This window comes from uncultured Nocardioides sp. (assembly GCF_947488025.1).
Taxonomy (GTDB): Bacteria; Actinomycetota; Actinomycetes; order Propionibacteriales; family Nocardioidaceae; genus Nocardioides.
Genome location: NZ_CANKYS010000017.1, coordinates 1 through 46,934 on the forward strand (window position 1 = coordinate 1; position 46,934 = coordinate 46,934).

Here is a 46,934-nt window from a genome sequence, read left to right on the forward strand (position 1 = left end):
CCTCACGCCACCGAACACTCACCCCACGACGGCGACAATCAACCCATCCCAACCGTGCCCATCGGTGGATCGAGGCTTAGGAGGCCGTCGATGACGCAGGTCCGGTAGAAGCCGGCGACCACCGAGAGCCGACGCGAGACGGTGGAGGGCTTGTAGAGGCCGACCTCCTGCATCCAGCGGAGGAAGAGCTCGACGTGGGGGCGCTGGGCCGCCAACGGCTCCAGTCCTTGCCGGCCGCACCAGCCGAGGTAGGAGCGTAGGTCGGACTCGGTGTGGATCCGGGACTGGCCCTTGAACCGTGCGAGGTAGGCCGCGACGGCGATGCGAAGCGTTGCGCTGGCGTCTTCGCCAGGGACGATGAGTTGGGCGGTGTTCATCGCCCCACTGCGTCACTCGTAGAAGGCGCCGTCAACGCCACCGCTGTGCAGCCGTCGTCATCGGCGCCTGGGTGCGCCGCGTTCCCACCAGTCGACAGGCGGACCGTTACCAATCAGGCTGGTTGTGAACTCGACGTCCGAAGCGTTGCAGAACTTCCAGAGTTCCTTCGCCGCGCGGCCGTAATGAAAGACGACCTGATCGACCTCGAAGACATCGAGCTGACCGGCACGAAAGCGGTCAACGGCCTCCCCGACATGTTGGACAAGTGCAGCCAACTGAGCCTGGTGATACTCCGCAACCGCCTCGCGTGCGGCCCTCCGCTCCGACTTGCTGGACATACCAGCGAGGCTACTAATTTCGGCAGCGGCAGGACGCTTTCTCGACGACCATGCCCTCACAGCGGCAGTAGCGGACGCTATGCCGCCATCCGCTCTGCGGCAGGAGCGTGCGTCTGCGAGCGCACGCTCAGCGGCATGGTCGGGCGAGCGTAGCCGCCCTCAAAGCGGCAGATTTGGACGCGCCGGAACAGGGTCCGGGGGTCCTGTCAGCCTGCGCTGTCACGATGTCGGCATGGGCACTGAGCGATGCGTCTTCTGCGAGATCTTGGAAGGAGAAGCCCCGGCGCGCTGGGTTGCGAGGGATGCCAACGCCGTGGCCTTTCTGCCGCTTCCGGAGGGAGCGCTGGCCCCTGGCCACACGCTCGTGGTTTCTGCGCGACACGTAGTCGGCGTGCAAGACGCTGAACCAGCGGACCTGGCCGACGCCATGACTCTCGTCCATCGACTCAGCGTGGCGATGCAGTCCGTCCTGGGCGCTACCGGCGTCAATGTCTTGAACGCGAGCGGACCTGGGTCAGAGCAGTCCGTGCAACACCTTCACTTCCACGTCGTGCCACGGCGACCGGACGATGGGTTCAGCACTTGGCCCGCGGGGCGTTCCAGGCTTTCCACCGACGCCGCTTTGCCAGAGGCTCTGGCAGCCGCCATGCGCTGATCTCGGCAGATCCGGGCTCGTCCGAGCTGCGTCATCGTCGGTGTGTGACCCTCCTGCGCAGGTATTCCGTCCTGGGAGACGGGCGGCCACTACGGGGGTGATAAGATACCCTTATGACGCTCGTTGCCGAGTACCGCGAGGCGCGACATGACGAGGATGTCGCGCGGCTTCGGCGTGTGCTCGCCCTGAGGGCGATGGTGGCGACCGGGATGAGCCAGCGGGAGATCGCGACGGCGCTTGGGGTCAGTCAGCCTGCGGTGAGTCAGCAGTTGAGGGCGGCGTCGGATCTGTCGAGTGTTCATCCCGAGAAACTCATCGACGCGGCTGCGCCTGTGCTCCGGCGTCTTGCCGAGGATGCGGGGTACGGGAGGCTCGCGGTTTTCGGTTCGGTAGCCCGTCGTGAGGCAGGTCAGGACTCCGATATCGATCTGCTGGTCGAGGCGCCCGAGGGGACGTCGTCGTTCGGCTTCATCCGGTTCAAGCAGTTGCTCGAGCGGGTGCTCGGCCGGCAGATCGACCTGGTCGACTACGGCGGCCTGACTCCAACCCTCGATGACGACGTCCGTCGCGAAGCGGTACTCCTCTGATGGAGCTCAAGGCCGCCAAGGAGCTCCTCCACATCCAGGCTTGGCTGACCCGCGTCGACGAGATCGTGCGCCGCGGCAAGGAGGCTTACCTCGCCGACGACCTGCTCCAAGAGGCGGGGGACTCACTCATGATGAAGCTCGGTGAAGCAGCCAACCGGCTGTCCCGGCTCGACGTCCTGGCGCCGGACGGCGTCGAGTGGGCACTCGCAGTCGCCAACCGCAACTTCATCATTCATCAGTACGACGAGATCAACCGCGAGCTCACCTGGCTGACGCTCTCGAGAGATCTGCCGGCGTGGAAGGTCTCGCTACAGGGCCTCTTTGGTGAGGCATCGACAGCGCTCGCCGAAGCCGAGTGAGGTCGCGACCCGCGAGAACCTTTGATTCGAGTCGTGTCGCGTATAGGCCCCGAAAACCACAGCAAGAGTCGCCTCGTGGGGTCACATCCCAGCAAGAAGTGCGGGCCCTGCGTCACCCTCATTTGCAGCGTTCGCGCAGGTCAGCGCACGAATGCTCAAAGTCCGGCAAACTCTGGACGCCTCGTGCCCGCTCGCGCTGGATGTCCAGAGGTCGCAGGTTCAAATCCTGCCCCCGCTACAAAAACCGAAAGACCCCCACAGCCTGGCTGTGGGGGTCTTTCGCATGTGCGACAGGTGCACTTGGCCCACAGCTGGCAACGGGCGGACAATGGGTCATGACGACCGAGTCGACGACCGAGATCGAGCGCACCTTCGACGTGGACTCCGCGACGGTGCTACCTGTCCTCGTCGGCATCGATGGCGTGGCGCGAGTGGGCCAGGCGGTCGAGGTGGACCTCGAGGCGGTGTACTTCGACACGGCCGACTTCGACCTGGCTCGCCGGGGTGTCACCCTGCGGCGCCGGACAGGTGGCGCTGACGCGGGGTGGCACATGAAGCTGCCCGGCGTCGACGATGCCCGGACCGAGCTGCGGAGGCCGTTGGGCCGGGCCACGCGGTCGGTCCCCGACGCGTTGCTCGAGCCGGTCCGAGCAGTCGTGCGGGGCCGCCCCCTGGTGCCGGTGGCTCGCATCGCCACCCGTCGTCTGGAGAGCGAGCTCCTGGACGCCGCCGGCGGTGTGCTGGCCCGCATCTGCGACGACCACGTCCGCGGCGAGCAGCTGCACGTCGGCGCCGAGGTCCGCGAGTGGCGGGAGTGGGAGGTCGAGCTGGCGTCCGGCGACGACGTCCTCCTCGGTCTGGTGGAGGAGGTGTGGCGAGACGCCGGCGCGCAGCGGGGTCAGGCGACCTCCAAGCTGGCCAGGACCATGACCGGTCTCGTTGCACCCGCGTCGTCGCCGATGGGGGAGGAGGAGCTCCGACGGGCAACCGCAGGTGGGGCACTCACCGACGTGCTGGGGCGCCAGCTCGACCAGCTCCTCGAGCGGGATCGGCTCCTCAGGGCCGGTGAGGCCGGGTCCGTGCACAAGATGCGCATCGCCGCGCGGCGACTGCGCTCGGCGCTCAAGACGTACGGACCACTCCTCGATGACGCTGCAGCCGCGGAGTCGCTGGCGGCGGAGCTGCGGTGGCTCGGCCAGGCTCTCGGCCCGGCGCGGGATGCCCAGGTGCTCCGACAGCGGCTGCACTGCCTGGTGGCGGCTCAGCCGGAGGACCTGGTGCTCGGTCCTGTGGCCGGTCTGATCGACGACGACCTCAGGGCGGTCGAGAGGGACGCGCGGGAGCAGACGATGGCCGCTCTCGGGAGTGCGCGGTACTTCCGGCTCCTCGACCACCTCGATGACATCGTGCGATCGCCGTCGTTCACTGCCGAAGGTGAGGAACCGGCCCGGAGCGTCTTCGCACGCCTGCTGGTGCGAGATGCCCGACGGTTGCGACGTGCCGTGAAGGGGGTTCAGCGCGCGGAGGACGGTGAGCACCGCGACCTCGCTCTCCACGAGGCTCGCAAGAAGGCGAAGCGGCTGCGCTATGCCGCCGAGTCGATGTCTCCGGTCCTCGGGAAGCAGGCCGACGACCTGGCTGTCTCGGTCGAGCGGATCCAGCAGTCCCTCGGCGAGTTCCAGGACACCGTGATGTCACGGCGCGTCCTGCGTGACTACGGGGCGCGCGCACACGTCCAGGGTCAGAACGGCTTCACCTACGGCCGACTGCACCAGCTCGAGGAGGTGCATGCCGAAGCGGCCGTCCGGGACTTCGAGGACGCATGGACGCGGCTCTACCTCAAGGGGCTGCGACGCCGACTCGAGGCGTGACGACGTCTCCTCGCCGCGGAACCGGGAGCAGGGTGGTCACCAGGAAGGCGGTGACCACGGCCACCACGACCTGTGGGGTCACCGAGACGCCGTCCGCGCCGAGCAGCAGCATGGCCAGGAGCGTAGAGGTGAGGGGGGCGCAGCATGGCGGCGCACATCGCGCCGATCCCCATGCCGATCGCAGGCGCGAGGCCCGTGCCGGTCCGTCGCGGAACGCGCCTCAGCGCCAGTCGCGATCAGCCGTCGCCCGCGGGCGTCGTCGCGACGTCTTCGTGGCCGTGGTCGCGAGCGAAGGCTTCCAGGGTCTGCGCCGTGCCCCCGCCCGTGTGCAGGTAGCTGGAATCCAGCCGGGCGGCGAGCGACTCGATCGTCTCGGCAAGGACCGCGGCGGCGGTGCGCACCGCGTGGGCATCCGACTGCTGGCCAGCGGCCACCAGATCGAGGGTGTAGGGGAGCGTCGCGGCCAGGGAGAGCGATCGGTCCCGCTCGGAGAAGTAGTAGGACTCGGCGTACTGGAGGAAGTCGCTCTCGAGCTGTGCCACCCCGTCTGCCAAGGAGTCGAGCATCCGTGTGACGGTGGCTGCGTCCGCGATCCGGATGACCTCGTCGGAGTCGTGGGAGTGCATGGCGCTCAGCCGGCGTGCGAAGGCGCGGCGACGGCCCAGGGCGGGATAGACCTGCAGGACCCATGAGATCGCCGCCGTGAGCAGGACGAAGCCCACCAGGGCCTGCGCGGGTGCGAGCAGGCGTAGCGCCGGATCTGCGGGCAGGATGTCCCCGAAGCCCAAGGTGGCCACGGTCACCAGCGACAGGTACAACGCGGCCGTGGGCCCGGACGAGCGCTCGGGCGACAGGGACGTGCCGAAGTGGAAGCCGTCCGGCATGTGCGGCCAGTAGACGAGCACGAAGCCGGCCACCACGAGCCCGGTCCAGGCCAGGACCACAGCCATCAGCCCGAGCGGCCCCGCCAGGTCGCGACTGCCCGCGGGCAGGCACCGGGTCCTCGCCCTCCAGCTCAGCCGCAGGACGGTCCGAGCCAGGGTGCCGAAGCCACTGGGGTGCCACAGCGTGTGGAAGATGTCGCGCAGCGTCGCAGCGACCACCATGAGCCCCAGGCTGCTCACGACCCAGCTGCCGAGGTCACTCAAGGCAGGCCGAGGGGTCGTGCGGAGACCGCGCCGAGCGCATCCCACAGGAGGCGGATGCTCGTCGCCGAGGCGCTGGCAGAGCTGAAGTCGGGCACCGGCCGGGCATCGGCCTCCTCGCGGGTGGTCGCCGGTCCGTGCTCCTCGATGTCCTGCACCAGCCAGTCCATCTCCTTGATCTCCTTGCGCTGGGTGGCGGCGATGGCGTCGGCCAGCTCGCGGACGCGCAGGTCGTCGATGCCGGCGCGTTCGCTGGTGAGGATCGCGATGGAGTGATGTGGGATCATCGCGTTCATGTAGCTCTCGTCCTCGACCAGGGCCTGCGAGCGCGACAGGTAGAGCGCCGTGCCCCCCAGTACCAGGGCCACCACGACGACGATCGCGTTGAGCCTCCGGTCTCGATACATCATCCCGGCCATGAAGGCGAGCATCACCAGTGCCATCATCGAGCCCATCAGCACGGCCATGTAGACCCGCTCCTCGCTGAAGCGGACGTGATCGATGCTGAAGACGTTGGTGTACGTCAGGGCGAACATCAGCACGGTCGAGGTCAGGATCATCAGTCCGAACCGCAGGTACATGCGTCCGTTGCCGTTGCCGTTGCCCGATACGTCGTGCTGCTCCTGCTCCTCGGAACCGGAGGTCGTCGTGTCGCGGTGCCCCGCGGAGTCCTCTGCCATGGCGGCGTCTCCTCGATCAGGTCGTCGGTCCCCGTCTCGGCTCGTTCCGTGCCCGTTCAGGACGGGATCAATGCGCTCGCGCAACGGTCCGGTGACGGGGAGTGCAGGGGCTCAGCGCAGGTGGTCGTCCGTGGGCTGAGGGACGGGTGCCCGGGCGGCGAGGTGCGAGCTGGGGCCCAGCGACTGCAAGGCTCGAGCGACGGCATCCCGGTTCTCCGGCAGCGCCGCCTCCTGGACGTCGACCAACATCGCCCGTAGACGCCGCTGCACGCGCGGGGAGTCAGCACCCCAGTGCGCGATCTCGTCGACGGCCAGGCGGACGTGGTCCTCGAACGTCGCCTGGGGCACGTGCACCGCCAGTCGTCCGTCCTCGCCGAACGTCTGGCGTCCTGGCAGGGGACGGGCGGACAGGAACCGCAGCAGGTCGTGGAGCTGGTCGATCACCTGGACGGCGGTGATCGGATCGTTGATCCCGGGGGAGAGGGCTCGCTCGGCGATGTCCACCAGCTGGCGCAGACCGAACCCCGGGTCGTCGTCGAGGACCCGCTCCTTGCCGAGGTGAACGGCCGCGCGGAGCGATGCCTCGTCGGGAAGGTCCGCGCCGTGCACCTCGAGGAGGGCAGCGCCCTCGGGCACGAACTCGCCGACTGCTCGCAGCACCGTGATGGTCACCCCGTGCTCCTCGGCCAGCTCGAGCAGGGCTCGGTCGTCGACCTGCTGCACGACGCCGGACGCGTCCGACGCGACGCGGCGCCCTGCGGTGGCAGGCGGGGGGACGCGAGTGCGCGGCTCCGCGTCCGACGGGTGCGTGCGTTCGATCGCCACGCGGGTGTCCTCGCCGATCTGGGTCACGATCGTCGCAGCCCGGATCGACTGGGCGATGTGGTCGATGTAGAGGAGGAAGACCACCACGCTCGCCAGCACGAACCCGAACGCCACGGTCACCGAGAGCTGCGGCACGAAGGTGTCGGTCTCGGCCGTCCCCCGCACGGCGCGGAGCACGACGAGCGAGTAGACGAAGGTAGCGACGAAGACTCCGAGCGCGACCTGGTTGAACCAGTCACGCAGGAAGGTGCGCAGGACGCGCGGCGAGAACTGGCTGCTCGTGAGCTGCAGGACGACGATGGTGATCGAGAACACCAGACCGGTGAACGAGATCATCGACGTGATGATGGCCGACAGCAGGGATCGGGCCCCCTCGGGCCCGCCTGCGAACAGCAGCGGAAGCTCGAGGGAGGTGTCGAGCCAGGCATCGAGGGCGGTGAGCCCGAGGCCGAGGAACACGGCGGCGAGCGCGAAGACCAGGGGCAGCACCCAGAACTTGTCCCGCAGGCGCGTCCAGAACCTCCTCACTGGAGGTCGTCCGACGGACCCGGCTCGATGAGCAGGCTCGACGTCCCGTCCGTCGCAGTGGAGAGAGTGGTCACAGCGCGGCCAGGAGCTTGGTGCAGGCCTCCTCGCACCGGCGGCAGGCCTCGGCGCAGATCCGGCAGTGCTCGTGCATCTCGGCGTGCTGCGCGCACTCGTCCCCGCACGACTTGCAGGCTCGGGCGCAGGCCTCGAGGACGGCGCGGATGATGGCGACATCGGGGTCCGTCTGCCGTGACAGGACGCGGCCCGTGGTCTCGCAGATGTCGGCGCAGTCGAGGTCGGTGCGGATGCAGCGTCGCAGGTCGGCCACCGACTCCTCGCTCAGGCAGGCGTCGGCGCAGGCGGTGCACGTCTGGGCACACACCAGGCAGGCCTCGATGCACTCGGCCAGCAGCTGCTGGTCGACGGCGACCTCGGCGGGGGAGCTGTCCATCATCGCGCTGATCGTGTGGGTCATCTGGTCGTCCTCTCGGCTCGGGGGGTGTCCGTCCTGTGCCCACCGCGACACGGTCCATGCGGCGGCGCACGGAGGCTGACGCCGACGGTTAGCCCGTCCGGGCCATGCCCGGGGTAGGGATCGCGCCCCTAGTGTCGAGAACCCCCTCTCTAGGCGAAGGAGACCCCCATGCCCAGACGGTTCCACGTGGCTGTGACGGCGGCCGCGACAGCGGCGCTGCTCGGCGCCATGACCAGCCCACCGGCGTACGCCGACCCGAACAACAACACCGTCCGCAAGCTCACGGAGGCGGTCACGGTGGACGGCGTCGTCGACCACCTCGAGGCCCTCCAGGAGATCGCCGACGCCAACGGAGACCGAGCGTCCGGTCGACCCGGCGACCGGGCGTCCGTCGACTACGTCGTCGAGCAGCTCGAGGCCGCCGGGTACGCACCGACGGTCCAGGAGTTCGACTTCCCCTACTTCGAGGAGAACTCCGAGCTGATCAGGGTCTCGCCGAACCCCCGCACGTTCGTCAACGGCACCGACTTCCTCCGCAACGCCTTCGACTCCGGGAGCCCCGAAGGGACGGCGTCGGGTGCGCTCGTCCCGGTCGGGCTCGTCATCAACCCGAGCCTGCCGCCCAACAGCAACACGAGCGGCTGCGAGGCCGCCGACTTCGCAGGCTTCCCCGCCGGGGGCGTCGCCCTCATGCAGCGGGGCAGCTGTGGTTTCGCGGTCAAGGCGCTCAACGCGCAGGCCGCTGGGGCGGCCGCCGTCGTCATCATGAACGAGGGGCAGCCCGGCCGCACCGGCCTGCTCAACATGATCGGCGACGCGACCGGCCTGACGATCCCGGCAGTGTTCGCCACCTTCGCGGCGGGCGCCGACCTGGCGAGCACCCCGGGCGCCACCGTCACGGTGACGGTCGACTACACCGCCGAGACCCGCACGGCGTACAACGTGCTGGCGGAGACTGAGGCTGGTGACGACGCCAACACCGTCATGGCCGGCGCCCACCTCGACGGCATCCAGGACGGCGCCGGCATGAACGACAACGGCGCCGGCGCCGCCGCCCTCCTCGAGACGGCCATCCAGATGGCGAAGGTCAAGCCCACCAACACGGTGCGGTTCGCCTGGTGGGGAGCCGAGGAGGACGGCCTCCTGGGTTCGGAGTACTACGTCTCCCAGCTGAGCGAGGAGCAGGCCGACGACATCGCGCTCTACCTCAACTTCGACATGATCGCCTCGGCCAACTACATGTTCGGCGTCTACGACGGGGACAACTCCGGCGGGACGGCCGCTCCCGGGTTCATCCCGGAGGGTTCGGCCGAGATCGAGGACGTCTTCGAGAAGTACTACGCCGACCGGGGCGAGCCGTTCCAGGACACCGAGTTCTCGGGTCGCTCGGACTACGGGCCCTTCATCGCGGTGGGCATCCCGGCCGGTGGTCTCTTCACCGGCGCCGAGGCCACCAAGACCGCAGCCGAGGCGGAGCTCTACGGCGGCGTGGCCGGGGCGGCGTACGACCCGTGCTACCACGCGCCGTGCGACAACCTGACCGGCGAGGGCCAGGACGTCGCCCTCTACGACCAGCTGCGTGAGGACTACACCCTGATCGGCAACGTCAACGTGGACGCCTTGGACGTGAACTCGGACGCGATCGCCACGTCCGTCCTCACGTTCGCCTACGACACCTCGACCGTCAACGGTGCCCCGGGGCACCCGGGACGCGGCCAGGTGAAGCCGGGCGACTTCGAGCGGTCGCTCGCGACGATGACCGACCGACACGCACGCTGAGGAGCGCACGAGGAGGGGTGGGGGCGGCCCGCCCCCACCCCTCCTGTCGGCCTCAGCCGGCGCGCCGTACGACGAACTGCACGCGCCCGCTGTCCTCGGTCACCGCGTCGAGGAGCCGACCCCGGACCCGGGGTACCGCCTCCTCGTCGAGGTACACGCGGGCACCGTCGTGCTCCACGACCTCGTCGCCGCGCCTGGGACCCGCTGCCATCCCGACGCCGAGGGCGTCGGTCTGCTCGTCCTGCGACGCGATGCGCAACCCGGACTCCTCGCCGAGACGGGGGTGTGCCGTCACCCGGCGGACGACGGCTCGTGCTTCGTGGGTCATCGTGAACATGTCGGGCTCCTCTCGTCGGTCTCCCTCCATGGAGTCACCCGCGGCGGGCTCGGACAAGGACCTCGACGCGGCTGCTCGCAGACCGTCGGGGTGGCGTCACGTCGTCGTCACGTGGCTGTCATGCGGGGCAGCCGACGTCGCGCGACAGCGTGCGGGCGGGGCCCGTGCCCGCGACGAGGGCCGGCGGCAGCAGCTCGACGTAGTCGTCCGCCGTCACGGGACGGTCCGCGAGCGCGCCGTCCGGCAGGGGTACGTCGACGGCCTCGCCGGAGGTGACCAGGCGGAGCCCGTCGACACCGGGCGCGGAGGACAGCGAGAGCACCAGCTGTCCCACGGCGAGAGGCAGCCGCTCGGCGTCGCCCAGGGCCATCGGGTCGAGGTCGACGACAGCGACACCGTCCTCGAGCGCGACGAGCTCCAGACGTGCCGAGGGCGGGACCGCCGACGTCCACCCGGCGCTGCGCTCCTCCGACGTCGGCGGCTCGGCCAGCGTGTCGAGCACGTCCTCCACGACGTCCGCGGTGGGGTCGTCGCACGTCGTGGTGACCGGTGCGGGCGTCAGCCGGTCGTCGCGTCGCAACCAGAAGACGACGGGCACGCCGCGCGGGACCGCCAGTCCGGTCGCGTCGGCCCGCTCCTCCTCGGGAGGGGCCAACAGGTTGTAGGGCACCGAGGCGGCATCGACCGTCCGGTTCCGCTCCTCGTCCGGCAGGCCGCACGCGGTCACGGAGAGCAGTACGGCCACGGCGAGCAGCCACCTCATGCGGCACCGCCCGCAGGGTCGGCGAGAGAGTCGGCGAGGGGAAGGCCGACGACGAACTCGGCCCCGCTGCCGGTCGAGTCGCACCGGACGTCGCCACCGTGCCGGTGCACGGTCTCCGCGACGAGGCTGAGGCCGAGTCCGCTGCCGGTCCCGGGCCTGGAGCCCCCCGCCCGGGCGAAGCGCTCGAAGATGCGGCGACGGTCCTGCTCCGGCACACCCGGCCCGCGGTCGCGGACGCTGATCTCGGCGCGACCGCCACGCGCGGCCACCCGGACGGCGACGAGGCCGTCACCGTGGAGGTCGGCGTTGTCGTAGAGGTTCACCAGCGCGCGCACCATCTGCGGACGGTCCACCAGCACGAGCGGTCCCGGCGCGTCGCCGGGCCCGTCGAGGTCCTCCAGCAGGTCGGCGCGCCGGCCGCTGGCCACGAGCGCCTGCCGGGCCAGCTCGTGCGCTGCGGTCGTGGTGACCCTCGCCTCGTCGATCCCGGCCTCGAGGCGGCCGAGGGCGAGGAGGTCCTCGAGGGCACGGCGGAAGCGCGACAGCTCGGCCGACATGAGCCGCACGGCCTGCTGCGCCTGCGGGCTGAGGTCGTCGGCGCGCTCCAGCAGGGCGAGGCTGGTGGTCAGCGTGGTGACCGGGGTGCGGAGCTCGTGGCTGACGTCGGCGGCAAAGCGGGCGTCGCGCTGGATGCGGCTGTGCAGGGCGTCGACCATGTCGTTGAAGGAGCTCACGAGCGACGTGAGGTCGGGGTCGTGCGTGTCCCGCAGCCGCCTCTCGAGGTCGCCGGCCGAGATGTCGACCGCCGCGCGCGTGACGTCGGTCAGCGGGGCCAGGACCCGCCTGCTGGCGGCCCGGCCGAGGCCGGCGCCCGCCACGGTGGTGAGGGCGGCGCCGACCGCCAGCGCCACGGCCAGCGTGTGCAGCGTGGCGTCCAGCTCCCGCGCGACCGACACCTCGTAGTACTCCGCGCCGACGGCCGGGAGCGGTACGCCGACCACGACGGCGTGCGGCTCGGTCCGGGACGTCCACCCCACCCCCACCTCGCCCTCGGCCACGAGGGGGCGGACGACCTCGGTGAGGTCCTCGCCGGACTGGTCGAGGGTCGAGGAGTACCAGCTGCCGTCCTGCCGGACGTACATCGAGGCACCGGCGGGCGGTGCGACGCCCCCGAGCACCTCGCTGACCGGTGTGCCGGAGGTGCCGAGGCCGCTCCTGACCAGGGCGGCGTCGGCGTACGCCTGTCGCAGGGCGGTCCGCTCACGCTGCTCGAGCAGGAGGTGTCGCGCGAGGACGTAGGTGCCCACCGACAGGGCGACCGAGAGCAGGAGCGCCCCGAGGGCGAAGGCCGCCGTCACCGAGGCGCGCAGCCCCGGGCGGGGCAACCGGCGGGTCACCGTGCGTCGAGCCGGTAACCGAGTCCACGGACCGTGACGAGGGTGCGGGGCTCGGCCGGGTCGAGCTCGAGCTTCTTGCGCAGCCGCCGGACGTGCACGTCGACGATGCGCTCGTCGCCGAAGAAGCCGCGCTCCCACACGTGCTCGAGGAGGGCGGTGCGGCTCAGGACGCGTCCGATGTTCTCGGTGAGCACCGACAGCAGGCGGTACTCGGTCATCGTCAGGTGGATGTCGCGGTCGCCGCGGACGAGCTGGGCGCCGGCGCGGTGGAAGACCAGGGGACCGTCGACGGCGTCGAGGACGACCACGTCGCTGGCGCGGCTGCCGTCCTCGAGCCGGGTCTCGTCGCCGGTCGCGGCCGGGGAGCTGACCAGGGCCGGACGTCGCAGCATCGCGCGCAGCCGCGCCTGCACCTCCTCGACCTCGAACGGCTTGGTCACGTAGTCGTCCGCGCCGGCCTCCAGCGCCGACACGATGTCCTGCACGCCGTCGCGCGCACTGATCACCACGATCGGGGCCTGCGTCAGGGGCCGTGCCCGGCTGATGAAGGTGAACCCGTCGACCCCGCCCAGCATCAGGTCGACGAGCATGACGTCGACGCCCTGCTCGACCAGCTCCAGGGCGGCCTCGGCCTCGTCGGCCTCGACGACGGCGTAGCCGCTGTCCTCGAGCACGAGCCGCAGCGACGTGCGCAGCCCGGCGTCGTCCTCGAGGACCAGAACTCGCGTCGGCATGTCGTCCATCGTGCCATCGTGGCTCAGCGCTGCTGCACGGAGCGCGCGGCGCGGCCATTGTCACGCAACTGCAATGCGTCGACACGACCGCTCGTCACACGTGGGTGCGAGGCTCGACGGCCACACTCACGGGAGGACGCGCCGATGACCACGACGCTGGAGCTGTTGCCGCTCACCGACGATCGGATGAGCCTGGCCGAGGAGCAGGACGACGTGCGCGGGATGACCGTGCTGGACGTGCGGGAGCACCGCGTCGGCGAGGTCGAGGAGATCCTGGTCGACTCGGTCGACCGCCGCGCGCGGCTGCTGGTGGTCGCGTCGGGAGGCATCCTCGGGATCGGCGAGCACAAGCGGCTGGTCCCGGTCGACGCGGTCTCGCGCGTCCGCGCCCACGTGCGGCTGGAGCGCAGCGACCTCCATGTCGCGTCGGGGTTCGACTACGACCCCGAGCTGCCCGGGCCGGTCGACTACGGCCCCGTCTACAGCTACTTCGGCTACACGCCCTTCTGGGAGGACGGCTACGCAGCGCCGTACTTCCTCGACCGGCGCTGGTGAGGACTGCCCGACGTGCGTCGGGCATGGGGGGAACGAGGACGTCCTCGGGGGAAGGGGCCTCCGAGGACGTCCTCACGCCGTGACGGGCTCGGGCACGGACGACGCCGGCGCCGCGCGAGCGCCGGTGCGCTCGGCGCCGATGCCGGCCGCCACGACGAGGAGGATGCCCACGACGGCGACCCCGTTGGGCACCTGGCTGAGAACGAGGAAGCCGATCACCAGGGCGAAGGCCGGCTCGAGGGCCATCAGGGTCCCGAAGGCGCCGGTGGTGAGTCGGCGCAGCGCGACCAGCTCGAGCGCGAAGGGCACGACCGGGAGCAGGATCGCCAGGCCCAGCCCGTACAGCAGGAGCTGCGGCGTGAGGTGCCCGACGACACCCGGCCCGGCGACCACGGTCGCCACCAGGGCGGCGACGGGCATCGAGATCGCGAGGCCGCCGAGCCCGCTGACGGCGTCGCCGACGCGCTGGGTCAGCAGGATGTACGCCGCCCAGCACACCGCGGCGCCGAGGGCGAAGGCCACGCCGACGGGGTCGGCCGCCCCGGTCCAGGGCTGGGTGAGGAGCAGGACGCCGACCGCGGCCACGGCGGCCCACGACCGGCCCACGCCGCGGCTGCGCCACACGGCGATCGTCAGCGGTCCGAGGAACTCGAGCGCGCTGGCCGTGCCGAGGGGGAGGCGCGCCACGGCGGCCATGAAGAGCAGGGTGACCCCGGCGGTGACGACGCCGAGCGCCGCACCGGACCACAGCGCCTCGCGGGAGTAGAGCGCCAGCCGGGGTCGTACGACGACCAGCAGCAGGATCCCGGCCCAGAAGAGCCGGATCCAGGCCGCGCCAGCCGCGCCGATGTCGTCGATGAGGCCGACCGAGGCGGCCAGACCGAGCTGCACGCAGAGCATCGAGGCGACCGCCATCGACGCGCCCGTGCGGGCCGCGGAGCGCGAGGTGGAGGAGTGCATGACCCCAGTAGACGGCGCCCAGACCGTTCACGTCCACGTGATTCTGCTGGACGGTTCGTTCGTCATTTCGACACAATGGGGCGATGGACGTACGCCGGCTCCGCATGCTGCTCGAGCTCTCGCGCCTCGGCTCGATGCACGAGGTCGCCGACGCGCTCGGGACGACGACGTCGAGCGTCTCGCAGGGCATCGCCGCGCTGGCACGCGACGTCGGGAGCCCGCTGCTCGAGCCCGACGGCCGACGGGTGCGGCTGACCCCCGCCGGACGACGCCTGGCCGACCACGCGGTGACCATCCTGGCCGCGGTCGAGTCCGCCCGCTTGGACCTCGACCCGGCGGCGGAACCCGCCGGCGTGGTGCGCGTCGCCGGGTTCGCCTCGGCGATCCGGAGGTCGCTGCTGCCCGCCATCGACGACCTGCGCACGACCCATCCGGGCATCGAGGTGCGCATCCACGAGTACGAGCCGCTCGAGTCCTTCGACCTCCTCGCCCGTGACGACGTCGACCTGGCCCTCGTCTACGACTACGACCTCGCGCCCGCGGAGTGGCGCGACGACCACGTCGTGGCCCCGCTCTGGGACGTCGAGTGGGGGATCGGCGTGCCGACCCGGGACCGGCACCTGACGCTCGCCGACCTCGCCGACCGCGACTGGATCGTGAACTCGCGCCACACCGCCGACGAGGACGCGCTGCGCACCCTCGCCTCGCGCGCCGGCTTCGCGCCGCACGTGGTGCACCGCATCGACGCGCTCGAGCTCGTCGACGACCTGGTGGTGGCCGGGCGCGGCGTCGCCCTGCTCCCGCGGGGGCGGGCGTCGCGGCGCGGGGTCAGCGTCGTACGCCTGCGGGACCCGGAGGTGCGGCTGCGCGCCTTCGCGGTGACGCGACGCGGGCGGGGCGGCTGGCCGCCGCTGCGCGCGGTGACCGACCGGCTGGTCACCGGCTGATCGGGCCCGGGTGCTCGGTGACGTGGCCGAGGACCTCCCGGGCGACGACGTCCGGGTGCGACCGCGGCGCCCAGTGCCCGAACGGCAGGTCGTGGCGCCGCAGGTCGTCGCACCAGGGATCGCTGGCCTCGAGCGCGGACCGCCGGATCGCCGGGTCGCGGGTCAGGGCCAGCTGCAGCACCGGCACGCTCGTACGACGCTCTCGAGGCCGGCGGTGCAGGGCGACGTTGCCGCGGTAGTAGCGCAGCCCCGAGACCATGTCGCGCCCGCCCAGCACCCCGAGGACCGGGGGCGCCAGCGGCGAGACGAGGAACGGGACGTAGGACGACGCGAGGCCCTGGGCGGCGAGCCGCGCGACTGCGGCCGGGGAGGGGCGGCGGAGCGTGCGTCGGGTCCACGCCGCGACGTGGTCGAGGTTGGGCCCGCTGATCGAGGTGAAGGACGCGATGCGGTCGGCCGTACCCGGCTCGCACACCGCCTCCCACGCCTGCACCGAACCCCAGTCGTGGCCGACGACGTGGGCGGGGCCGTCGGGGCTCGCGTCGTCGACCACGGCCATCAGGTCGGCGGCGAGGTGGGGGAGCGTGAACGCCGCGTCAGGTGCATCGGTGGGGGAGAGGCCCTGGCCGCGCGTGTCGTAGAGCACGACCCGCAGCCGGGAGGCCAGCCGCTCCGCCACGGGCAGCCACATCCGGTGGGTGTCGGGATAGCCGTGGACCAGGACGACCACGGGGGCGTCGGGGGCGCCGGTCTCGTGCACCGCCAGGTCGACGCCGTCGCCGCGGACGGTGCGTCGACGCCAGGACACGTGCGGGTCGGGATGGTGGGCCATGTGGCCCCGTACCCCGGACGCGGGACTCCAGCCGCTCAGGCCCGCAGCACCTTCTCCATCGGACGGCCCTTGGCGAGCTCGTCGACCAGCTTGTCGAGGTAGCGGATCTGCCGCATGAGCGGGTCCTCCACCTCCTGCACCTTGACCCCGCACACCGAGCCGGTGATCTGGTCGACGTGCGGGTTGAGCCGCGCCCCGGCGAAGAACTCCTCGAACGTCGTGCCGCCGTCGAGGTGGGCCTGCAGCTGCGCGTGGTCGAACCCGGTCAGCCACTCGATGACCTCGTCGACCTCCGCGCGGGTGCGCCCCTTGCGCTCCGCCTTGGCGACGTAGTGGGGGTAGACCGAGGCCACGCTCGTGGTGAAGATCCGGTGCACGCTGTCGAGGATAGGCGGGATCAGCCCTTGTCGGTGTCCGCGGCCCGGCGCATCATGTCGGACTCGCTGACGGCCGCCTTGACCGTGGACGGGTCCATCAGCGGCTCGGTGCCCGGCTGGTGGAGGTCGGTCTCGGTCGTGTCGGGGTTGACCCCCTCGCCCGCGGCCGGGATGCCGGACGGGGTCACCGGGCCGTCGCCGGTGACGGCCTCGACCTCGTCCTCGCTCAGGCCGAGGGCCGGAGCGAGCACCGCGGCCTGCTTGGAGGGTGCCTTGCGTGCCGTCTTCTTCGCAGCCGTCTTCTTCGCAGCCGTCTTCTTGGCAGCCGTCTTCGTCGCGGGAACCTTCTTGGCAGGCGCCTTCTTTGCAGTCGTCGTCTTCGCCGCCGACGTGGTGGCAGCCGTCGTCGTGGCGGGAGCCTCCGCGGCGGCGCGGCCCGCTGCGGTCGTGGGGGTGCTGGGGACGGGGGCGACCGGGGACGGGGTGGTGCGCTCACCGGGCCACGGGCGCGACGGCGCGGAGCCGGAGCCCGACACCTGCTCGATCACCCGTCCGACGACGCGGGCCGTCGTACGCACTCCGGTGGTGGCCACGCCCACGGAGGTGCCGATGACGGCGGCGGCGGCGTGGGCGGGGAGCGTGAGCAGGCGGGTGGGGTTCACCAGCGGATCCTCTCGTCGGGTTCTACGTCGGGGACGGCTCAGTACCCCGTTCGGTGCCGCACCAGACCGTGACCTGCGCCACGACGGCAAGCACGTCACTCCGGGTGAAGCGACGCGTGCGACTCAGGACAGAGGGTACGGAGCGACCTCCGCGCCGAGGTCCGGCGTCGTGAGAGGAGCACCCATGACAGAGAACACGCGCGTGCGGTCCCGGTCCACCGCGTCCGGAACCCCCGTCCAGGCGGCGGCTGCCCTCGTCGGCACCCTCTTCCTGGTGGTCGGGGTGATGGGCTTCATCCCCGGCATCACCACGGACCGCGGCAGCCTCGAGGCCGCCGGCCCTGGCTCGCACGCCGAGCTGTTCGGGCTCTTCCAGGTGTCCGTCCTGCACAACATGGTCCACCTCCTCTTCGGCGTGGCCGGGATCGCCCTGGCGCGGCGGCCGTCGAGCGCGCGCGCCTTCCTCCTCGGCGGTGGCGCGGTCTACCTCGTCCTGTTCGTCTACGGGCTGGTCGTGGACCAGGACTCGGAGGCCAACTTCGTCCCGTTCAACACCGCGGACGACTGGCTGCACCTCGCCCTCGGCGTCGGGATGATCGCCCTCGGTGTCGTGCTGGCCAAGCGGCCCGGCGCCAACGCCGTCGGTCGCTGAGGACGGACGACGCACGCACGAACCGGCCCGCCCCGGTGGGGACGGGCCGGTTCTGCGACGGTTCAGGTCAGGACTGCGTCTGCGAGCGGACCTGGTCCACTCCCGACTGGCCCTCGTCCTTCACCTTGGCGGCACTGTCGGTGGCCGTGCCCTTGACCTCCTGCGCGGCCTCGGAGGCCGTCTCCTTGACGCCCTCGGCGACGTCCTGCGCCACCGACTTCGCCTGGTCCACGACCGGCTGGCCGTGCTCCTTGGCGGCGTCGACGACGTGACCGGCCGCGACGGCCTCCTTCTCGGAGGCGGGGATCAGCGCGGAGACGATCATGCCGGCGCCGAAGGCGACCAGGCCGGCCGCCAGGGGAGCGCCCTGCACCTTGTCCTGGGTGCCGCTCACGGCGCCCTGGGCGGTGCCCTTGACCGAGTCGACGGCGCCACTGGCGGAGTCCTTGGCGGACCCGGCCGTGCCGGACGCCGACGAGCTCACGCCGTGGGCGGTGCCCATGACCTTGTCGCGGACGCCGAGCATGCGGCCGCGGGCGGCCTGCTTGCGCCGCTCGACGATGGCCGACGGGCTCACCCGGTCCTGCAGGGCGTCGACGTCGGCGGTCATCGACTGCCGCGTCTGCTCGATCTCGCTCCTCAGCTCTTCTGTGCTCTGGCCCATGCTGCGTCCTCCTTGAGTGTCTGCTGCGTCTCCGGCAGCTGCGGGTTCGTGTTCTTGAGCTCCTTGCGGCCCCTCGCCGCAAGGACGGCGCCGACGATCGCCCACAGGATCGTGACGATCAGGAACGCCAGCTCGACGGGCATCCAGTTGTCGAGCAGGTAGGCCAGGGCGAACGAGCCCAGGATCAGGGCGAGCAGTCCGGACACGCCGGCACCGCCGAGCATCCCGGCACCCTTCCCGGCCTTGGCCGCCTCCTCCTTGAGCTCGGTGCGTGCCAGCTCGAGCTCCTGCTTGACCAGCGTCGTCAGGTCGTGGCTCAGGTCGCCCACGATCTGGCCGAGGCTGCGCTCGCCCTCCTCCCCGGCGACGTGCGAGCCCACCGGGTTCGTCGGGCTGGCCGGGGGGACGGGGTCGTAGCCCTGCGTCCCGGTCACGGCGCGTCCTGCGTGCGCTGGCCGGAGAGCCCGGTCGAGCTCGAGTCGAGGCTCGACGGCATCGCCTGCGTGGGGTGCTCCGCCGGGGTGTCGTACCCCGTGGTGCCCGGGCTGGTGGTGCTCGACTGGCCCGGCTGGCCGGCGAGGGGAGCGTTGCCGCTGGCGGTGCCCATGGGTCCGGCGCCGACGCCGGTGGTGCCGTACGTCGTGCCAGTGGTGCCAGTGGTGCCGGTGGTGCCGCCGGACTCGCCGAGTGAGGCCGCTGCCGCGCCGTCGGCGGTCGCACGGAACATGCGGCCGGCCACGACGCCCGCGGCGAGGGCGCCGACCAGGAAGGTCCCGGGCCGGCGTCGCGCGAAGTCGCGGGCGTCGTCGAGGAGCTGTCCGGGCTCACGGTTCTCGAGGTGACTTCCGAAGGCGCGGACGCGGTCGGAGACCTCCTGGGCGAGGTCGGTCGCCATGCCCTGGGACGGGCCCTCGCCCTGCGCCATCTTCTGCAGGTCGTCGCCGAGCGTCCTGAGCGTCTCCGACAGCTTGTCGCGACCGGTGGTGGCCTGGTCGTTGAGCTGCGTGGTGACCTGCTGCCTGGCCTCGCCCACGACGTTGCGGGCCTGCTCGGCTGCGGTGCCGGCGACGTTGAGCGCCTCGTCCTTGGCGGTGCCCGCCACCTGCTTGCCCCGGTCGGTCGCCGTGGCGGCAGTGTCCTTGGCCTTGTCGGTGGTGCTCGCGTCGGAGTCGGTCCCCGACGAGTAGCCACCGGTGGTGCCGGTGGTGCTGGGGGTGGTGCTCAGTGGGTCATTTCCGTAGGTCGTCATGCGTCCTCCTCGGAGTGGGTGTGGGTGGTGCCTGAATCCGGATCCGCGTCCTGGTCGTGGTGGGACTGCTCGGTCATGCGGGCTCCGTACCCACCGGATTGCGTCGCAGTCCACCCGTACGGAGGGCATTTGCGAGATGCATGGGCCCAGCCGGAGCGGGGCACTGGGAGCGATGGTCGCCCTCTTCCAGCACCCGCCCACACGTCGGTCGTACGCCGACCTCACGGAGGCCGAGGTCGATGAGATCGGCCGCACCCTGGACGCCCTGCGCGAGGAGGTGCTCGCCGACCGCGGCGCGCGCGACGCGGCGTACGTCCGACGGGTCATCGCCGTCCAGCGCTGCCTCGAGGTGGCCGGGCGGGTGGTGCTCCTCGGCAGCCGCAGCCGCACCGCGTGGTGGCTGGGCACCACCTCGCTGGCGCTGTCGAAGGTGCTCGACAACATGGAGGTCGGGCACAACGTGCTGCACGGGCAGTGGGACTGGATGCGCGACCCGCGGATCCACTCCTCGACCTGGGACTGGGACCACGCCTCCGACCCCGGCCAGTGGCAGCGCGCCCACAACGACCGGCACCACGTGAACACCAACGTGCTCGGCAAGGACAACGACCTCGGCTACGGCATCCTGCGCGTCGACGAGGCCCAGGAGTGGGAGCCCCGCCACCTCGCCCAGCCCCTGTGGAACCTCGTCAACGCGTGCATCTTCGAGTACGGCATCGCGATGTACGACCTGGACCTCGGTGAGTCGCTCCGCACGGGTGCCGGCTTCTCCGAGGAGCAGAAGGCCGAGATGCGCACGACGGCGCGCCGGGCCGCACGCCACGCGCTGCGCGACTACGTCCTGCACCCGCTGCTGTCCGCGCCCACCGGCTCGGCCCGCACCACCCTGACCGCCAACCTGGTGGCCAACCTGGCCCGCAACGTGTGGAGCCACTCGGTGATCATGTGCGGTCACTTCCCCGAGGGGGTGGAGACGTTCGAGGTGGCCGAGCTCGACGAGGACGAGAGTCGCGGGCGGTGGTACGTCCGCCAGATGCTGGGCTCCGCCGACGTCTCCGGTCCGCCGCTGCTGCACGTGCTGTGCGGCAACCTCTCGCACCAGATCGAGCACCACCTCTTCCCGGACCTGCCCAGCAACCGCTACCGCGAGATCGCCGGACCGGTCCGCGAGCTGTTCGAGCGCCACGGCCTGGCCTACAACACCGCACCGCTGTGGCGGCAGGTCGCCAGCGCCTGGCACAAGGTCCTCCGGCTGTCGTTGCCGCCGCGCGGCTGACCCGCGGATGACGACGTACGCGGGCGTGCCCTCGCACGTGCCGGGCGGTGAGTTCACGGTCGGCGTGGAGGAGGAGCTCATGCTCGTCGGCGACGCGGACGAGCTGATGGGGGCGGCGGCGGGCCCGCTGGTCGAGGCCATGTCGCACGCGGCGTCGGGCGCGGGCGTGGTCACCGGGGAGATCTACGTCGACCAGGTCGAGCTCAACACCCCCGTGTGCCGGAGCGCCGAGGACGCGTGGACCTCGTTGCGCGACCTTCGTGCCCTCGTCGCCGAGCAGGGTGGTCGCGTGCTGGCCGCCGGGGTGCATCCGACCGCGCCCGTCGGTGTCCCCGACATCGCCGCCTCGCCGCGCTACGACCGCATCATCGACGAGTACGCCGGTCTGCTGCGCACGCCGACCGCCGCCCTGCAGGTGCACGTCGGGCTGCCCGACGAGCACACCGCGATGCTGGCCTACCGCGGCCTGCGCAACCGGCTGCCGCTGCTGCGCGCCCTGGCCGCCGGGTCGCCGTACTGGCACGGGCTCGACTCGGGACAGGCCACGGCCAGGGCTGCCATCATCCGGTCCTACCCCCGCACCACCATGCCGCCGCTGCTGCGCTCGTGGGACGACTACGTCGCGCGCACCGAGGCGCTGATGACGGCGGCGGAGGCGTCCGACCACACCTACGTGTGGTGGGAGATGCGTCCACGACCGCTGCTGGGGACGCTGGAGGTGCGGGTCATGGACGCCGTCCCGTCCCTGGCCGCCGTCGCTGCGCTGACCGCGCTGGTGCAGGGCATCGCCCGTCGCGCGGTGGAGTTGCCCGACGAGGTGGACCTCGACGACGACGTGCTGGCCGTCAACGACCACCGGGCCGCGCGCTACGGCCTCGACACCCGCGTCGTGGACGTCGACCGCTCCCTGCGCCCGATGCGCGAGGTGGTCGCGCGGGTGGTCGCCGAGGCCGGGAAGGTGCTGGCCGGCGACCGTCTCGACGCCCCGCTCGAAGTGATCGAGCGCGCGCTCGCCGGCGAGACCGAGCCCAACCGCCAGCGGCGGGTGGTCGCGGCCGGCGGCATGGCCGCGCTCCTCGCCGACCTCGTCGCCCGCACCACCGACCTGGACGGCTGAGCGGCGGACGGGCAGCGGATGGAGGGCGGGTGGGTGTGCTGGAATGCCCCATGGCCGGACCGAGGATGCGCAAGATCGGGCTGCTGGGCGGGATGAGCTGGGAGAGCTCGGCTCTCTACTACGAGATCCTCAACGAGGCCGTGCGCGAGCGCCTCGGCGGCTACCACTCGGCGCGGGTGGTGATGTCGTCGGTCGACTTCGCCGAGGTCGAGGCCATGCAGGCCGCGGGGGAGTGGGACGCCGCCGGCGCGCTGCTCGCGGCCGAGGCCGCCGCGCTCGAGGCGGCCGGCGCGGAGTGCCTCGTGCTGTGCACCAACACGATGCACAAGGTCGCCGACGCGATCGAGGCGGCGACCGAGGTCCCGCTGGTCCACATCGTCGACGTGACCGCCGCGACCGTGCGGGCGGCCGGCCTGTCGCGGGTCGCGCTGCTCGGTACGCGGTTCACCATGGAGCAGGCGTTCGTGCGCGACCGGCTCGCCACCCACGGCGTCGAGGCGCTCGTCCCGCCGGGTGAGGACCGCGAGCTGGTGCACGAGGTGATCTACGGCGAGCTCGTCCACGGAGTCGTGCGCGAGGCGTCGCGGGCGGCGTACGTCGACGTGGTGGACCGGTTGGTCGCCGACGGTGCCGAGGGCGTGGTCCTCGGCTGCACCGAGATCGAGCTGCTGCTCCGACCGGAGGACGTCGACGTACCCGTCTTCGCCACCACGCGGCTGCACGCGCTGGCGGCGCTCGATCTCGCCCTCAGCTGAGGTCCGGGTCCCGCACGACCACCTCGAGCCAGCTGTCGAGCCGTTCGAGCTGGTCGCTGCGTCCGAACAGCGGCCGCTTGCCGGGCGGCGGGAGGTAGCCCACGGCGTCCATCACGAGCCAGTGGGCGTCGGCCGTCGTGCCGGTCGCGGCGGCGTAGCGTCGGAGGAGGTCGAGCGCCGGGCCGGTGCCGTACGCCAGCGCGAGGTTGGACGCCGCGTGGGCCGCGTCGAGCCACGCCGGACCGGTCGAGGTCTCCACCCAGTCGACCACCCCGGTGATCGCCTCGCCGGGCCACAGCAGGTTGCGATGGCTGAAGTCGCGGTGCAGGAACGTCGGCTCGTACGCCGGCGCGGGCCCGGCCAGCACCTCGAACGCACGTCGCCACGACTCCGGGTGCCGCGTCCAGGCGGGCACGACCCACTTCGCCTCCCACGCCCACGACTGGAAGGTGCGGAAGGGCTCGGCCGGACGCTGCTCGTGGATCGTCGTCAGCAGATCGACCATCGCCTGGAGCCGCTGCTCGCCCAGCGCCTCGCCCTCCTCGAGCGGGGCGCCCGGGAGCCGGGACATCAGGTGGGCCGCGGCGCCGGCGGCTGTCCCGTCCGCGTCGAGGGCGATGCTGTACGGCACCGACTCGGCACCGTCGTCGTGCTGGAGCGCGAGCATCGTCGACGTCACGCCGCCGTCGAGGGCGTCGTACGACGTGACCCCTGCGCCGAGCGCGGAGGCCGCCCAGTCGAGCGCGGCTGCGATGTCGACGTCCGGATCGGGCACGCGGCGACGTTAGCGGACGTGCGGCGGCCCGGCCGGCCGGCTCAGCCCTGGGCCGGCCAGAGGGAGTGGTAGGCGTTGATCGCCGGCTGCCCGCCGAGGTGGGCGTAGAGCACGTGCGAGTCGGCGGGGATGTCGCGCGAGGTGACGAGGTCGATGAGCCCGGCGAGCGACTTCCCCTCGTAGACCGGGTCGGTGATCATCGCCTCGAGCTGGGCGCCGAGCGCCATCGCCTCCATCGTCGAGTCCACGGGCAGGCCGTAGAGCTCGCCGGCCCAGCCCTCGAGCACGGTGATCTCGTCGTCGCGCAGGTCGCGGCCAAGCTCGATCAGCTCGGCCGTGTGGCGGGCGATGCGTGCCACCTGGTCACGGGTCTTCTCCAGCGTGGCGCTGGCGTCGATGCCGAGAACCCGACGACGTACGCCGGTGAGGTCCTCGAGCGCGGCGAAGCCGGCGATCATCCCGGCGTGCGTCGAGCCGGTGACGGTGCAGACCACGATCGTGTCGAAGGTGATGCCGAGCGACTTCTCCTGCTCGGCCACCTCGAAGGCCCAGTTCGCGAACCCGAGGCCGCCCAGGCGGTGCTCGCTGGCGCCGGCCGGGATGGCGTACGGCGTGCCGCCGGACTCCTCGACCTCGCGGATGGCGTCCTTCCACGAGTCGCGGATGCCGATGTCGAAGCCGTGGGGGTCGAGCCGCGAGTCGGCGCCCATCATCCGGCTGAGCAGGATGTTGCCGACCTGGGTGTTGGTCGGGTCGTCCCACGGCACCCACTTCTCCTGCACCAGCCGGCACTTGAGGCCGAGGTGGGCCGCGACGGCGGCGACCTGACGGGTGTGGTTGGACTGGAAGCCGCCGATGGAGACGAGCGTGTCGGCACCGGAGGCGAGCACGTCGGGGACGATGTACTCCAGCTTGCGGACCTTGTTGCCGCCGAAGGCGAGGCCGCTGTTGACGTCCTCGCGCTTGGCCCACACCTGCGCGCCGCCGCCCTGCGCGGCGAGGTGGTCGCTGAGCCGCTCCAGGTGGTGCACCGGCGAGGGGCCGAAGGTGAGCGGGTGGCGGGGGAACTGGTCGAGGATCACGGGGTCTCCTGCTGGTCGGGCCGGTCGGCCGGGTCGGGGATCAGGTCGGCGAGGTTCTGCCAGGTGCGGGAGGCGACGTCGGCCGCGGCCTGCTCGTCGCGGCTGGCGCAGGCCTCGACGAGCCGGGCGTGCAGGTCGACCGACTCCGAGCCTGCGTGGCTGGCGAAGCGGCGGCGCTCGAGGCGGCGTACGACCGGGGTGAACTGGTCGAGGACGGTGGCCAGCGCCCGGTTGCCGGACACCTCGACGGCGACCCGGTGGAAGTCGTCGTCCGCGGCGAGGGCGCCGTCGGTGTCACGGGCGTCGATGGCCGCCGCGAAGCGTGCGTTGGCCTCCCGCATCCGGTCGAGGTCGCCGGTGGTGAGGCGGGCGACCGCCTCGGTGACCGCGAGACGGTGCATGGCGACGACGACGGCGTGGGCGTCGCGCACCTCGGCCAGGTCGATCTCGGCGACGACGGTCGAGCGTCCCGGCGCGGCCCGGACCAGGCCGGTGTCGCCGAGACGCAGCAGGGCCTCACGCACGGGCGTACGGCTCACGCCGAGCCAGGCGGCGAGCTCGGTGTCGCGCACCACCTCGCCCGGCGCCAGCGTGCCGTCGACGATCGCGTCGCGCAGCCGGTCGTGGACCGAGTCGCGGAGCAGCGCCGTGCGGAGCGGAGCGGGGGAGGCGGGGACCGGCATGCAATATATTGCACATCGTTCGTGGGTTTCGGTCAAGGGGTCGACGCAGCCGAGGGAACAACCAGGGTGGTTGAGTGTTGAACCAGTCATGAAGAAGATCGGGTTCCTGAACTTCGGCCACTGGACCGACTCGCCGCAGTCCGCGGTGCGGTCGGCGTCCGACACGCTGCTGCAGTCGATCGACCTCGCGGTCGCGGCCGAGGAGCTCGGCGCGGACGGGGCGTACTTCCGGGTGCACCACTTCGCGCGCCAGCTCGCCTCCCCGTTCCCGCTGCTCGCCGCCGTCGGCGCGCGGACCAGCCGGATCGAGATCGGCACCGGCGTGATCGACATGCGCTACGAGAACCCGCTCTACATGGCCGAGGACGCCGGGTCCGCCGACCTGATCGCCGGCGGGCGGCTGCAGCTCGGCATCAGTCGGGGATCACCGGAGCAGGTGATCGAGGGCTGGCGCTACTTCGGCTACGCCCCCGCCGCGGGCGAGGACCAGGCCGACATGGCCCGGCGCCACACCGAGGTGCTCCTGCAGGTGCTGGAGGGGGAGGGCTTCGCCCAGCCCAACCCGCGCCCGATGTTCCCCAACCCGCCCGGCCTGCTGCGCATCGAGCCGCACTCCGAGGGCCTGCGCGACCGCATCTGGTGGGGTGCCGCGTCCGACGCCACCGCCCGCTGGGCCGCCGAGAAGGGGATGCACCTGATGAGCTCGACGCTCAAGGCCGACGAGACGGGCGAGCCCTTCCACGTGCAGCAGCGCAAGCAGATCGAGGTCTTCCGCGAGGCCTGGCGCGAGGCCGGCCACGAGGGCGAGGCGCGCGTGTCGGTGAGCCGCTCGATCATGCCCATCACCACCGACCTCGACCGGATGTACTTCGGCCACGAGGGCAGCAGCTCCGACCAGTTCGGGCAGATCGAGGCCAACCTGCGCGCGGTCTTCGGCAAGACGTACGCCGCCGAGCCCGACGTGCTGGTCAAGGAGCTCGCCGAGGACGAGGCCGTCGCGGCGGCCGACACCCTGCTGCTGACGGTGCCCAACCAGCTCGGCGTGGACTACAACGCCCACGTCCTCGAGTCGGTGCTGACCCAGGTGGCGCCTGACCTCGGCTGGCGCTGAGCCACCACCCACCACACGAAGGAGCTGATCCCATGGCACGCATCACTGTTCTCGGCGGTACCGGATACGCGGGCGCGGCGGTCGTCGCCGAGGCCCGCAGGCGCGGGCACGACGTGACGGCAGTGAGTCGTACGGCACCGTCCTCACCGGTCCCCGGAGCGGACCACGTCACCGGCTCGGTGCTGGACGCCGACGTCCTCGAGCGCACCACCACCGGCCGCGACGTCGTGCTCGTCGCGGTGTCACCCCGCGGCGACATGGCCGGCAAGGTCGAGGGCGTCGTCGAGGACCTCATCGCCCGGCTGGCCGGCACCCCGACGCGCCTCGGCTACGTCGGCGGCGCGTCCTCCTTGCTCACCGAGGAGGGCGGTCCGCGGCTGTGGGACGTCACCGAGGACCAGATGCCCGACGAGGTGAAGCCCGAGGTCCAGACCGGCCTCGACGCGTTCGCGATGCTGCAGGACAGCCCGGAGTCGCTCGACTGGTTCTACGTCAGCCCGCCTGCGGACTTCGGCTCGTGGCTGGGCACGGAGTCGAAGGGCGCGTACGTCCTCGGCGGCGACGTGCTGCTGCGCGACGCCGACGGTGCGTCGACGATCTCGGCCGACGACCTGGCGCTGGCGATCGTCGACGAGATCGAGACGCCGACGCATCGCAGAGGACGGTTCACCGCGATCAGCTGACGCGCAGCCGAGCAGGACTCACGACGGGGCGGCCGCCCGCAGCTTCTCCAGCAGCGGGCCAGCCGCCTCGCTGATGAACCGGTCCTGCCCCTCGTCGCCGACCTGCACGAGCGCGACGTCGGTGAAGCCCGCGTCCCAGTAGGCCGAGACGGCCTCCACGATCTTGTCGAGGTCGGGACCGCACGGGATCGACTCGGCGACGTCCTCGGGCCGGACGTACGTCGTCGCGCCGGAGAAGCCGGCCGGGGTGGGCAGGTCGGCGTTGACCGACCAACCGCCGGCGAACCAGCGGAACTGCTCGTGGGCCCGCGCGACCGCGGCGTCCTCGTCGGGGTCCCAGCAGATCGGGATCTGGCCGATCGCCCGGGCGTCCGTGCCGATACGCGGGGCGTCCCGGACCCCGTTCCACGCGTCGACGATGTCGGCCTCGGGCTCGGTGGCCACGAGGTGGTCGGCGAGCGAGGCGAACCGCTCGATCGCGCGCTTGCCGCCGACGGCGACGCCGATGTCCACGCCCTGCTCCGGCAGGTCCCAGATGCGGGCGGAGTCGACCTGGAAGAAGTCGCCCCGGTGGTCGACGAGCTCGCCGGTGTGGAGCGCACGGATCACCTCGATGGCCTCGGCGAGCATGTCCTGACGCTCGGCGATCGCCGGCCAGCCGTCGCCGACGACGTGCTCGTTGAGGTTCTCCCCGCTGCCCAGCCCCAGGGTGAAGCGGCCCTCGGCGAGGATCTGCAGCGTCGCGGCCTTCTGCGCCACGACGGCGGGGTGGTAGCGCAGGGTCGGGCACGTCACGTAGGTCATCAGGCCCACGCGCTCGGTCGCCTGCGCCACGGCACCGAGCGTCGCCCAGGCGTACGGCGCGTGCCCCTGCTCGGTGAGCCACGGCGAGTAGTGGTCGCTCATCACCTCGAAGTCGAAGCCCGCCTGCTCGGCGGCGACGGCGTACGACACCAGCTCCCGCGGGCCACTCTGCTCGGTCATCAGCGTGTATCCGAAGCGCGTCATGCTGCGACCGTAGCCAGCCGTCCGGGGACACCCACCACCCGACGAGGTGAGGTGTGCTTGGGGTGCGCTGCTTGTGTGGAGACTGACGGACACACCACGACCGAGGAGGACTGCCATGGGTGGCAAGGACGACAGCGAGGGCCAGGTCTCCGAGCTGGCGCAGGACGCGCCCGAGGAGATCAGCTCCGGCGACTCGGTGGCCGGCCAGCCGGACCCGCACCCCGACGAGGTCGACGAGGGCGCTCAGGGGCCCAACGCGGTCCCGGACGACCCGACCGGCGAGCACCCCCACAAGCCCTGACGTGCGGTAGGACACGCTCATGAGCAGGCCGGTGATCCTGGTGGTGGGGGCAGGGCCGGGGGTGAGCGGCTCGGTCGCGCGCCGCTTCGCCGACGGTGGCTACGACGTGGCGCTCCTCGGCCAGGATCAGCAGGTCCTCGACCAGCTCACCGTCGACCTCGGGGCCCGCGGGGCCACGGTCGGCCATGCGGTCGTCGACGTCACCGACGAGCAGGCCGCGCGCGACGCCGTACGCCGCTTCGGCGAGCACACCGGGCGCATCGACGTCCTGCACTTCAACCCCAGCGCCTTCCGCGAGGAGGACCCGCTGACCCTCACCGTCGCCGGTCTGCTCGAGGACGTCGCGCTCGGGGTCGGGGCGCTGCTCACGGTCGTGCAGGCCGCGCGCCCCTTCATGTCCGCCGGCGGGCGGATCAGCGTCACCGGCAGCATGGCGGCCGACGAGCCGTGGGAGCGCGCGGCGTCGCTCGGGGTGCAGAAGGCCGGCGTGCGCAACCTCGTGCACAGCATCGACAAGACCCTCGCGCCCGACGGCATCCGGGCGGTGTCGGTGACGGTGCGCGGGGCGCTGGCGCGCGAGGGCGTGTTCACCCCTGACCGGGTGGCCGACGCGATCTGGGACGCGGTCGCGACCGGTGACGCCGACTGGCGCAGCGAGGTTCCCTACGGTGGCTAGTCTTGATGACGTGCAGTCCAGCCGCCCGACCACCCGTCGCCCGACCACCCGTCTCGCCGCGCTCGCGGCGGTGGCGGTCCTGCTCCTCGGCGCTGCGGCCTGCGGCGCGGACGACCCCGCGGAGCCTGCCGACTCGGCCTCGACGTCGGCGGCCGACACCGCGGCGCCGATCCCGGCTGCGGACGCGCTCGCCCTGGTGGCCGACGGGGCCGAGGTGATCGACGTACGCACCCCCGAGGAGTTCGACGCCGGGCACCTCGACGGCGCGGTCAACATCGACTACCAGGCCGACGACTTCGCCGACCGGGTCGAGGAGCTGCCGCGCGAGGCGTCGTACGTCGTCTACTGCGCGTCGGGGCGGCGCGCGACCGGCGCGGTCGAGCAGATGCGCGAGCTCGGCTTCACCGACGTCGTCAACGGCGGTGGCTACACCGACCTCGCGGGCTGACCGGCTGCCCGCGCGGGATCAGCGCTTGCGACCGAGGAGCAGGTAGGCGATCGGGCCGACGGGCTGCACCGTCAGGGCCGGGGCCCAGAGCAGCTTGGGTCCGCGCACGAGCTCGGCGGGGCGCTGCTTGAGGTCCCTGGCGCACCAGGCGGTGACGGCGACCTCGACGATCCCGGCGACGGCGACGAGCTTCTTCTGCGTGGGCGTCATGTCGCCCCAGGACTTCTTCTGTGCCATGACCGAACCGTACTCGGGGCGGCTCGGCCTACGCACCGCTGTAGCCGTTGATCGCGATCCAGAAGACGACCACGCCGGCGAAGGCCGCGATCAGCCCCCACCATGCGCCCGTCATCGCCCGCCGCCCGGTCGGCGCGCCCTCGCGGGCCAGCCCGGGCAGCGCGACGGTGATCGCCGCACCGATGCCCGCCATCGCGAGCAGCTGCACCGGGACGATCCAGCTCTCCGTGCCCGGGTCGTCGAGGACGTACGCCGTCGCCGGCAGGCTGAGCATCCCGGCGACGAGCAGGACGACGATGCCCAGGAGGCGCTGTGCGGACCGGCTCATGGCGGCACGCTAGCGGGCGTGGGGCGGTGCGTGAGGCACCTTTTGGGGCCGCAGAACCTGCGTCACGCACCGCTCCTCGCGGGGAACGGAGCTCAGGCCTCCTTGGCGACGAGGGTCAGCACGTCGTACGTCGCGACCGGCTCGTCGTGCTGGTTGGTGACGAGCGCGTCCCAGCGGACCTCGCCGTAGTCGGCCGAGGAGCGCGGGGTGACCTGCTTGACGGTGAGCGTCACGCGGATCGAGTCGTCGGCCTTGACCGGGGTGAGGAAGCGGAGGTTGTCGACGCCGAAGTTCGCGAGCACCGGCCCCGGGGCCGGGTCGACGAAGAGCCCGGCGGCCATCGACACGATGAGGTAGCCGTGGGCGACGATGCCGCCGAAGAGCGGGTTCTGCGCGGCCGCCTCGGGGTCGGTGTGGGCATAGAACGTGTCGCCGGTGAACTCCGAGAAGTGGTCGATGTCCGCGCGCGAGATCACCCGCGGCTGCGAGGCGATCGTGTCGCCCACCCGCAGCGTCGCGAGGGAGTGGCGGAACGGGTGCTCGGGCGTCTCGGTGCGCTGGGAGCCGCGCGTCCACCGGCCGGTGATCGCGGTGAGCATGTCGGGGGAGGCCTGGATCGCCGAGCGCTGCATGTGGTGCAGCACGCCGCGTACGCCGCCGAGCTCCTCGCCGCCGCCGGCGCGTCCGGGACCACCGTGGACCAGCATCGGCAGGGGAGACCCGTGGCCGGTGCTCTCCGGCGCGTCGTCGCGGTCGAGGACGAGGATGCGGCCGTGCCACGGGGCCAGGCCGAGCACCAGGGTGCGGGCGACAGCCGGGTCGTGGGTGACGACCGAGCCGACGAGCGAGCCCTTGCCGCGCGCGGCCAGGGTGACGGCCTCGTCGAGGGAGTCGTACGACATCACCGTCGACACCGGGCCGAAGGGCTCGACGTCGTGCGGCTCCACCGCGCCGGCGCGGGCGCGGAGGAGGACGGGCGTCATGAAGGCGCCGCGCTCGCCGTCGCCGGCGAAGCCCGTCGTCGCGGTCGGGTCGCCGAGGACCACCTCGGCCGAGGAGCGCAGGGCCTCGACGGCCTTGCGGACCTCCTCGCGCTGGCCGAGCGAGGCGAGGGGTCCCATCCGAACCGATTCGTCGCCGGGGTCGCCCACCGTGATGGTGGCCAGCCTGGCGGCGATGGCATCGGTCATCTCGTCGGCCACGGCCGAGGGCACGATGACGCGGCGGATGGCGGTGCACTTCTGCCCGGCCTTGGCGGTCATCTCCGTGACGACGCCCTTGACGAAGAGGTCCCACTCCGGGTCGTCGGACGTGACGTCGGGGCCCAGCACCGAGCAGTTGAGCGAGTCGGCCTCGACCTGGAGCTGGACTCCGCCGTGGAGCACCGACGGGTGCTGGCGGAGGATGCCGGCGGTGTGGGCCGAGCCGGTGAACGCCACCGAGTCCTGCACGCCGAGGTGGTCGAGCAGGTCGCCGGCCGAGCCGGACAGCAGCTGGAGCGAGCCCTCGGGGAGGATGCCCGACTCGACGATCCGGCGTACGACGAGCTCGGTCAGGTAGGCCGTCTGGCTGGCGGGCTTGACGATGCTCGGCAGTCCCGCGATGAAGGCGGGCGCGAGCTTCTCGAGCATGCCCCAGACGGGGAAGTTGAAGGCGTTGATCTGCACCGCGACGCCGGGACGCGAGGTGTAGACGTGCTGGCCGAGGAAGACGCCGGTGCGGCCGAGCTGCTCGAGGTCGCCGTCGCAGACCACGGTGTCGTTGGGCAGCTCGCGGCGGCCCTTGGAGGAGAAGCTGAACATGGTGCCGAAGCCGCCGTCGATGTCGATCATCGAGTCGCGCCTGGTCGCGCCCGTGGCGAGCGACAGCTCGTAGAGCTCGTCCTTGAGGCCGGTGAGGTGCGTGGCCAGCTCCTTGAGGAGCAGCGCGCGCTCGTGGAAGGTGAGCTCGCGGATCGCGGGGCCGCCGACCGTACGGGCGTGGTGGGCCATCGCGCCGAGGTCGAGGCCGGCGCTGGAGATCCGGGCGACCTCCTCGCCGGTGGCGGCGTCCAGGAGCGGGTGGCCCTCCGCGGAGGCGGCGTACCAGCGTCCGGCGGCGTAGCTCTCGAGCAGACGGGTCACGGGGGACTCCCTCGAAGTCGGGTGGGGGCGACGGTGTTTGCGCGCCCGGGGTGACGGGTGACACACTAATAGCAGACCGATCGGTCAGTAAATCGGTCGCCAGCAGTGGTCGCAGACCCACGTCGGAGGACGCATGACGCTCACGGAGACGCCGCCCGCCCGCGATCTCGAGGCCGGGTTCGAGGCCACGATCGCGCGCAACGAGCGGATCGAGCCGCGCGACTGGATGCCGGAGGGCTACCGCAAGACCCTCGTGCGCCAGATCGCCCAGCACGCCCACAGCGAGATCATCGGCATGCAGCCCGAGGGCAGCTGGATCACCCGCGCGCCCAGCCTGCGACGCAAGGCGATCCTGCTGGCCAAGGTGCAGGACGAGGCCGGCCACGGGCTCTACCTCTACTCCGCGGCCGAGACCCTCGGCGTGTCCCGCCTCGAGCTCACCGAGCTGCTGATCGCCGGGAAGCAGAAGTACTCCTCGATCTTCAACTACCCGACGCTGTCCTACGCCGACGTCGGCACGATCGGCTGGCTCGTCGACGGCGCCGCGATCTGCAACCAGGTGCCGCTGTGCCGCACCTCCTACGGCCCCTACGGCCGCGCGATGATCCGGGTGTGCAAGGAGGAGTCCTTCCACCAGCGCCAGGGCTACGAGCTGCTCGCCACGATGATGCGCGGCACCGACGAGCAGCGCGCCATGGTGCAGGAGTCGGTCGACCGCTTCTGGTGGCCGGCGCTGATGATGTTCGGCCCGCCCGACGACGCCTCGCCCAACACCGCGCAGTCGATGGCGTGGGGGATCAAGCGCCACACCAACGACGAGCTGCGCCAGAAGTTCGTCGACATGTCCGTGCCGCAGGCCGAGGCCCTCGGCGTCACGCTGCCCGACCCCGAGCTCAGGTGGAACGACGAGCGCGGCCACCACGACTTCGGCCAGCCCGACTGGGACGAGTTCATGGAGGGCGTCAAGGGCAACGGCCCCTGCAACGCCCAGCGGATGGCCCACCGCCGCCGCGCCCACGAGGACGGCGCCTGGGTGCGCGAGGCCGCGACGGCGTACGCCGCCAAGCAGCGGGCGGTGTCGGCATGAGCGAGCTCTCCGCCGAGGGCGGCCACGGCGCCGTACCCCTCAAGGACGTCCCGACCGGGGAGGGGGTGACCCCTCCCGAGCCGGAGTGGCCGCTCTACGAGGTCTTCGTCCGCGGCAAGCGCGGGCTCAACCACGTCCACGTCGGCTCGCTGCACGCCGCCGACGACCGGATGGCCCTGCTCCACGCCCGCGACGTCTACACCCGCCGCAACGAGGGCGTGAGCATCTGGGTGGTGCGCGCCGACGCGATCACCGCATCGAGCCCTGACGAGAAGGACCCGATGTTCGCCCCCAGCGGCGACAAGGTCTACCGCCACCCCACGTTCTACGACATCCCCGACAACGTCCCCCATATGTGATGGCAGACCACGTGCACACGACACCCGAGGACGAGCACGACAACGCCTACGCCGGCCTGCTCGTCAACGACGCCCACTGGGCCTTCGGCACCGACTTCGAGGACCCACTGGCCGGCGTCGACACGACGATCCCCGAGGGCGTCGACGCGCCCACGCTGGCGGCGTACGCCCTGATGCTGGGCGACGACGCGCTGGTCATGTCGCACCGGATCTCGGAGTGGACGAGCAACGCGCCCGACCTCGAGGACGACATCGCGCTGTCCAACATCTCCCTCGACCTCCTCGGTCAGGCGCGGCTGCTGCTCGCCCGTGCCGCCAAGGCCGACGAGTCGGTCGTCCCGCGGCTGCCCGACGGATCGCCCGCCCCGCCGGAGGACGCACTGGCGTTCTTCCGCGAGGCCCACGACTTCCGCAACGTGCGCCTCGCCGAGCTCGTCAACGGCGACTTCGCCGAGGCGACCGTGCGGGTGCTGCTGTTCTCGGTCTGGCGGCTGGCGACGTTCGAGCGGCTGCGCTCGAGTCGCGACCACGTGCTCGCGGCCGTCGCCGCCAAGGGGGTCAAGGAGCTCGCCTACCACCGCGACTACTCGGCGCGCTGGTTCGTCACGCTCGCGCAGGGCACCGACGAGTCGCGTCGCCGGCTGCTCGCCGCCCTCGACGAGCTGTGGCCGCTGTGGCCCGAGCTCTTCGACACCCACCCGGTCGAGGCGGCCGCCGCCGAGTCCGGCGTCGGCGTCGACCCGGCCTCGGTCCGCGAGGCCGCCGAGGGCGTGCTCGACCAGGTGCTCGCGGCGGCCGACGTGCCGCGGCCCGAGGCGTCGCGCCGTGCCGGCGTGCTGGGCCGCACCGGTCGCGACGGGATGCACGGCGAGCCGCTGAGCCGGATGCTCGCGGAGATGCAGTCCGTGGCCCGCGCCCACCCGAGGGGCCAGTGGTGATGGGGATGAGGCTGATGAGTCGTACGACGGAGCGCGCGCGTCGCGTGGCCGAGCGGGTCACCGACCCGGAGCTGCCCATGCTCACCCTGGCCGACCTCGGCGTGCTCCGCGACGTCGACGTCGTGGCCGACTCCCACGTGGTCGTCGACATCACGCCGACCTACTCCGGCTGCCCCGCGATGGCGACGATGCGCGACGACCTCGTGCGCGAGCTGCAGGGCGCCGGCTTCGACCGCGTCGAGGTGCGGGTCAGCCTCGACCCGGCGTGGACGACCGACTGGATCACGCCCGAGGGCCGCGCCGCGCTCGCGGCGGCCGGCATCTCGCCGCCCGGCCCGGCGCCGTCGACGTCCGGACCGATCCCGCTCACCCTCCTGCCCACGGCCCGCCAGGTGCGCTGCCCGCAGTGCGACTCCCCGGCGACCGAGCTGGTCTCGGAGTTCGGCTCGACGGCCTGCAAGGCGCAGTACCGCTGCACCTCCTGCCTCGAGCCGTTCGACCACGTGAAGGAGATCTGAGCCGTGGCTTCCCGTCCCAGCACGACCTTCCACCGCCTGACCGTGCGCGACGTCGAGCCGCTGACCGACGACTCCGCGGCGGTCACCTTCGACGTGCCCGACGACCTGCGCGAGCTCTTCGCCTTCGAGCCGGGGGAGTCGCTGACGCTGCGCCGGGTCGTCGACGGGGTCGAGCACCGTCGCTCCTACTCCATCTGCGCCCCGGCCGGCGCCGCGCCGCGCATCGGCGTGCGTGAGATCCCCGGCGGGATGTTCTCCTCGTGGCTGATCCGCGAGGTGGGCCCGGGTGAGCCCGTCGAGGTGGCCGCGCCGACCGGCAGCTTCCGTGCCGACCCGGCCAGCCCGGGACGGCACGTGTGCATCGCCGCCGGCTCCGGCATCACGCCGATGCTCTCGATCGCGGCCTCCGTGCTGGCCAACCCGGCCAGCACCGTCACGCTCCTCTACGGCAACCGCGAGACCACCTCGGTGATGTTCGCCGAGGAGCTGAGCGACCTCAAGAACCTCCACGGCCCCCGCTTCGACCTCGTCCACGTGCTCTCCCGCGAGCCGCGCGACGTCGAGCTGTTCTCCGGCCGCCTCGACGCCGACCGCCTGCGTCGCCTGCTCCCGCTGAAGGTGCACCTCGCCTCGGTCGACCACGTCTGGCTCTGTGGGCCGCACGGGCTCATCGAGGACGCGCGCGCCGTGCTCGCCGAGCTCGGGGTGCCGAAGGAGAAGGTGCACTTCGAGCTCTTCTACGTCGACGAGCCGCCGCCCGAGCTGCGGCACGCCGACCGGGTCGTCGAGGGCGTCACCAGCGACGTGACCGTGGTGCTCGACGGACGTACGACGACCACGCCGATGCCGCGCGACGCGACGGTGCTCGACTCCGCGCAGGCCGTGCGCAGCGACCTGCCCTTCGCGTGCAAGGGCGGCGTCTGCGGCACCTGCCGGGCGAAGGTCGTCGACGGCGAGGTCGAGATGGTGCGCAACTACGCCCTCGAGCCCGAGGAGGTCGAGCAGCAGTTCGTGCTGACCTGCCAGACCTACCCCGTCAGCGACGCCGTCACCGTCGACTTCGATGCCTGACGCCCTGCAGCAGGCCCGCGACATGTGGGCGGCGGACGCCGCCAGCGCCGCGCTGGGGATGCAGCTCGTCGAGCTCGGGCCGGGGGAGGCGCGGGTGTCGATGGCCGTGCGCGCCGACATGGTCAACGGCCACGACCTGTGCCACGGCGGCCTGGTCGCGACCCTCGCCGACTCGGCGTTCGCGCTCGCCTGCAACTCCCGCGGCCCCGTCACCGTCGCCGCCGGCTTCGCGGTCGACTTCCTGGAACCGGCACGCCTGGGCCAGGTGCTCGACGCGCACGCGCGCGAGGTGGTCCTGCGGGGACGCTCGGGCCTGTACGACGTCACGGTGCGCGCCGGCGACACGGTGATCGCCGAGTTCCGTGGCAGGAGCCGCTCGCTCGGATGACGCACATGGCCTGGACGGTGGGTCCGTCGGCCCTACCCGGGCGGCGACGGAGTCCCTAACCTCGGAGCAGGACGCGCCGGGTGCGCGGGTCCGTCTGGAGGCGCGTCATGAGGTCCTCGTGGAAGCTGTCGTCGTTGCTCGTGTCGGCGCTGGTGCTCGCCCCCGCGCTGGTCGCCCCGTCGACGGGTGGGGCGGCTCCTCCCGCCTCCGTGGCCGCAGAGCCGCCGCCGACGCCGGTGCTGGTCGCCGTGCGGGCGGCCCACCGCGACGGTGCCGACCGCGTGGTGTTCGAGTTCCGCGGCGGGCTGCCCGCGAAGCGGCAGGTCGGCTACGTCGACCGGATCTTCGCCGACGGGTCCGGTCGCCGCGTCCGCATCGCCGGGCAGGCGCTGCTGCGGGTGCGCTTCGAGCCGGCCCAGGCCCACACCGACGACGGGTCGCCGACCGCGGCCCCGCGCCGCGTGGCGTACGCCCTGCCCAACGTGATGACCGCCGTCCGCGCGGGCGACTTCGAGGCGGTGACGACGTACGGCATCGGGCTCGCGAAGCGGACGCCGGTCCGGGTCACGACCCTGCAGGCGCCGCCCCGGGTGGTCGTCGAGGTCGGCGCCGGCTTCGCGACCGTGCCGCGCAAGGTGTGGTTCTTCGACCGCGCCCGGTTCGTCGACAACCGCGAGCCGTTCTTCGTCGCCCGGACGCGACCCGTCCGGCCCGGCACGCCCGCCACCGGCCTGATGGACCGCCTCTTCGCCGGCCCGCTGCCGGGGGAGCGCGCCCGCGGTCTGCGGCTGCTGCGCTCCGGGGCGACCGGCTACGACGACCTGACGGTCTCCGGCGGTGTGGCCGACCTGCGCCTCACCGGCCGGTGCCGCAGCGGCGGCTCGACGGTGAGCATCGCCGGGGAGGTCCTCCCGACGCTGAAGCAGCTGCCGACCGTCGACCGCGTCGTCCTGCGTGACCGGACCGGGAGCACGCTCGACCCCGACGGGCCCGGCGACTCCACCCCGGCGTGCCTGGAGCCCTGACCCGGAGCCTTGAACGGCGTCAGTCGCGGTGCCGCACCAGTCCGTCGAAGGCGAGGGAGGTGACCGTGTCGGCGAGGGCGGCGCCGTCGCTGCCGTCGCGGAGCCACTCGGTCATCGAGTTGACCATCCCGAAGACGAGGCGGCTGGCGAGGAGCGGGTCGACGTCGGGGCGGATCGCGCCGGTGTCCGCGGCCTCGCGCACCATCTCCGCCAGCCGGTGGTCGATCTCGCGCCGGCGCGCGAGGGCGTGCTGCTCGGCCGGGGTGTTGCCCCGCACCCGCAGCAGCAGGGTGACGGCGGGCAGGTGCTCGGCCAGTACGACGACGCTGCTGCGCACGGCGGCCCGCAGCCGCTCCTCGGGCGTGCGGGACCGGTCGGCGTGGACGGTGTCGAGGGCGCCCGCGAGCTCGTCGAGCGCCTCGTCGAGCGCGCGCTCGAGCAGGTGCTCCTTGCTCGGCACGTGGTGGTAGATCGCCGACTTGGTCAGCCCCAGCTCGCGAGCCAGGTCGCCCATGCTCGTGGCGTCGTAGCCTTGCCGGTTGAAGAGCTCGATCGCGACGCGCAGCACGGTCTGCTGGTCGTGGCCGGGCCGGCCCCGTCGCACGGGCTCTGACATGGATGAACGTTCTCACGACCCACCACGCGCGAGCGGAGGACCACACCGTGCTCGACCTGACTCCCCAGCCCGGCGACCTCGACCCGATCGAGACCGCACCGGTCGAGGAGCTGCGCGCGCTGCAGCTCGAGCGGCTCCATTGGTCGGTGCGCAACGCCTACGACCACGTCGCGCACTACCGGCAGGCCTTCGACGAGGCCGGCCTCGGCCCCGACGACGTACGGTCGCTGGCGGACCTGGCCCGGCTGCCGTTCACCACCAAGGCGACGCTGCGCGACAACTACCCGTTCGGGATGTTCGCGGTGCCCCGCGAGGACGTCGTACGCCTCCACGCCTCGAGCGGGACGACCGGCAAGCCGACCGTGGTGGGCTACACGCGCGACGACCTCGACATGTGGGCCGACGTGGTGGCGCGCTCCATCCGGGCCGCCGGCGGACGCAAGGGGATGATCCTGCACAACGCCTACGGATACGGGCTCTTCACCGGCGGGCTGGGGGCACACGCCGGCGCCGAGCGGCTCGGCTGCACGGTCGTGCCCGTCTCCGGCGGGATGACCCAGCGCCAGGTGCAGCTGATCCTCGACTTCGAGCCCGACGTCATCATGGTGACACCGTCCTACATGCTCTCGATCCTCGACGAGCTCGAGGCACAGGGCGTCGATCCGCGCTCGACGTCGCTCAAGGTCGGCATCTTCGGCGCGGAGCCGTGGACCAACGACATGCGGCGCGAGATGGAGGAGCGCACCGACATGCACGCCGTCGACATCTACGGGCTCTCGGAGGTGATCGGTCCCGGCGTGGCCAGCGAGTGCGTGGAGACCAAGGACGGCCTGCACGTCTGGGAGGACCACTTCTACCCCGAGGTCATCGACCCCGTGACCGGTGAGGTGCTGCCCGACGGCGAGGAGGGCGAGCTGGTCTTCACCACGCTGACCAAGCAGGCGATGCCCGTCATCAGGTACCGCACCCGCGACCTGACCCGGCTGCTGCCCGGCACCGCCCGCAGCATGCGGCGGATGGAGAAGATCACCGGTCGCACCGACGACATGATCATCCTGCGCGGGGTCAACCTGTTCCCCACCCAGATCGAGGAGATCGTGCTCGGCATCCCGACCCTGTCGCCGCACTTCCAGTGCCACCTCGACCGCGCCGGGAACCTCGACACCCTGACGGTCCGCGTGGAGCGGCGCGACGCCACCACCGACGCCGAGGCCGCCGCGGCGCAGGCCGAGCTGAGCAGGCGGATCAAGGCGTCCATCGGCGTGAGCGTCGGGGTCGACGTCGTCGACGTCGCCTCCATCGAGCGGTCGGTCGGCAAGATGCGCCGCATCGTCGACCACCGCGCGGCACGCTGATCGGGGGATGTTTACCGGCAACGGGCCGGTGGGGGCTACAGTGGGGACCAGCGTTCCAGACGCCGTGTCGCTGTGATCACCCCCGATCCGCCGGACACCGCGCACCTGGCGCCCGCTCCACACCTCCACGCCGTGGCGTGCAGGCAGAGCCGCACGGGCTCGCCTGTCCACGACGCGTACCCGAGTCCGGGAGGACACCTTGGCCCAGCGCCAGCGTCAACGCGGCAACCGCCGCACCCCTGCGCACGCCCGCCACAAGGACAACGAGGGCATCGTCCCCGTCCTGGCGCGAGCCGTCCGCGAGCTCGAGTCGGCCGTGCAGCGCGGTCCGCTCGCTCCCGGCCAGCGGGTGCGCTTCCAGGTGGTCGCGCTCCTGGTGCGTGAGCACCGCAGCGACGTACGCGCCTCGACCGAGCTGACCGACGCGCAGAAGGCCGACGAGCTCAAGCGCCTCGACGGCATCGCGACGATCCTCGCCAAGACCGCGACCCGCGACCCCTCCCTCTTCGGCCTGCTCTCGGAGGAGTCCGTCGTCACCGACAGCGCCCGCGACCTGCGCCTGGAGATGCTGCGCAAGGCCGGCGTCGAGGTCGCGCCGGAGGAGCCGAAGCCCGACGACGAGGCCGGCCCGGGGCTCGGCGAGCGCCGTGTCGTGCCGCAGTCGGTCCTCCAGCACCAGCTGGCCAACCCGTTCCTCAAGCCCGACTTCGGCATCGGCCGCGAGCGTCGCTCCGTCCACGGCCGGCTGTCGTCGTGGGAGCTGCTCGGCCCGTTGTTCCGCTCCTTCGAGCTCGGCGGCTCCTCCTCGTGCATGGAGCTGCCCGAGGCCACCTCGCTCAATGCTCCGGGCAAGCTCGAGCTGATGCCGCACCAGGCGCGGATGATCGCCGCGGCCGCGGAGGGCCACCGCACCTTCCTGCTGGCCGACGAGCCCGGCCTCGGCAAGACCGCGCAGGCGCTCCTCGCCGCGCAGGCCGCCGACGCCTACCCGCTCCTCGTGGTGTGCCCCAACGTCGTCAAGACCAACTGGGCCCGCGAGACCGAGCGCTGGACGCCGCGCCGCCGCGCCACCGTGATCCACGGTGACGGGGACCGGGTCGACGCCTTCGCCGACGTCATCATCGTCAACTACGAGATCCTCGATCGCCACGTCGACTGGCTGGGCTCGTTCGGCTTCCGCAGCATGGTCGTCGACGAGGCCCACTTCATCAAGAACAAGACCTCGCAGCGCTCGCGCCACGTGCTCGAGCTCTCCGAGCGGCTCCGCGCCCGCACCGCCCGCCCGCTGCTGATGGCGCTGACCGGCACGCCGCTGATCAACGACATCGAGGACTTCCGCGCGATCTGGCAGTTCCTCGGCTGGGTCGACGACACCAAGCCGCTGGCGCGGCTGATGGAGTCGTTGGAGGAGACCGACCTGACCCCTGCGGACCACGCGTTCTACCCCGCGGCCCGCAAGGCGGTCATCGACATGGGCATCGTGCGGCGTCGCAAGGTCGACGTCGCCGAGGACATCCCGGCGCGCCGCATCGCCGACATCCCCGTCGAGCTCGACGACGAGGACACCCGCTCGATCCGGGCGGCCGAGGAGGACCTCGCCCGGCGGCTGGTCCAGCGCTACAAGGCAGCGCTCGAGACCCGTCGTACGGGGTCCGTCGTCGACGGCATCGACCACGAGCTCGTCCGCCGCGTCGCGACGTGGGAGCGCGAGGAGATGGACCAGGGCACGGGCGGCGAGAACGTCTTCTCGATGTTCCGCCGCATCGGTCGCGCCAAGGGCGGCCTCGCCGCCGACTACGCCGCCCAGCTCGCGCGCAACGTCGGCAAGGTCGTCTTCTTCGCCCGACACGTCGACGTCATGGACATCGCCGAGGAGACCTTCACCCGCCGCGGCCTCAAGCACACCTCGATCCGCGGCGACCAGTCTCCCCGCGCCCGTGAGCGGGCCATCGACGCGTTCGTCAACGACCCCGACGTGCACGTCATCGTCTGCTCGCTGGCCGCGGCCGGTGTCGGCGTCAACCTGCAGGTGGCCTCCAACGTCGTGCTCGCCGAGCTCTCGTGGACCGACGCCGAGCAGACCCAGGCGATCGACCGCGTGCACCGCATCGGCCAGAGCGACCCCGTCACCGCGTGGCGCATCATCGCCGCGCAGACGATCGACACCCGCATCGCCGAGCTGATCGACTCCAAGGCGGGCCTCGCCGCCCGTGCGCTCGACGGCTCCGACGAGGAGGTCGGGTCCTCGGCCAACATCCAGACCGAGGCCCTGGTCGCGCTGCTCACCGACGCGTTGGAGCGCGAGCTCGGCTGATGAGGTCGCTCGGCCCTTGTCCGGGCCGGTCTGCTCCGGTAGGCCTGTAGGCATGAGTGAGGAACGCGAGACCTACCTCGACATGTCGATCGACGACGAGGACCAGCTCCAGCCGGGCGACACCCTGGACGACGGTGACCTCGAGGACGTGCTCGACCGGGGCTACTCGCCGCCCGACCGGGCGCCGAAGGGCTACGACGACTACCCGACCGAGGCCGAGCGCAGGCAGGGGGAGTCCCTCGACGAGAAGCTCGCCGAGGAGGAGCCCGACATCGACCCGTATGCCGAGGACGACCGCGACGACGACCGCGAGGACGAGAACGCCCTCGACGAGCAGCTCGGACTCGACGAGGCCGACGAGCGCACCGGCCGCCTCGTCGCCCCCGACTCCGGACTGGGGGCGGACGTCGACAAGCAGGAGGTCGCCCACGACGTCGGCATCGACGGCGCCGGCGCCTCCGCGGAGGAGGCGGCCATGCACATCACCCGCGAGCCCGACCCGGACGCGAGCGGCGACGACTACTAGCACCGACGCCGCTGCTCCCCTCGCGCGGCGAACGCTTTCTCACACGGCGAGCGAGGGGAAGCTCCACGCCCGTGAGAGGACCTCGGGTCGCGGGCGGTAGAGCCGGACCAGGTAGTTCCAGCCGTCGGTGATGGGGAGCGAGTTGCGGGCCGGGTCGCCGTCGCCGCCGAAGCGGACCGTCACGCTGCCGTCGTCGTTGCGGGCAGCGGTGATGCTGTTGAGGCTGTAGGCGTCACGCTCGTTGGGCTCGAAGTAGCCCTCGGCGTTGTAGACCGAGATGGACCAGAAACCGTCGACCGGTACGTCGGGGCCCACAGTGAGCTCGTACTCGCCCACGGGCAGGCCGGGGGAGACCCCGACGTAGGTGGCCTCGGCGTCCGGCAGCCCGCCCCAGCCGGCAGCGGAGCCGATCAGGTGGTGCACCGGGTCGACGTCCTCGGCGCGCCCGAAGGTCGACTCGAAGGACGTCATGTCGGCGGCGAGGCTCAACAAGGCCTGGCGGGTGCGGTCCAGGCTCGCGGTGTCGTAGTCGGGTGCGGTGAAGGCGCGGCCGCCGGTCACTTCGAGCCTGAGCTGGTCCTGCAACGCCGCGACTGTGGCGAGGTCGCCGGGGTCCCGCGGGTCGACCAGGGTACGAGCCGCGAGCACGACATGGTCGCTGCCCAGGTCGGCGGCCGTGAGCTCGTACGTGCCGTGTTCGTGGATGACCCGGTTGATGTAGTGGTCCTCGTTGACCGCCATCACCGACAGGTAGCGGCCGCCGGCGTCAGGCACCGTGAGCGTCGCTCCGTCGCCGACGTCGACCACCGCGAAGCTGTAGAGCGTGTCCCGGTTCATGCGGATGACGGTCTGCCGGTCGACCGGCGCCGGAGTGCGGTTGTGCGCGAACCTGTTGACTCCGCCGGCCTCGCGCTGGAGGTCGGTCATCATGCGGTGGGTCTCGGCCCGGGCGAAGTTGTCGACGTTCACGTTGATCGGGGTCACGTCCGGATCCTGCGGGCATGGATGAGGCGTGTGTTCACCCGCTTCAGGTGATCGCGGCCGCGGGGTGCCGCCAGACCCTCGCCCGGTTGATGGGCCCGACCATCGGGTGTACAATCGAACACATATTCGAGCGAGCGAGCTCGGGCCCCACCTGATCGCCGACCCTCCGGCTGCACACACCTCCTGACACCTGGCCCCTCCTGTTGTCGACGCGCCTGCGTGGCGTGGAGAGGTCGAGCCGTGAGTGCCATCCCAGCCGAGGACGACGCCGTGTGGCGGGCGCCCGGTGTCGACGCCGAGGCGTCGCCACGGGTGACCGCACTGCTGCGACGTCTCGACGACGTGCTGGGGGATCTGCAGGAGCTGGCGATGGGCGGGCTGGTCGACCCCGACGTGGAGCGGCTGCTGATGGCGACGACCGTCGCGTCGAGCCGGCTGGCGGCGGTGGAGTGCCGGAGCGCTGCGGAGGCCGACCGACGGCGGTTGGGCGAGGTGACCGGTGCCCAGCACACCCATCAGTGGTGGTCCGGCCTGAGTCGGCTGACGCGGGCGGAGGCCTCCCGGATGGTCAGGCTCGGTCTGGCGCTGCAGCGCGACGTCCACGCCCCTGTGGCAGCCGCGCTCGCCGACGGAGAGGTGCGGGTCGACCAGGCGCGCGTCATCGCGGAGTCCGTCGACGCCCTCCCGGCCCGGGTGGACGCCGAGACCCGCGGGCGTGCGGAGGCGGCGATGCTGGGGTTCGCGAGCAAGCACGACGCCCGCGACCTGCGACAGATCGGCAAGCGCATCCTGGACGTCGTGGCTCCCGAGGTGGGGGAGTCGCACGAGGAGGCGGTCCTCGAGGCCGAGGAAGCCCGAGCGGTGGCCGGTGTCGAGCTCACCCTGAGCGACGACGGCAACGGCCGGTGCCACGGTCGCTTCACCGTGCCGTCCCACATCGGCGCGATGTTCAAGCGTCACCTCCTGGCCCTCGCCAACCCGGCGCGGCACACCGAGGCCGAGCTGCGCGACGAGTCCGGCGACCTCAAGCCCCTGCGCCGGCGTCTCGGTGAGGCCTTCATCGAGTACGTCGAGCGCTACCCGGTCGCAGCCACCCCGCAGACCGCAGGGGTCAACGCCACGATCGTGGTGACCATGACGCTGGAGCAGCTGCTGGCCGAGCACGCCACGGCCCTCCTCGACGACGGCTCGCGGATGTCAGCCGGGCAGGCGCGCCGGATCGCCTGCGAGGCCGGGATCATCCCCGCCGTGCTCGGCTCGGACTCCCAGCCCCTCGACCTGGGCCGCGCGGCCCGGCTCTTCACCAAGGCCCAGCGGGTCTCCCTCGGCCTGCGCGACGGCGGCTGCACGGCCAAGGGCTGTCAGACGTCGGCGTCCGGCTGCCACGCCCACCACGACGATCCCTGGTCCCGCCTCGGCCTCACCGACCTGGCCAACGGCCGCCTCCTCTGCCCCCGCCACCACCGCTTGGCCCACAGCTCCCGCTACGCCATGACCGTCCACGCCGACAACAAGGTGTCGTTCGCCAGGAGGACGTAGGCCGGTGGTCCGCAGGTTCTTCACTTTCCCCATTGGCTGGTAGTCACACCGGTCGCTCGCGCACCGCCGAGCGGTGCGCCAAAGGGTTGCTGCACAGCGCCGTGAAGGCGCGCGGGCGCGTCCCTACGCCGCCAGTCGAGCCCGCTCGACGATCACTCAGAGGCGAAGGCCCATCAGTCCGCGGCCGTCGGCCCGTGTCAGGCGTCGCCCTCAGCCGCCCAGGCTTTTGCAGCTGCGAGGTCGGTGAGGGGGAACGCCCGCGCCTGCCCCGGCCACAGGATGCTGAACATCTTGATGGCCGGGCTGGCCCACCGCGCGTCGGTGACGATCGCAATTCGTTCGAACGATGCTGGGTGGCGCAGGCCGAGCTTGAGGTCCTCCCACGCGGCGTCACCCTCGTACTCGTCGAACTCGGGACCGAGCACGTAGACGAGGCGCGCCTTGCCGTGCTCCGCGACCGCGCTCTCGATCGCGGGGACGAACACATTGAGGTAGTCGTGAAGCTCGACGTCTCCGATGGCCTCGAACCCCAGGACCCCGGCTGGCATGTCGTCAAGAAGACGGATCATGATGAGCACTCTGGTCGCGGGAAAGTGCCGACGTCAACAGCTTGCCGCCAAGGTCGGCGAGCGGAATGTCGGGCGCGCGAGTGAAGGCCTTGCGTAGCGCGAGGGTCGGTCCGCGCTGGAGCGTCAATCCGCCGCATGCGAGCGTCGGATGCCCTTGAGGCGTCAGTAGTCGGCGGGCGCAGGGGGAGCCGTCAGGCACCGTCCTTGAAGTCAAAAGAAGGGTTGCAACCGATATATCCGGTCTGCAGGGATGGGACACCTACCGTCGAGTGGCACACTCGCTGCATGACATCGGCTCCGTGGCTGCAAACGGGTGGTAGCCATCGGTGTTTTGCCTGCGAGACTGCATCCGCCCGGGCGGGTCGTGGCGGTGATCCCGACTGGTACAGCGCTGACCTACGCGAATCTCATCGAGTCCTGTGGAGCAAACTCCTTCCCAGTGGCCAGCCCCTCGAACTCGAGACAGATCGATCGGGATACCTGAAGATCGTCTCGCTCCCAGGTCGCCACACTCTCGGTAGTGACAACTTTGCCACCACGCATGCGAACGCCCTCTCGACGTTGTCTCGCGGCCTCGACGACTTCGCTGAAGGGCACTTGTGCGCGTTCTGCACGATCGGCGGCTACATCATTTTTCCCAACGGTCTCGCACAGCAATCATCGACTCGGGTCAATCAGGACGCACGACGCTGGACCGTGAACCAGGCTCGCGGGATGGATCGCCGCATCGCGGACAGATTCGACCTGACCCTCGTGGCCATCAGCATGTTCTACGCCGGGACAGTCGACCGTGCACTGAACCCGATCGGAGACGTCCTCGAAGCGTATCGATGGTGGTTCGACCTCTTCGGAGAAGGAACGGATGGGTTCCGCAACTACGCTGACTTCTTCTTCTTGACGCCGTTGCTCGACGTTGACGGATCGGTAAGGCCGTTCGGGACGCTGCCGTTGGCCTTTAAGGACGCGCTGCCAGCTAGTGACATGGCCACGTATCGCACATACGTCACTGATCAGCTGGCGTTCGTCCGTGCTCGGAACGAGCTCATCGATCAGTGGTGGAGCCACTCAGACGGCTAACGGCGGACTCCTGCACATCCGGTAGATCCCACTCGCAGGCAGGTGGCCCCGCTGGACCGTCGTTGGCCGGTCGTGTCGCGGCGGGGACGGCTGCCGCGAACAGGCGCCCACTCCGCCGCCTGTCGGGGACATCCGAATTTGCTTGTTATGCACGTGATCCTTCAGGACATTTCGACCAGCCGTTGTGGCTGCCCGTCGACGGAGCTGGAGGCCCCG

At 71.7% G+C, this 46,934-nt stretch carries 56 protein-coding genes; 28 read left to right on the forward strand and 28 right to left on the reverse strand.

Annotated features, from left to right (window positions below):
• Positions 1-38: 38 nt before the first annotated feature.
• Both Q1B24_RS20055 and Q1B24_RS20060 read right to left on the reverse strand, forming a co-directional pair.
• Positions 39-377, reverse strand: a complete 339-nt coding sequence (locus Q1B24_RS20055) for a site-specific integrase (protein ID WP_299932025.1) — start codon at positions 375-377, stop codon at positions 39-41.
• Between the two features lie 57 nt (positions 378-434).
• The gene (locus Q1B24_RS20060) at positions 435-716 is read right to left on the reverse strand and encodes a hypothetical protein (protein WP_299932027.1); all 282 of its coding nucleotides are present in this window, start codon (positions 714-716) and stop codon (positions 435-437) included.
• A gap of 232 nt (positions 717-948) precedes the next feature.
• Here Q1B24_RS20060 and Q1B24_RS21895 point away from each other — a divergent pair, with 232 nt between their 5' ends.
• From Q1B24_RS21895 to Q1B24_RS20075, 4 genes are all read left to right on the forward strand, one after another.
• Positions 949-1,371 carry an HIT domain-containing protein gene (locus Q1B24_RS21895; RefSeq protein WP_366916562.1) on the forward strand — a complete coding sequence of 141 codons (423 nt, stop codon included), beginning with the start codon at positions 949-951 and terminating at the stop codon, positions 1,369-1,371.
• A gap of 113 nt (positions 1,372-1,484) precedes the next feature.
• Positions 1,485-1,958 (forward strand): nucleotidyltransferase domain-containing protein, encoded by a 474-nt coding sequence (locus Q1B24_RS20065; RefSeq protein ID WP_299932028.1) that lies wholly within the window; start codon positions 1,485-1,487, stop codon positions 1,956-1,958.
• On the forward strand, positions 1,958-2,317 hold the full coding sequence (locus tag Q1B24_RS20070; RefSeq protein ID WP_299932029.1) for a HepT-like ribonuclease domain-containing protein: 360 nt from the start codon (positions 1,958-1,960) through the stop codon (positions 2,315-2,317). The genes Q1B24_RS20065 and Q1B24_RS20070 overlap by 1 nt, the downstream gene beginning before the upstream one ends.
• A 335-nt stretch (positions 2,318-2,652) precedes the next feature.
• Entirely contained in the window at positions 2,653-4,188 is a 1,536-nt protein-coding gene (locus Q1B24_RS20075) for a CYTH and CHAD domain-containing protein (protein ID WP_299932031.1), read from the forward strand.
• On the opposite strand, the gene Q1B24_RS20080 is transcribed toward Q1B24_RS20075, so the two are convergent.
• From Q1B24_RS20080 to Q1B24_RS20100, 5 genes are all read right to left on the reverse strand, one after another.
• Positions 4,157-4,300, reverse strand: coding sequence for a hypothetical protein (locus Q1B24_RS20080; RefSeq protein ID WP_299932033.1), 144 nt, complete (start codon positions 4,298-4,300; stop codon positions 4,157-4,159). The two genes, Q1B24_RS20075 and Q1B24_RS20080, sit on opposite strands and share 32 nt — an antisense overlap.
• Positions 4,301-4,424: 124 nt before the next feature.
• Positions 4,425-5,294: a potassium channel family protein gene (locus Q1B24_RS20085; protein WP_299932035.1), complete on the reverse strand. Its 870-nt coding sequence runs from the start codon at positions 5,292-5,294 to the stop codon at positions 4,425-4,427.
• Positions 5,295-5,332: 38 nt separating this feature from the next.
• Positions 5,333-6,013 (reverse strand): DUF305 domain-containing protein, encoded by a 681-nt coding sequence (locus Q1B24_RS20090; protein ID WP_299932037.1) that lies wholly within the window; start codon positions 6,011-6,013, stop codon positions 5,333-5,335.
• Positions 6,014-6,124: 111 nt separating this feature from the next.
• Positions 6,125-7,366, reverse strand: a complete 1,242-nt coding sequence (locus tag Q1B24_RS20095; protein WP_299932039.1) for a DUF2254 domain-containing protein — start codon at positions 7,364-7,366, stop codon at positions 6,125-6,127.
• A gap of 70 nt (positions 7,367-7,436) precedes the next feature.
• A complete protein-coding gene (locus Q1B24_RS20100) occupies positions 7,437-7,841 on the reverse strand; it encodes a four-helix bundle copper-binding protein (RefSeq protein ID WP_299932041.1) in 405 nt (134 codons plus the stop codon).
• A 168-nt stretch (positions 7,842-8,009) separates the two neighbouring features.
• On the opposite strand from Q1B24_RS20100, the gene Q1B24_RS20105 reads away from it, so the two are divergent.
• Positions 8,010-9,620, forward strand: coding sequence for a M20/M25/M40 family metallo-hydrolase (locus tag Q1B24_RS20105; protein WP_299932044.1), 1,611 nt, complete (start codon positions 8,010-8,012; stop codon positions 9,618-9,620).
• 52 nt (positions 9,621-9,672) lie between these two features.
• Here Q1B24_RS20105 and Q1B24_RS20110 read toward each other — a convergent pair whose 3' ends face one another.
• From Q1B24_RS20110 to Q1B24_RS20125, 4 genes are all read right to left on the reverse strand, one after another.
• Entirely contained in the window at positions 9,673-9,957 is a 285-nt protein-coding gene (locus Q1B24_RS20110) for a Fe-S cluster assembly protein HesB (protein WP_299932046.1), read from the reverse strand.
• A gap of 118 nt (positions 9,958-10,075) precedes the next feature.
• On the reverse strand, positions 10,076-10,720 hold the full coding sequence (locus Q1B24_RS20115; protein WP_299932047.1) for a GerMN domain-containing protein: 645 nt from the start codon (positions 10,718-10,720) through the stop codon (positions 10,076-10,078).
• A complete protein-coding gene (locus Q1B24_RS20120) occupies positions 10,717-12,117 on the reverse strand; it encodes a HAMP domain-containing sensor histidine kinase (protein ID WP_299932050.1) in 1,401 nt (466 codons plus the stop codon). Before Q1B24_RS20120 ends, Q1B24_RS20115 begins: the two co-directional genes overlap by 4 nt.
• Positions 12,114-12,851, reverse strand: a complete 738-nt coding sequence (locus Q1B24_RS20125) for a response regulator transcription factor (RefSeq protein WP_299932052.1) — start codon at positions 12,849-12,851, stop codon at positions 12,114-12,116. The genes Q1B24_RS20120 and Q1B24_RS20125 overlap by 4 nt, the downstream gene beginning before the upstream one ends.
• 144 nt (positions 12,852-12,995) lie before the next feature.
• Between Q1B24_RS20125 and Q1B24_RS20130 the strand changes: the two genes are divergently transcribed.
• The gene (locus Q1B24_RS20130; RefSeq protein ID WP_299932054.1) at positions 12,996-13,406 is read left to right on the forward strand and encodes a PRC-barrel domain-containing protein; all 411 of its coding nucleotides are present in this window, start codon (positions 12,996-12,998) and stop codon (positions 13,404-13,406) included.
• Positions 13,407-13,478: 72 nt separating this feature from the next.
• Here Q1B24_RS20130 and Q1B24_RS20135 read toward each other — a convergent pair whose 3' ends face one another.
• Entirely contained in the window at positions 13,479-14,366 is an 888-nt protein-coding gene (locus tag Q1B24_RS20135) for an EamA family transporter (protein WP_299932056.1), read from the reverse strand.
• 83 nt (positions 14,367-14,449) lie between these two features.
• Between Q1B24_RS20135 and Q1B24_RS20140 the strand changes: the two genes are divergently transcribed.
• Positions 14,450-15,313: a LysR substrate-binding domain-containing protein gene (locus Q1B24_RS20140; RefSeq protein WP_299932058.1), complete on the forward strand. Its 864-nt coding sequence runs from the start codon at positions 14,450-14,452 to the stop codon at positions 15,311-15,313.
• Here Q1B24_RS20140 and Q1B24_RS20145 read toward each other — a convergent pair.
• From Q1B24_RS20145 to Q1B24_RS20155, 3 genes are read right to left on the reverse strand one after another with little or no spacing between them, the layout of a single operon-like run.
• Complete coding sequence (locus Q1B24_RS20145) at positions 15,303-16,145, reverse strand: alpha/beta fold hydrolase (protein ID WP_299932060.1); 843 nt, start codon at positions 16,143-16,145, stop codon at positions 15,303-15,305. The genes Q1B24_RS20140 and Q1B24_RS20145 overlap by 11 nt on opposite strands.
• Before the next feature lie 35 nt (positions 16,146-16,180).
• On the reverse strand, positions 16,181-16,522 hold the full coding sequence (locus Q1B24_RS20150) for a DUF2200 domain-containing protein (protein ID WP_299932062.1): 342 nt from the start codon (positions 16,520-16,522) through the stop codon (positions 16,181-16,183).
• A gap of 20 nt (positions 16,523-16,542) precedes the next feature.
• Positions 16,543-17,184, reverse strand: coding sequence for a hypothetical protein (locus Q1B24_RS20155; RefSeq protein ID WP_299932064.1), 642 nt, complete (start codon positions 17,182-17,184; stop codon positions 16,543-16,545).
• A 184-nt stretch (positions 17,185-17,368) separates the two neighbouring features.
• On the opposite strand from Q1B24_RS20155, the gene Q1B24_RS20160 reads away from it, so the two are divergent.
• Complete coding sequence (locus Q1B24_RS20160; RefSeq protein ID WP_299932067.1) at positions 17,369-17,836, forward strand: DUF4383 domain-containing protein; 468 nt, start codon at positions 17,369-17,371, stop codon at positions 17,834-17,836.
• Positions 17,837-17,903: 67 nt separating this feature from the next.
• Here the strand turns inward: Q1B24_RS20160 and Q1B24_RS20165 are convergent, their stop codons facing one another.
• Genes Q1B24_RS20165 through Q1B24_RS20175 form a run of 3 tightly spaced genes read right to left on the reverse strand, consistent with a single transcriptional unit; the run spans position 17,904 to position 19,749 of the window.
• Positions 17,904-18,500: a DUF3618 domain-containing protein gene (locus Q1B24_RS20165; protein ID WP_299932069.1), complete on the reverse strand. Its 597-nt coding sequence runs from the start codon at positions 18,498-18,500 to the stop codon at positions 17,904-17,906.
• Positions 18,476-18,934 (reverse strand): phage holin family protein, encoded by a 459-nt coding sequence (locus Q1B24_RS20170; protein ID WP_299932071.1) that lies wholly within the window; start codon positions 18,932-18,934, stop codon positions 18,476-18,478. The genes Q1B24_RS20165 and Q1B24_RS20170 overlap by 25 nt, the downstream gene beginning before the upstream one ends.
• The gene (locus Q1B24_RS20175; protein ID WP_299932073.1) at positions 18,931-19,749 is read right to left on the reverse strand and encodes a hypothetical protein; all 819 of its coding nucleotides are present in this window, start codon (positions 19,747-19,749) and stop codon (positions 18,931-18,933) included. Before Q1B24_RS20175 ends, Q1B24_RS20170 begins: the two co-directional genes overlap by 4 nt.
• 172 nt (positions 19,750-19,921) lie before the next feature.
• Here Q1B24_RS20175 and Q1B24_RS20180 point away from each other — a divergent pair, with 172 nt between their 5' ends.
• The 3 genes from Q1B24_RS20180 to Q1B24_RS20190 are packed head-to-tail and all read left to right on the forward strand — an operon-like array spanning position 19,922 to position 22,897.
• The gene (locus Q1B24_RS20180) at positions 19,922-21,025 is read left to right on the forward strand and encodes an acyl-CoA desaturase (protein WP_299932075.1); all 1,104 of its coding nucleotides are present in this window, start codon (positions 19,922-19,924) and stop codon (positions 21,023-21,025) included.
• A gap of 7 nt (positions 21,026-21,032) precedes the next feature.
• Positions 21,033-22,142: a YbdK family carboxylate-amine ligase gene (locus Q1B24_RS20185; protein WP_299932078.1), complete on the forward strand. Its 1,110-nt coding sequence runs from the start codon at positions 21,033-21,035 to the stop codon at positions 22,140-22,142.
• A gap of 50 nt (positions 22,143-22,192) precedes the next feature.
• Positions 22,193-22,897 carry an aspartate/glutamate racemase family protein gene (locus Q1B24_RS20190; RefSeq protein ID WP_299932080.1) on the forward strand — a complete coding sequence of 235 codons (705 nt, stop codon included), beginning with the start codon at positions 22,193-22,195 and terminating at the stop codon, positions 22,895-22,897.
• On the opposite strand, the gene Q1B24_RS20195 is transcribed toward Q1B24_RS20190, so the two are convergent.
• The 3 genes from Q1B24_RS20195 to Q1B24_RS20205 are packed head-to-tail and all read right to left on the reverse strand — an operon-like array spanning position 22,890 to position 25,437.
• On the reverse strand, positions 22,890-23,672 hold the full coding sequence (locus tag Q1B24_RS20195) for an aminoglycoside phosphotransferase family protein (RefSeq protein WP_299932082.1): 783 nt from the start codon (positions 23,670-23,672) through the stop codon (positions 22,890-22,892). The two genes, Q1B24_RS20190 and Q1B24_RS20195, sit on opposite strands and share 8 nt — an antisense overlap.
• Positions 23,673-23,713: 41 nt before the next feature.
• A complete protein-coding gene (locus Q1B24_RS20200; RefSeq protein ID WP_299932084.1) occupies positions 23,714-24,754 on the reverse strand; it encodes a 1-aminocyclopropane-1-carboxylate deaminase in 1,041 nt (346 codons plus the stop codon).
• The gene (locus Q1B24_RS20205) at positions 24,751-25,437 is read right to left on the reverse strand and encodes a GntR family transcriptional regulator (RefSeq protein WP_299932086.1); all 687 of its coding nucleotides are present in this window, start codon (positions 25,435-25,437) and stop codon (positions 24,751-24,753) included. Before Q1B24_RS20205 ends, Q1B24_RS20200 begins: the two co-directional genes overlap by 4 nt.
• A gap of 88 nt (positions 25,438-25,525) precedes the next feature.
• Between Q1B24_RS20205 and Q1B24_RS20210 the strand changes: the two genes are divergently transcribed.
• Positions 25,526-26,548, forward strand: coding sequence for an LLM class flavin-dependent oxidoreductase (locus tag Q1B24_RS20210; protein ID WP_299932088.1), 1,023 nt, complete (start codon positions 25,526-25,528; stop codon positions 26,546-26,548).
• A 32-nt stretch (positions 26,549-26,580) separates the two neighbouring features.
• Positions 26,581-27,231: an NAD(P)H-binding protein gene (locus Q1B24_RS20215; protein WP_299932090.1), complete on the forward strand. Its 651-nt coding sequence runs from the start codon at positions 26,581-26,583 to the stop codon at positions 27,229-27,231.
• A gap of 18 nt (positions 27,232-27,249) precedes the next feature.
• Here Q1B24_RS20215 and Q1B24_RS20220 read toward each other — a convergent pair whose 3' ends face one another.
• A complete protein-coding gene (locus tag Q1B24_RS20220; RefSeq protein WP_299932092.1) occupies positions 27,250-28,239 on the reverse strand; it encodes an LLM class F420-dependent oxidoreductase in 990 nt (329 codons plus the stop codon).
• Positions 28,240-28,354: 115 nt separating this feature from the next.
• Here Q1B24_RS20220 and Q1B24_RS20225 point away from each other — a divergent pair, with 115 nt between their 5' ends.
• Genes Q1B24_RS20225 through Q1B24_RS20235 form a run of 3 tightly spaced genes read left to right on the forward strand, consistent with a single transcriptional unit; the run spans position 28,355 to position 29,664 of the window.
• Positions 28,355-28,540: a hypothetical protein gene (locus Q1B24_RS20225; protein WP_299932094.1), complete on the forward strand. Its 186-nt coding sequence runs from the start codon at positions 28,355-28,357 to the stop codon at positions 28,538-28,540.
• 19 nt (positions 28,541-28,559) lie between these two features.
• The gene (locus Q1B24_RS20230; protein ID WP_299932096.1) at positions 28,560-29,216 is read left to right on the forward strand and encodes an SDR family oxidoreductase; all 657 of its coding nucleotides are present in this window, start codon (positions 28,560-28,562) and stop codon (positions 29,214-29,216) included.
• Between the two features lie 10 nt (positions 29,217-29,226).
• Positions 29,227-29,664 (forward strand): rhodanese-like domain-containing protein, encoded by a 438-nt coding sequence (locus tag Q1B24_RS20235; RefSeq protein ID WP_299932098.1) that lies wholly within the window; start codon positions 29,227-29,229, stop codon positions 29,662-29,664.
• Between the two features lie 18 nt (positions 29,665-29,682).
• Here Q1B24_RS20235 and Q1B24_RS20240 read toward each other — a convergent pair whose 3' ends face one another.
• The 3 genes from Q1B24_RS20240 to paaZ all read right to left on the reverse strand — a co-directional run bounded on the left by Q1B24_RS20240 (position 29,683) and on the right by paaZ (position 32,352).
• Positions 29,683-29,901 (reverse strand): PLD nuclease N-terminal domain-containing protein, encoded by a 219-nt coding sequence (locus Q1B24_RS20240; protein ID WP_299932100.1) that lies wholly within the window; start codon positions 29,899-29,901, stop codon positions 29,683-29,685.
• Between the two features lie 28 nt (positions 29,902-29,929).
• Positions 29,930-30,229: a hypothetical protein gene (locus tag Q1B24_RS20245; protein ID WP_299932102.1), complete on the reverse strand. Its 300-nt coding sequence runs from the start codon at positions 30,227-30,229 to the stop codon at positions 29,930-29,932.
• 92 nt (positions 30,230-30,321) lie between these two features.
• Entirely contained in the window at positions 30,322-32,352 is a 2,031-nt protein-coding gene (gene paaZ / locus Q1B24_RS20250) for a phenylacetic acid degradation bifunctional protein PaaZ (RefSeq protein WP_299932104.1), read from the reverse strand.
• A gap of 133 nt (positions 32,353-32,485) precedes the next feature.
• On the opposite strand from paaZ, the gene paaA reads away from it, so the two are divergent.
• The 7 genes from paaA (at position 32,486) to Q1B24_RS20285 (ending at position 37,738) form a co-directional block, all read left to right on the forward strand.
• On the forward strand, positions 32,486-33,439 hold the full coding sequence (paaA, locus tag Q1B24_RS20255) for a 1,2-phenylacetyl-CoA epoxidase subunit PaaA (protein WP_299932107.1): 954 nt from the start codon (positions 32,486-32,488) through the stop codon (positions 33,437-33,439).
• A gap of 65 nt (positions 33,440-33,504) precedes the next feature.
• A complete protein-coding gene (gene paaB / locus Q1B24_RS20260; RefSeq protein WP_299932150.1) occupies positions 33,505-33,798 on the forward strand; it encodes a 1,2-phenylacetyl-CoA epoxidase subunit PaaB in 294 nt (97 codons plus the stop codon).
• Between the two features lie 11 nt (positions 33,799-33,809).
• Positions 33,810-34,736, forward strand: coding sequence for a 1,2-phenylacetyl-CoA epoxidase subunit PaaC (paaC, locus tag Q1B24_RS20265; protein ID WP_299932110.1), 927 nt, complete (start codon positions 33,810-33,812; stop codon positions 34,734-34,736).
• A gap of 14 nt (positions 34,737-34,750) precedes the next feature.
• On the forward strand, positions 34,751-35,254 hold the full coding sequence (paaD, locus tag Q1B24_RS20270; protein ID WP_299932114.1) for a 1,2-phenylacetyl-CoA epoxidase subunit PaaD: 504 nt from the start codon (positions 34,751-34,753) through the stop codon (positions 35,252-35,254).
• A gap of 3 nt (positions 35,255-35,257) precedes the next feature.
• On the forward strand, positions 35,258-36,325 hold the full coding sequence (paaE, locus tag Q1B24_RS20275; RefSeq protein ID WP_299932117.1) for a 1,2-phenylacetyl-CoA epoxidase subunit PaaE: 1,068 nt from the start codon (positions 35,258-35,260) through the stop codon (positions 36,323-36,325).
• Positions 36,318-36,713, forward strand: a complete 396-nt coding sequence (paaI, locus tag Q1B24_RS20280) for a hydroxyphenylacetyl-CoA thioesterase PaaI (protein WP_299932120.1) — start codon at positions 36,318-36,320, stop codon at positions 36,711-36,713. Before paaE ends, paaI begins: the two co-directional genes overlap by 8 nt.
• Before the next feature lie 107 nt (positions 36,714-36,820).
• Positions 36,821-37,738, forward strand: coding sequence for a hypothetical protein (locus Q1B24_RS20285; RefSeq protein WP_299932123.1), 918 nt, complete (start codon positions 36,821-36,823; stop codon positions 37,736-37,738).
• A 19-nt stretch (positions 37,739-37,757) separates the two neighbouring features.
• Here Q1B24_RS20285 and Q1B24_RS20290 read toward each other — a convergent pair whose 3' ends face one another.
• On the reverse strand, positions 37,758-38,354 hold the full coding sequence (locus tag Q1B24_RS20290; protein ID WP_299932126.1) for a TetR/AcrR family transcriptional regulator: 597 nt from the start codon (positions 38,352-38,354) through the stop codon (positions 37,758-37,760).
• Positions 38,355-38,401: 47 nt separating this feature from the next.
• Here Q1B24_RS20290 and paaK point away from each other — a divergent pair, with 47 nt between their 5' ends.
• The 3 genes from paaK (at position 38,402) to Q1B24_RS20305 (ending at position 42,549) form a co-directional block, all read left to right on the forward strand.
• Positions 38,402-39,709 (forward strand): phenylacetate--CoA ligase PaaK, encoded by a 1,308-nt coding sequence (gene paaK / locus Q1B24_RS20295; protein ID WP_299932129.1) that lies wholly within the window; start codon positions 38,402-38,404, stop codon positions 39,707-39,709.
• Between the two features lie 199 nt (positions 39,710-39,908).
• Entirely contained in the window at positions 39,909-42,023 is a 2,115-nt protein-coding gene (locus Q1B24_RS20300) for a DEAD/DEAH box helicase (RefSeq protein WP_299932132.1), read from the forward strand.
• A 52-nt stretch (positions 42,024-42,075) separates the two neighbouring features.
• Positions 42,076-42,549, forward strand: coding sequence for a DUF5709 domain-containing protein (locus Q1B24_RS20305; protein ID WP_299932135.1), 474 nt, complete (start codon positions 42,076-42,078; stop codon positions 42,547-42,549).
• Between the two features lie 39 nt (positions 42,550-42,588).
• On the opposite strand, the gene Q1B24_RS20310 is transcribed toward Q1B24_RS20305, so the two are convergent.
• Entirely contained in the window at positions 42,589-43,533 is a 945-nt protein-coding gene (locus Q1B24_RS20310; protein ID WP_299932138.1) for a DUF1214 domain-containing protein, read from the reverse strand.
• Positions 43,534-43,773: 240 nt separating this feature from the next.
• Between Q1B24_RS20310 and Q1B24_RS20315 the strand changes: the two genes are divergently transcribed.
• The gene (locus Q1B24_RS20315; protein ID WP_299932141.1) at positions 43,774-45,072 is read left to right on the forward strand and encodes an HNH endonuclease signature motif containing protein; all 1,299 of its coding nucleotides are present in this window, start codon (positions 43,774-43,776) and stop codon (positions 45,070-45,072) included.
• Positions 45,073-45,269: 197 nt separating this feature from the next.
• On the opposite strand, the gene Q1B24_RS20320 is transcribed toward Q1B24_RS20315, so the two are convergent.
• On the reverse strand, positions 45,270-45,641 hold the full coding sequence (locus Q1B24_RS20320) for an STAS/SEC14 domain-containing protein (RefSeq protein WP_299932144.1): 372 nt from the start codon (positions 45,639-45,641) through the stop codon (positions 45,270-45,272).
• A 285-nt stretch (positions 45,642-45,926) separates the two neighbouring features.
• Here Q1B24_RS20320 and Q1B24_RS20325 point away from each other — a divergent pair, with 285 nt between their 5' ends.
• Positions 45,927-46,718 carry a hypothetical protein gene (locus Q1B24_RS20325; RefSeq protein ID WP_299932147.1) on the forward strand — a complete coding sequence of 264 codons (792 nt, stop codon included), beginning with the start codon at positions 45,927-45,929 and terminating at the stop codon, positions 46,716-46,718.
• Positions 46,719-46,934 lie beyond the last annotated feature (216 nt).

Bases quoted from the DNA above. Each gene is read 5' to 3' on its own strand.
- Q1B24_RS20240 (WP_299932100.1), bottom strand. From the start codon at position 29,901: ATGGCACAGAAGAAGTCCTGGGGCGACATGACGCCCACGCAGAAGAAG.
- Q1B24_RS20100 (WP_299932041.1), bottom strand. From the start codon at position 7,841: ATGACCCACACGATCAGCGCGATGATGGACAGCTCCCCCGCCGAGGTC.
- Q1B24_RS20145 (WP_299932060.1), bottom strand. From the start codon at position 16,145: ATGGCCCACCATCCCGACCCGCACGTGTCCTGGCGTCGACGCACCGTC.
- Q1B24_RS20290 (WP_299932126.1), bottom strand. From the start codon at position 38,354: ATGTCAGAGCCCGTGCGACGGGGCCGGCCCGGCCACGACCAGCAGACC.
- Q1B24_RS20065 (WP_299932028.1), top strand. From the start codon at position 1,485: ATGACGCTCGTTGCCGAGTACCGCGAGGCGCGACATGACGAGGATGTC.
- Q1B24_RS20080 (WP_299932033.1), bottom strand. From the start codon at position 4,300: ATGCTGCTGCTCGGCGCGGACGGCGTCTCGGTGACCCCACAGGTCGTG.
- Q1B24_RS20185 (WP_299932078.1), top strand. From the start codon at position 21,033: ATGACGACGTACGCGGGCGTGCCCTCGCACGTGCCGGGCGGTGAGTTC.
- paaA (WP_299932107.1), top strand. From the start codon at position 32,486: ATGACGCTCACGGAGACGCCGCCCGCCCGCGATCTCGAGGCCGGGTTC.
- Q1B24_RS20085 (WP_299932035.1), bottom strand. From the start codon at position 5,294: ATGGTGGTCGCTGCGACGCTGCGCGACATCTTCCACACGCTGTGGCAC.
- Q1B24_RS21895 (WP_366916562.1), top strand. From the start codon at position 949: ATGGGCACTGAGCGATGCGTCTTCTGCGAGATCTTGGAAGGAGAAGCC.
- Q1B24_RS20210 (WP_299932088.1), top strand. From the start codon at position 25,526: ATGAAGAAGATCGGGTTCCTGAACTTCGGCCACTGGACCGACTCGCCG.
- Q1B24_RS20285 (WP_299932123.1), top strand. From the start codon at position 36,821: ATGAGGTCCTCGTGGAAGCTGTCGTCGTTGCTCGTGTCGGCGCTGGTG.
- Q1B24_RS20115 (WP_299932047.1), bottom strand. From the start codon at position 10,720: ATGAGGTGGCTGCTCGCCGTGGCCGTACTGCTCTCCGTGACCGCGTGC.
- Q1B24_RS20190 (WP_299932080.1), top strand. From the start codon at position 22,193: ATGGCCGGACCGAGGATGCGCAAGATCGGGCTGCTGGGCGGGATGAGC.
- Q1B24_RS20320 (WP_299932144.1), bottom strand. From the start codon at position 45,641: ATGATCCGTCTTCTTGACGACATGCCAGCCGGGGTCCTGGGGTTCGAG.
- Q1B24_RS20090 (WP_299932037.1), bottom strand. From the start codon at position 6,013: ATGGCAGAGGACTCCGCGGGGCACCGCGACACGACGACCTCCGGTTCC.
- Q1B24_RS20110 (WP_299932046.1), bottom strand. From the start codon at position 9,957: ATGTTCACGATGACCCACGAAGCACGAGCCGTCGTCCGCCGGGTGACG.
- Q1B24_RS20135 (WP_299932056.1), bottom strand. From the start codon at position 14,366: ATGCACTCCTCCACCTCGCGCTCCGCGGCCCGCACGGGCGCGTCGATG.
- Q1B24_RS20105 (WP_299932044.1), top strand. From the start codon at position 8,010: ATGCCCAGACGGTTCCACGTGGCTGTGACGGCGGCCGCGACAGCGGCG.
- Q1B24_RS20140 (WP_299932058.1), top strand. From the start codon at position 14,450: ATGGACGTACGCCGGCTCCGCATGCTGCTCGAGCTCTCGCGCCTCGGC.
- Q1B24_RS20180 (WP_299932075.1), top strand. From the start codon at position 19,922: ATGGTCGCCCTCTTCCAGCACCCGCCCACACGTCGGTCGTACGCCGAC.
- Q1B24_RS20220 (WP_299932092.1), bottom strand. From the start codon at position 28,239: ATGACGCGCTTCGGATACACGCTGATGACCGAGCAGAGTGGCCCGCGG.
- Q1B24_RS20325 (WP_299932147.1), top strand. From the start codon at position 45,927: ATGACATCGGCTCCGTGGCTGCAAACGGGTGGTAGCCATCGGTGTTTT.
- Q1B24_RS20075 (WP_299932031.1), top strand. From the start codon at position 2,653: ATGACGACCGAGTCGACGACCGAGATCGAGCGCACCTTCGACGTGGAC.
- Q1B24_RS20245 (WP_299932102.1), bottom strand. From the start codon at position 30,229: ATGAGCCGGTCCGCACAGCGCCTCCTGGGCATCGTCGTCCTGCTCGTC.
- Q1B24_RS20125 (WP_299932052.1), bottom strand. From the start codon at position 12,851: ATGCCGACGCGAGTTCTGGTCCTCGAGGACGACGCCGGGCTGCGCACG.
- Q1B24_RS20205 (WP_299932086.1), bottom strand. From the start codon at position 25,437: ATGCCGGTCCCCGCCTCCCCCGCTCCGCTCCGCACGGCGCTGCTCCGC.
- Q1B24_RS20175 (WP_299932073.1), bottom strand. From the start codon at position 19,749: ATGACGACCTACGGAAATGACCCACTGAGCACCACCCCCAGCACCACC.
- Q1B24_RS20165 (WP_299932069.1), bottom strand. From the start codon at position 18,500: ATGGGCCAGAGCACAGAAGAGCTGAGGAGCGAGATCGAGCAGACGCGG.
- Q1B24_RS20305 (WP_299932135.1), top strand. From the start codon at position 42,076: ATGAGTGAGGAACGCGAGACCTACCTCGACATGTCGATCGACGACGAG.
- Q1B24_RS20070 (WP_299932029.1), top strand. From the start codon at position 1,958: ATGGAGCTCAAGGCCGCCAAGGAGCTCCTCCACATCCAGGCTTGGCTG.
- Q1B24_RS20160 (WP_299932067.1), top strand. From the start codon at position 17,369: ATGACAGAGAACACGCGCGTGCGGTCCCGGTCCACCGCGTCCGGAACC.
- Q1B24_RS20215 (WP_299932090.1), top strand. From the start codon at position 26,581: ATGGCACGCATCACTGTTCTCGGCGGTACCGGATACGCGGGCGCGGCG.
- Q1B24_RS20055 (WP_299932025.1), bottom strand. From the start codon at position 377: ATGAACACCGCCCAACTCATCGTCCCTGGCGAAGACGCCAGCGCAACG.
- Q1B24_RS20230 (WP_299932096.1), top strand. From the start codon at position 28,560: ATGAGCAGGCCGGTGATCCTGGTGGTGGGGGCAGGGCCGGGGGTGAGC.
- Q1B24_RS20130 (WP_299932054.1), top strand. From the start codon at position 12,996: ATGACCACGACGCTGGAGCTGTTGCCGCTCACCGACGATCGGATGAGC.
- paaD (WP_299932114.1), top strand. From the start codon at position 34,751: ATGAGTCGTACGACGGAGCGCGCGCGTCGCGTGGCCGAGCGGGTCACC.
- Q1B24_RS20225 (WP_299932094.1), top strand. From the start codon at position 28,355: ATGGGTGGCAAGGACGACAGCGAGGGCCAGGTCTCCGAGCTGGCGCAG.
- paaI (WP_299932120.1), top strand. From the start codon at position 36,318: ATGCCTGACGCCCTGCAGCAGGCCCGCGACATGTGGGCGGCGGACGCC.
- Q1B24_RS20060 (WP_299932027.1), bottom strand. From the start codon at position 716: ATGTCCAGCAAGTCGGAGCGGAGGGCCGCACGCGAGGCGGTTGCGGAG.